Here is a 51,855-nt window from a genome sequence, read left to right as displayed (position 1 = left end):
GAAGTGATCTCCCAAGGTCGTCACGATAAAGTCCGCATCATCAAGTTCCGTCGTCGTAAGCACCACATGAAGCGTATGGGCCACCGCCAGTGGTACACCGAGATCAAAATCACCGGTATTCAGGCTTAATTTCAGCCTAATCCTCACTAGGAGAATTGACTCATGGCACACAAAAAAGCTGGTGGTAGTACCCGTAACGGTCGCGATTCAGAAGCCAAACGCCTTGGCGTGAAGATGTATGGCGGCCAGGTTATCATTCCGGGCAATATCATCGTGCGTCAGCGCGGCACCCAATTCCACGCTGGCTACGGCGTTGGCATGGGCAAAGATCACACCCTGTTCGCTAAAGTCGAAGGCGTGATCAAGTTCCAGGTTAAAGGCGCCTTCGGTCGTCGCTATGTAAGCATCGTGCCAAAGACTGAAGTCGCGGCATAATCTTGCGTTCAGGGCGTGTGAAGGCCTGACCTTCGCACCCTCTGAGCTGAAAAGCCCTGTCGATGACAGGGCTTTTTCGTTTGTAGAAGGTCCTGTTTCTGGTGAGTCTCTTGCAAAGCTGTTTGTGTGGGCCGTTGTGGTGTGAAGTCGCTGGTTTTTGATCGGTATCGCAACGCTCATCTTTGCAAGAGCCTTATGAATCTATGTTTTTGCTCGTCTTTGTGACGGGAGGCGTGCGCTATGAAATTTGTTGATGAAGTATCCATTCGAGTAAAGGCCGGTGACGGCGGCAACGGTTGCATGAGCTTCCGTCGTGAGAAATTCATCGAGAACGGTGGTCCCAACGGTGGAGATGGGGGTGATGGCGGCTCGATCTACATGATCGCCGACGAAAACCTGAACACCCTCGTCGACTACCGCTACACCCGCCACTTCGACGCTGAGCGCGGTTCGAACGGCGGCAGCACTGACTGCACCGGTCGCAAGGGTGAAGAGCTCGTGTTGCGTGTGCCGGTCGGCACCACCGTGATCGACGCCGGCACGCAGGAAGTTATCGGCGACCTGACCAAGGCCGGTCAGCGTCTGCTGGTGGCTCATGGTGGCTGGCACGGCCTGGGTAACACGCGTTTCAAATCCAGCACCAACCGCGCGCCGCGTCAGACCACGCCGGGCAAGCCAGGCGAGCAGCGTGATCTGAAGCTGGAGCTGAAAGTGCTGGCTGACGTCGGCTTGCTCGGGTTGCCCAACGCTGGCAAGAGCACGTTCATCCGTTCGGTGTCCGCTGCCAAGCCGAAGGTCGCTGATTACCCGTTCACCACGTTGGTGCCAAACCTGGGTGTTGTGAGTGTTGATCGCTGGAAGAGCTTCGTCGTTGCCGATATTCCCGGTTTGATCGAAGGCGCTTCCCACGGCGCTGGCCTGGGGATTCGCTTCCTCAAGCACCTGGCGCGTACGCGTCTGTTGCTGCACCTCGTTGACATGGCGCCGTTGGATGAAAGCAGTGCGCCGGACGCCGCTGAAGTCATCGTCAACGAACTGGTCAAGTTCAGCCCTGCGCTGGCGGACCGTGATCGCTGGCTGGTGCTGAACAAGTGCGATCAGATCCTCGAAGAAGAGCATGAGGCCCGCAAGCAGGAGATCATTGATCGCCTGGAGTGGACCGGCCCTGTCTACGTGATCTCGGCCATCGCCAAAGAAGGCACCGATCGCCTGACCCACGACATCATGCGTTATCTGGAAGATCGTGCTGATCGTCTGGCCAATGACCCGGCGTACGCTGCCGAGCTGGCTGAGCTGGATCAACGCATCGAAGACGAGGCCCGCGCTCAGCTGCAGGCGCTGGATGATCAGCGTGCCTTGCGCCGAAGCGGCGTGAAAAGCGTGCATGACATCGGCGATGACGACTGGGATGAAGAGGACGTCGACGACGAAGATGGTCCGGAAATCATTTACGTCCGCGACTGATTCGACTGAAGTAAACTACGACGCCGCTCTTGAAGCGGCGTTTTAGTATCTAGAATTCGGACTCTCTGGCTTAAGGTTGAAAGATCATGCGGAGCAAGGTGACAGGTGCCCAGCGTTGGGTGGTGAAGATCGGAAGTGCGCTGCTCACGGCGGACGGCAAGGGTCTGGATCGCAACGCGATGGGTGTTTGGGTCGAGCAGATGGTGGCCCTGCATGAGGCGGGCGTCGAACTGGTCCTGGTGTCATCCGGCGCGGTAGCGGCCGGTATGAGCCGTTTGGGCTGGACTGTACGACCGAGTGCCATGCATGAGCTGCAAGCCGCCGCAGCGATTGGTCAGATGGGTCTTGTGCAGGCGTGGGAATCAAGCTTCGCCGAGCATCAGCGCCATACTGCGCAAATCCTCCTGACCCATGACGACCTGTCTGATCGCAAGCGTTACCTGAACGCACGAAGCACGCTGCGCACCTTGGTGGAGTTGGGCGTGGTGCCGGTGATCAACGAAAACGATACGGTCGTCACTGACGAGATCCGCTTCGGCGACAATGACACGCTGGCGGCGCTGGTGGCCAACCTGGTCGAGGCCGACTTGCTGGTCATCCTCACAGACCGCGATGGCATGTTCGATGCCGACCCGCGCAACAACCCTGATGCGCAACTCATTTATGAAGCCCGTGCCGACGATCCTGCGCTTGATGCGGTGGCGGGTGGCACGGGCGGCGCGCTGGGTCGTGGGGGCATGCAGACCAAATTGCGTGCTGCACGACTGGCTGCCCGCTCCGGTGCGCACACCGTGATTGTTGGCGGACGCATCGAGCGTGTCCTGGCGCGTTTGAAGGCAGGCGAGCGGTTGGGTACGTTGCTGTCCCCGGAGCGCGAAATGCTCGCAGCCCGCAAGCAGTGGCTGGCCGGGCATCTGCAGACCCGTGGCACGCTGGTGCTGGACGAGGGCGCAGTGAAGGCGCTGTCGCAAAGCCAGAAGAGTCTCTTGCCGGTCGGCGTCAAGCTGGTGCAAGGCAGTTTTCGTCGTGGTGAGATGGTGGTTTGCGTCGCGGCCGACGGTCGCGAGATCGCTCGCGGCCTGAGCAACTACAGCGCGCTCGAAGCGCAGAAGATCATCGGTCTGCCCTCTGATGCCATCGTCAAGGCGCTGGGTTACATGGCTGAGCCTGAGCTTGTGCACCGTGACAACCTGATTCTGGTCTGAAGTCCGTCATCAAGAGAAGGAAGCATAAATGCGAGTCATGAAAGGGTTGGTGGGCGCTTTGCTGATGCTGCCGTTGCTGGCGTCAGCTGAAGAGATCGGCCAGGTATCAACCGTGTTCAAGATGGTAGGTCCGAATGATCGGATCGTGGTCGAGGCATTTGACGACCCCAAGGTTGACGGCGTGACGTGCTATTTGTCCCGCGCCAACACCGGGGGGGTGAAGGGCGGTCTGGGTCTGGCCGAGGATCGTGCCGAGGCGTCGATCGCTTGCCGGCAGGTCGGTCCCATTCACTTCAAGGAGCAATTGAAGGACGGTGATGAGGTGTTCAAGGAGCGGACCTCGCTGGTGTTCAAGACCATGCAAGTGGTGCGATTCCTCGACAAGAAGCGTAATACGCTGGTGTACCTGGTCTACAGCGACAAGGTCATCGAGGGCAGTCCGCAGAATGCGGTGACCGCGATTCCAATTCTGCCGTGGGTACCTGCGCCGGCACCTTGATGCTGAAGTGTTAAATCGAAGGCAATAAAAAACCGACCCTGAGGTCGGTTTTTTAACAAGCGAATCGCTTAGGCTGCAGCAGCAAGGTTCAAAGCCTTGATGTGGCCATTCAAGCGACCTTTATGGCGAGCAGCTTTGTTCTTGTGGATGATGCCTTTATCGGCCATACGGTCGATAACTGGCACAGCCAGAACATAAGCAGCTTGCGCTTTTTCAGCGTCTTTAGCGTCGATGGCTTTAACTACATTCTTGATGTAGGTACGAACCATGGAACGCATGCTGGCGTTGTGGCTGCGACGCTTCTCAGCCTGTTTTGCACGTTTTTTGGCGGAAGGTGTGTTGGCCACCGTCGAGCTCCTCGAAAGACTTGGGAAATAGCTAACAAAATAGGCCGCGAATCATGCCGATGAGTTTGACGCTTGTCAAGGGCAGTTGATGCGTTCCGCTGAGTGGTCGCAATGTGGTGCCGAGGTGATTTCTTTCCGGCGTGCGACCTGTAAACTCGCGGGCTTTGGCTCTGAGCTGTTTTGCGGCGCGGAGTATCGCATATATGGAACGCGCTTTGGCGCTTCCTTTGGTCAGGCGTACAACCTTTCGATGAATCTTCTCAAATCGCTTGCCGCCGTCAGCTCTATTACGATGCTTTCGCGGGTGCTGGGCTTTGTCCGCGATACCATCATTGCGCGCGCATTCGGCGCCGGCATGGCCACCGATGCCTTCTTTATCGCGTTCAAGTTGCCCAATCTGCTGCGCCGGATTTTTGCCGAGGGCGCCTTCTCCCAGGCGTTCGTGCCGATCCTGGCTGAATACAAAAGCCAGCAGGGTGAGGAGGCGACCCGCACATTTGTCGCGTATGTCGCCGGCCTGCTGACCTTGGCGCTGGCGATCGTCACGGTGCTGGGCGTCGTATTCGCCCCTTGGGTCATCTGGGCCACTGCGCCGGGTTTTGCCGACACGCCTGAGAAATTCCAGCTCACCTCGGATCTGCTGCGGGTGACCTTTCCTTATATATTGCTGATCTCGCTATCGTCGCTGGCCGGCGCGATCCTTAACACGTGGAATCGCTTCTCTGTTCCGGCGTTCGTGCCGACCCTGCTCAATCTGGCGATGATTTTCTTCGCGCTGTTTCTTACACCTTATTTCCACCCGCCTGTGATGGCGCTGGGCTGGGCGGTGCTGGCGGGTGGGTTGCTGCAGCTGCTTTACCAACTGCCGCACCTGAAAAAGATCGGGATGCTGGTATTGCCGCGCCTCAACCTGCGCGACACTGGCGTCTGGCGAGTGATGAAGCAAATGCTGCCGGCCATGCTTGGCGTTTCCGTCAGTCAGATTTCTCTGATCATCAACACGATATTTGCTTCATTTCTGGTTGCCGGATCGGTGTCCTGGATGTACTACGCCGACCGTCTGATGGAGCTGCCTTCTGGGGTACTCGGCGTGGCGTTGGGGACGATTCTTCTGCCTATTTTGTCCAAGACCTACGCCAGCCGGGATCGCCACGAATATTCGCGCATTCTCGACTGGGGGCTGCGCTTGTGCTTCCTGCTGGTGCTGCCTTGCACCCTGGCGCTGGGGTTGCTCGCCGAGCCGCTGACGGTTTCCCTGTTTCAGTACGGCAAGTTCGACGGCGTGGATGCCGCAATGACGCAGCGTGCGCTGGTCGCTTACTCGGTGGGGCTGCTGGGCATCATTGTGATCAAGGTGCTGGCGCCAGGCTTTTATGCTCAGCAAAATATTCGCACGCCGGTGAAAATCGCGATCTTCACCCTCATAGTGACTCAACTGTTCAACATCCTGTTCGTCTACGGCATCCACCTGGCGCACGCCGGTCTGGCGCTGGCGATCAGTGTAGGGGCGTGCCTCAACGCCTTGCTGCTGTTCTGGCAACTGCGCAAGCAAGACCTGTTTCAACCGCAGCCGGGTTGGCCGATGTTTTTGGGCAAGTTGATGGTCGCCGTGGCGGTCATGTCCGTCGTGCTGTTGGGCCTGATGCACGTGATGCCTGCGTGGTCGGACGGTGAGATGCTTCAGCGATTCCTGCGCCTGGGCGCGCTGGTGCTGGCAGGTGTCGTGGCGTATTTCGGCACCTTGCTGGTGTTGGGTTTCCGGGTCAGGCATTTTGCTCGCAAGGCGATCCTGTAGGATCAGTCGTCGTTTTCTGCCGGTTAACGTCGATTGTTGTGGTTTGCCCGGCTGTGTCGCCTGTCGTTGGCGGCGGTGTATGGTTATAATCGGCCACTTTATGAGCAAGAAGCGCGTTATGCAGCTGGTTCGAGGCCTTCACAATCTGCGCCCGCAGCACCGGGGCTGCGTCGCCACCATTGGCAATTTCGACGGTGTTCACCGGGGTCACCAGGCTATCCTGGCGCGGCTGCGGGAGCGCGCTGTCGAGCTTGGCCTGCCCAGCTGTGTGGTGATCTTCGAGCCGCAACCGCGCGAGTTCTTCGCCCCCGACACCGCACCGGCCCGCCTGGCGCGTTTGCGCGACAAACTTGATCTGCTTGCCAATGATGGCGTTGATCTGGTGCTGTGTCTGGCATTCAATCAGCGGTTCAGCAAGCTGAGCGCCGCCGAATTCGTCGACACCGTGCTGATCGATGGCCTGGGTGTGAAGCACCTGGAGGTCGGCGACGACTTCCGTTTTGGCTGTGACCGGGTAGGTGATTTCGATTTCCTGCAAAAAGTCGGGGCCGAGAAGGGTTTTACCGTCGAAGCGGCTCAGACCGTCGAGATCGATGGCGTGCGCGTCAGCAGCACCAAGGTGCGCACCGCACTGGCCGCGGCAGACTTTGCCCTCGCTGAACATTTGCTTGGCCGCCCGTTCGAGATATCCGGTCGTGTGCTGCATGGCCAGAAACTGGCGCGTCAGCTGGGCACGCCCACTGCCAACGTGCAGCTCAAGCGTCGTCGCGTACCATTGACCGGCGTCTATCTGGTCAGTACACAGATTGACGGCAAGGCATGGCCGGGCGTCGCCAATATCGGTGTACGCCCCAGCGTGGCGGGCGATGGACGTCCCCACCTGGAGATTCACCTCCTGGATTTTACCGGCGATATCTATGGCCGGCGTTTGACGGTGGTATTCCACCAGAAGCTGCGTGATGAGCAGCGCTTTGCCTCCCTTGAGGCGCTCAAGACGGCGATCGATGCGGATGTCGCTGCCGCTCGTGCCCACTGGCACGACCAACCGCTAAACTTTAGAGCCTGAAATGACCGACTACAAAGCCACGCTTAATCTTCCGGACACCGCCTTCCCGATGAAGGCCGGCCTGCCCCAGCGCGAGCCGCAAACTCTGCAGCGCTGGGACAGCATTGGCCTGTACCAGAAGCTGCGCGAAATTGGCAAGGATCGGCCCAAGTTCGTGCTGCACGACGGGCCTCCGTACGCCAACGGCAATATCCATATCGGTCATGCGGTCAACAAGATCCTGAAGGACATGATCCTTCGTTCGAAGACCCTGGCGGGCTTCGATGCGCCTTATGTTCCGGGCTGGGATTGCCACGGTCTGCCGATCGAGCACAAGGTCGAAGTCACCCACGGCAAAAACCTGCCGGCGGACAAGACCCGCGAACTGTGCCGTGCCTACGCGGCCGAGCAGATCGAAGGGCAGAAAGCCGAGTTCATCCGTCTGGGCGTGCTGGGCGACTGGGCCAACCCTTACCGCACCATGGACTTCGCCAACGAAGCCGGCGAAATCCGCGCGCTGGCCGAAATGGTCAAGAACGGCTTCGTCTTCAAGGGCCTGAAGCCGGTCAACTGGTGTTTCGATTGCGGCTCGGCGCTGGCTGAAGCGGAAGTCGAATATCAGGACAAAAAGTCGTCCACCATCGACGTGGCTTTCCCTATTGCCGATGCCGACAAGCTGGCCGCTGCTTTCGGTCTGCCAAACCTGAGCAAGCCCGCCGCCATCGTGATCTGGACGACTACGCCGTGGACCATCCCGGCGAACCAGGCGCTCAACGTTCACCCGGAATTCACCTACGCGCTGGTCGATACCGGCGAGCGCCTGCTGGTGCTGGCCGAAGAATTGGTCGAGTCGTGCCTCAAACGCTGGAACCTTGAAGGTTCGGTGATTGCGACGGCTCAGGGTTCGGCGCTTGAGCTGATCAACTTCCGTCACCCCTTCTATGATCGTCTGTCGCCGGTTTATCTGGCTGAATACGTCGAATTGGGCGCTGGCACCGGCGTGGTTCACTGCTCGCCGGCCTATGGCGTCGACGACTTCGTCATTTCCAAAAGCTACGGCCTGACCAACGACGACATCATCAGCCCGGTGCAGAGCAACGGCGTCTACAGCCCGTCGCTGGAGTTCTTTGGCGGCCAGTTCATCTTCAAGGCCAACCAGCCGATCATCGACAAGCTGACCGAAGTCGGCGCGCTGATGCACACCGAAACCATCACGCACAGCTACATGCACTGCTGGCGCCACAAGACTCCGCTGATCTATCGCGCCACCGCGCAGTGGTTCGTCGGCATGGACAAGCAGCCAACGTCAGGTGACACCCTGCGCAACCGTGCAGTGAAAGCCATCGAAGACACCAAATTCGTTCCGGCGTGGGGGCAGGCGCGCCTGCACTCGATGATCGCCAATCGCCCTGACTGGTGCATTTCCCGTCAGCGCAACTGGGGTGTGCCGATCCCGTTTTTCCTGAACAAGGAAAGCGGCGAGCTGCACCCGCGCACCGCCGAGCTGATGGAAGAAGTCGCTCTGCGCGTCGAGAAGGAAGGCATCGAAGCCTGGTTCAAGATGGACGCTGCCGAGTTGCTGGGTGACGAAGCGCCGCAGTACGACAAGATCTCCGATACGCTGGATGTCTGGTTCGATTCCGGCACCACGCACTGGCACGTCCTGCGCGGTTCGCATCCGATGGGCCATGAAAGCGGTCCACGCGCCGACCTGTACCTGGAAGGCTCCGATCAGCACCGCGGCTGGTTCCACTCGTCGCTGCTGACCGGTTGCGCCATCGACAATCACGCGCCGTATCGCGAATTGCTCACTCACGGCTTCACCGTGGACGAGAACGGCCGCAAGATGTCGAAGTCTCTGGGCAACGTCATCGCGCCGCAGAAAGTCAACGACACACTGGGCGCCGACATCATGCGCCTGTGGGTTTCGGCGACCGATTACTCCGGCGAAATGGCCGTCTCGGACACCATCCTGCAGCGCAGTGCCGATGCGTACCGTCGCATCCGCAATACCGCGCGCTTCCTGCTCTCGAACCTGACCGGCTTCAACCCGGCCACCGATTTGCTGCCAGCCGAAGACATGCTCGCGCTGGATCGCTGGGCAGTGGATCGTGCGCTGCTGCTGCAACGTGAGCTGGAAGAGCACTACGGCGAGTACCGTTTCTGGAACGTCTATTCGAAGGTGCATAACTTCTGCGTGCAGGAGTTGGGCGGCTTCTATCTGGACATCATCAAGGATCGCCAGTACACCACCGGCGCCAACAGCAAGGCGCGTCGCTCCTGCCAGACTGCGCTGTTCCATATCTCCGAAGCGCTGGTTCGCTGGATCGCGCCGATCCTGGCGTTTACCGCCGATGAGTTGTGGCAGTACCTGCCGGGCGAGCGTAACGAGTCGGTCATGCTCAACACCTGGTACAAAGACCTGAGCGAGCTGCCGGAAGGCTTCGAGATGGATCGCGCCTACTGGGAGCGGATCATGGCGGTGAAGGTCGCGGTCAACAAGGAAATGGAAAACCTGCGCGCCGCCAAGGCTATCGGTGGCAACTTGCAGGCAGAGGTCACCCTGTACGCCGAAGACGCGCTGGTGGCGGACCTGTCCAAACTGGGCGATGAACTGCGCTTCGTGTTGATCACCTCAACGGCCAGCGTCGCGCCGTTCATCAGCGCACCTGCCGATGCCGTGGTCACCGAAGTCGCCGGCCTGAAGCTCAAGGTGGTCAAATCCGGCCACGCCAAGTGCGCGCGCTGCTGGCATCACCGCGAGGACGTCGGGGTCAATCCTGAGCATCCGGAAATATGCGGTCGTTGCGTCGACAACATCAGCGGTGCAGGCGAGGTTCGTCACTATGCCTAATGCATCGGCTGGCCGTATGGGCCGCCTGGGTTGGTTGTGGTTGAGCGTGCTGGTGGTGGTCATCGATCAGGCCAGCAAGTTCTACTTCGAAAACCGCCTGGAGTTGTACGAGCAGATCGTCATCCTTCCCGACTACTTCAGCTGGATGCTGGCGTACAACACCGGCGCTGCGTTCAGTTTTCTGGCCGACAGCTCTGGCTGGCAGCGCTGGCTGTTTGCGTTGATTGCGGTCGTGGTGAGCGTGGTGCTGGTGATCTGGCTCAAGCGTCTGGGGCGCGACGAAACCTGGCTGGCAATTGCCCTTGCCCTTGTACTGGGCGGGGCGCTCGGCAATCTGTACGACCGAATCTTCATTGGCCATGTCATAGACTTTATCTTCGTGCATTGGAAGGAACACGGCTTCCCGGCCTTCAATGTCGCGGACAGCGCCATCACCGTCGGCGCGATCATGCTGGCTCTGGACATGTTCAAGAGCAAGAAAACCGGAGAAACCGTCAATGACTGATCAGTTGATGACCGAACACGCTACTCAGGAAACACGCATCGGTCAGAACACGGAAGTCACGCTGCATTTTGCGCTGCACCTGGAAAACGGCGACACCGTCGACAGCACGTTCGACAAGGCCCCGGCGACCTTCAAGGTCGGCGACGGCAGCCTGCTTCCCGGCTTCGAAGCGCTGATTTTTGGCTTCAAAGCGGGTGACAAACGCACGCTTCAAGTGCCGCCGGAAAACGCTTTCGGCCAGCCGAACCCGCAAAACGTGCAGATCATGCCGCGCTCGCAGTTCCAGAACATGGAGCTGTCGGAAGGGCTGCTGGTGATCTTCAATGATGCGGCGAATACCGAACTGCCGGGCGTGGTGAAAGCGATTGGTGATGATCAGGTCACCGTTGATTTCAACCACCCGCTCGCCGGCAAGACGTTGACCTTCGAAGTGGAAATCTTTGAGGTCAGGGCACTCTGAGCATCGCCAGAGTGCTTGGCCCCGGCACTGTTCGGGGCCTTTTCGTTTTTATGTTTCATTGCGCGTAGACACGAGGCACATCATGCAAATCAAACTCGCCAACCCACGTGGCTTCTGCGCCGGGGTGGACCGCGCGATCGAAATCGTCAATCGCGCGCTGGAAGTGTTTGGCCCGCCAATCTACGTGCGCCATGAAGTGGTTCATAACAAGTTTGTCGTTGAAGACCTGCGCAGCCGCGGGGCGATCTTCGTCGAAGAGCTGGATCAGGTGCCGGACGACGTCATCGTGATTTTCAGCGCTCATGGCGTGTCACAGGCCGTGCGCACGGAGGCGGCCGGTCGCGGCCTGAAGGTGTTCGATGCGACGTGTCCACTGGTGACCAAAGTGCACATCGAGGTGGCGCGCTATAGCCGTGACGGCCGCGAGTGCATCCTGATTGGCCACGCCGGTCATCCTGAAGTCGAGGGCACGATGGGCCAGTACGACGCCAGCAACGGTGGTGCGATCTATCTGGTGGAAGACGAAGCGGACGTCGCCAACCTCCAGGTGAGCAACCCCGAGAACCTCGCTTTCGTGACCCAGACGACGCTGTCGATGGACGACACCAGTCGCGTGATCGACGCCCTGCGCGCGCGATTCCCTGCCATTGGCGGCCCGCGCAAGGACGACATCTGTTACGCCACGCAAAACCGGCAGGATGCGGTCAAGGTCCTGGCGGATGAGTGTGACGTAGTGCTGGTGGTGGGCAGTCCGAACAGCTCCAACTCCAATCGCCTGCGTGAACTGGCTGAACGCATGTCGACCCCGGCCTATCTGATCGACGGCGCCGAAGACATGCAACGCGCCTGGTTCGACGGCGTTGGACGCATCGGGATCACCGCCGGTGCTTCGGCGCCCGAAGTGCTCGTGCGTGGCGTAATTCAGCAGCTGCACGCCTGGGGCGCCACCGGCGCGGACGAGCTGGCCGGTCGCGAGGAAAACATCACCTTCTCGATGCCCAAGGAATTGCGCGTCAAGTCGCTGCTGTAATCGCATCATGCGCAGGGCTCGCTGCCGAAGCCTTCGGATCGCAGCGTGACCCTGCCCGTCACCGCAACCGCCAATTGGTAGCGGCTGGCGGGTAAGTCTTTGAGGCAAACCGCAAGTGTCCCGTTGGCGTTGTTCAGCAGCCGCCCTGTGGCATCAAACCCAATTCGCACAGCCACCTTACCGTTGCCCGCCACCCTGACATTGCGGTGGCCGGCGATCTCGGCCAGCAACAGTTCAGCCTCGTCCCGGAACTGGTTACGGTTGCTGTCCACGAAGATATTCCAGCCTCGGCTCCAGTCGTTTTCCAGCGCCTGCATCACCACTGGCTGGCTGCGCAGTATCGCTTCGGTGCGGGCCATTCGCAGCCCGCTCGCCAGCTGGCGAGCCGTGTCGTGACGTCGTTGTGAGTCGATCAGCGCACTGAAGGCAGGGATCGCCAGCGTCGCGACGATCCCGACAATCACCAGCCCGGCCAGCAGTTCTATCAGGGTCAACCCTTGCTGTTTCACGAGCGTCTTCCGTTGCGTGCGGCGTTCAAGCAAACACCTCCTCAGCAGCGCTGACAACCCAGTCCATTGTCAGTCGGTGTGTCCGCAAGCCGCCGTTACACATCCTCCGGGCAAGTCGTCAGGCATCGGCTTCAATGGTGCCTGCACAGCAGACGGAGGAAGTGCGCAATGGTGGGAAGGACGATGCAATGCGGGATGACGCTGATCGAGGTGATGGTCGCATTGCTGGTTTTCAGCGTTGGCATACTGGGCGTCGCGATGCTTCAGCTCAATGCGCTGAAATACACCGACAGCTCACTGCGCAGCATGCACGTGAGCTTCATCGCCCATGATCTTTTCGAACGTATTCGCGCCAACCCCGGCGCCAGTTATGCACTGTCGTCGCTGAGTCAGGCGCCGGCCGCTGGCAATCTCGCTGTGCCTCGCCAGCAGGACCTGTACGACTTCGCGACGCAGCTCAAACGTGCGGTCGGTGACGATGCCGAGGCATCCATTGCCATGTTGGGATCGACCGTCACCCTCACGCTGAACTGGGACGACTCCCGCGCCAGCCAAGCGGCAGCGCAACAGCAGACGCTCACGCTGACCGCCGATGTCTCAGCCGAGCAGGGCGTACGACCATGACCGCATCGGTGAAAGGTTTTGGCCTGGTGGAAGTGCTGCTGGCATTGGCCTTGGGGTTGGTGATGTCGCTGGCCTTGATGCAGATATTCATCAGCTCAAAGAGCAGCTATGCCAGTCAGACATCTTCCGCCAGCGTTCAGGAGGACGCCCGCTTCGTGCTCAGCAAAATGGTCCAGGAAGCGCGCTTGGTGGGCATGTTCGGCTGCCTGGGAAAAGTCGATGACGCCAGCGTCGGCAACGGTTTCTCCAAAGCATTTCACGACCCGATTACCTGGGACGCCAGTTCGCAGACACTGACCCTTGCCACCGCCGGGACCGGAGAGGGTGCAGGCTGGTCCACTTGGGTCATACACACCGATTGCGTGTCAGCCGCCACCGCATATTCCAACGGCCGTGCGCCGCGACTTGCGGCGAATGAGACGGCGATGCCCGTGCACCGGCAGGTCTATCGCTTCAACAAGGCGCGCAATGAACTGACGCTGAACGGCCAGCCTCTGGTCAGCAACGTTCGTGCGTTCAGCGTGCTGTTTGGGGTGGCAGGCTCGACCAGCGAGCGCTCCGTTGCCCGGTATGCGCCCAGCGCCGAACCCAACCTGATCCGTAGCGTGCGACTGACCCTGACCCTGTTCGACCCCGCCGACCGGGTTCAGGAGCAGACCGTCGAGGTCGTCGCCGCTCTTCGTAATCGACTGGGGTGAGGGCATGAGGATGAATGCACAACGCGGGGCGGTGTTGATTGTCAGCCTGGTGTTCCTGATGTTGCTGACACTCTTAGCGACATCATCGATGCAGAACGCCACGCTCCAGGAAAAGGTGGCGGGCACGCTCATGCTGCGCAATGCATCGTTTCAGTCTGCCGAAACAGCGCTGCGCACTGCGGAAGCCGACCTCATGGCGCCTGCGTTCTCCCTGCCGGCGTGTACGTCTCCCGCCAGCTGCCTGCCGCCGCCTGAAGCGCTGACGCTTTCGGCCACTAGCGCCGGTGTTGCGTCGGGCGTGGATTGGGTCGCCACGCGCAGCGGTTTCTACGGCATTCAGCATATTGGGCAGACCGACCAGCCTGCCGGTGGCTCAGACGGCCAGATCCGGACGCTGTATCGCGTGACAGCCGTTGGCCTGGCAGGCGATTCACGGACGGTGCTGGAGAGCATTCACACGCGCGAGCGTCGGGTGATGTGGCGGCAGCGGCAATGAACACGGCGCGCAGGGGCTTCACCCTCATCGAACTGCTGATTGCCATCGCCATCGTCGCGATTCTCGCCGCTGTCGCGTATCCGCAGTACAGCGAATACACCCGCAAAACCCGTCGCGCCGAGATCGCCGCCGTGTTGGTGGAAGAGGCGCAGAAACTGGAGCGCTTTCATTCGAGGGCTGGGCAGTATTCGGACGTCAGCGGGCCGCCGGCGTTTAGTCATGAGGTGTCGGTGGGGAATGCTTTTTATCGGATAGACGCCGAGCGTAAAGAGCGGGCGTTTACGCTGACCGGGTCACCGATTGGTGGGGGAATGATGGGCGGCGATGCCTGTGGCAGCTTTGTGCTGGAGAGCACTGGCAGGCGCAACAACCTTGGGATGTCGGGGGCTGCCAGTGTGTCGGGGTGCTGGGGGCGGTAGCGGTTATTTGAAGCAGTCGGTGCCGCCGGTTGCTGTTTTAGCCCCGGCTTGGTCAATCGCTAAGGTGCCGCATGCATCTTGGGTCTGCGAATCTTTGGGGGCGGCCGTAAACGTATATGCCGTCGCTGTCGCTGTCACGCCCAGTTGGTATTTGCCTGTTTGTGAGAGCGGCGTTGCGCTGGGAAAACCCAAAGCCGTGAGACTGGCCGAATAGTTATTGTTCTGAGCATAGTACCGCTCCATTCGCGCCACGGCGTCATTCAGCATCACGATCCCTTCGGAGCGATAGCCGCGCTGGACGTACTTGGTATAGGCCGGATAAGCGATCGCGGCCAGGATGGCAACGATGGCGACGGTAATCATCAACTCGATCAGCGTGAAGCCGCGTTGGGAGCGGGTTGAAAAATGCATTTGGCTCAGCCTCATGGAGTGTAGGGAATGACGCGCCAGTTCTGGCGGCCGTTGAAAGCGGTTCCGGTGTTCACGGCGGTGGGCTCGCCGCTCGAATCGGTCGCGTACTTCTGACCGCCGATACTGCCGACATCCACGCCCCCGGCACTGATGCTCATCGCGCTGACGACGGTGTCGTTGTAGTTGTCGGCGCTTGAGATGGTGCCGTTTCGCCGAAGGTTGAACACCGTAAAGGTTGTACGGCCTCCCGTGGTCGGATCCAGACCGTATAACCATCCGGTCACGCCCGGGCTGCACACGTCGGTGACCGGCGTGCGCGTCGATGCGAACAAGACGCTGCCGCTAGGCACCAACGGGTCAACCAACCGCTCGCCCAGCAGCGTGTTACCGACGGCAAGGTCCAGATACCAGCCCGATTTAGCGCTCCAGTCCACGGTGTTATTGCTGACGATGCGAACATCGTTACTGGTGCCCGCAAAACTGACGTTGTTGGCCTGGGAAGTAATCGTCTGAGCCTGAAGGCTGCCACGCGTTAACGTTGGCGTCGACGATACTGCGGCCCCAACCGTTTGTTTGTCCCAGACGCCATATAGCGTCTGCAGATCGGTGCTGGCCTTGTCCGCACTCGCGAAATATCGACCCGTTCCGAATACCACAATGGTTCCCGCCGCCGTTGGATGTGCCACGACCGTAGGCGGCGCGGTGATCGATTGCACGGCGGCCCCGGCCGTATCGCTCGCAGTTGCGGTGTAGAGAGGTTTATTGCCGAACGCCACCTTGTAATTGCTCGCCGTCGCGTTTGCCGTCAGGGAGCTTCCGATCAGGTCAAAGCGCCACAGATTGCCGAGCAAGTCACCGGCATACACGTAATCTGCATAGCCGTCGGCGTTTGCATCAAGAACCACCGGTGAAGACAGCCCGTTGTTGCCACTTACCGATGTGGTCAGCTTGCTGATCGTGGCACCCGTGGCGGCATTGAGGACGAACAGCGACGCGGTGCCATTATTGCCGTTGTAGCCATTGCCGACGATGACGCCCCAGTCCCCGGAGTGCAGTTTGGCAATGACGGGAACGGACAAGCTAGAGCCAAGATCCACGTCATTCTGTGACGTGAACTCCCAGAGCAGGCTGATGCTGTCGGGGTTGGTAACGTCCAGCGCAAAGATTTCGCGTCCGCCCGCACCCAGCGTCCCCACCAGAATCGTGTGCCAGGCGCTGCCGAAGTACACGTCCGCGACCACGGGGGTACCGTCGACGAAGAAACGGTGCAGGGCGGAGTTGGAGTTGTAATCCTTGTTGGTCAGCGCGTTGAGGTTTGAGACCACCGCTGTTGGAATGAAGGCGAACTTCTCGACGCCAGTTAGGGTGTCGAACGCATGCAGCATGCCGTCATTGGCGCCTACGTAGATTTGCCCGCGTCGTGCGGTCTGGGCAGTCCGGAACGTTGCATAATCCCCGCTCTGCCCATTCAGCGTATCGGCAACGGTCGCATCATAGAGCGCCGTGTCCACCACCACTGGCGAGGAGTTGACCAAGTCACCGATGAGCGATGCGCGGCGGCGATACGTGGACGTCGCTTTACTGGTATCACCTTTGACGAAGTCCACCTGGTCGGACGTCAGTGTCGTCTGCAAGTTGATGCCGGCGTAGGTCCGGTTCGCGAGGTTGGAGTAAGTGAAGCTCTGCAGGCCGTTGGTTGTCGTGCCTGCCATCTGGATATTGCGCGAACTCCAGGTGGGAACACCCTGTGAGGCCGACCAGTTCTGGACGCTGCTCGTGCTGCCATCCGTTCGGTTGACGGTGGTGGTCGTCTTGATCAAATCGCCACTCCAGGTGGCCACATTCAAGCTGTTCAAATACGTCGCGGCGGCATTTGTTGTGCCGAGCGCAGGGACCACTGCCGGCGTTGCCACCGAGTTATTCGTTTGAAGAATCTGGTTGAAGGCTGCGTCAAGCTGCTGCTTGAGCGTCGAGGCGTTGGTAACCAGAAAGTAGTTATTGGGTGTTCCCGATTTTGTGGAGTCCCACTGTCCCGCCACCGGCAGGCTGCTGCTGGTGTTGGTCGGGCCGCCGAAGCCGCCCCACTTGGCCGCGTACCACAAAGGATCCTGCAGGTTGGTGATGGAGGTCGTCGGGGAGGCAACGAATCGGCGGGTGTGGGTATCACCCCGAGAAGAAGGCGATACGGCCTGGTTTTGGTCTTTGCGTCCTGGTAGTAGATCGGCCGTATTGTTGCAGACTGCGGCGATTGTGGCGCAGGCGCCGGGGAGTCTCGTTCCCGGCGTGTCCAGTGAGTAGTGGAGCGTGCCGGTGGCCCCGCCGGTAACCTCCAGATAAATCCCGTCGGTGGTGGTGCCAGAAATGGTATAGCCCATGTGCGATTCGGCGCCCGATACCGAGTAAACGGTCTGCAGCGTCACATCGAGAGTGCCGAGGGCGTTGACTGCGACGGTATAGAGCACGATGGCATCCATGTCGTAATCGCAGCCCTGACCGCAGTCATCGAATACCACCCGGAAAACAGCCTGCGCCCGGCCACCGTTAATGTTGGCGTTGGTGGGCTGGCCGGTCATGTTGTATAGCGAGTCGATATAGAACCCGGTGATTTGCTCGGTAATGCCGCTGCTCGCCACCTTGCCAAACGGCACCAGCGTGATTGAGCCCGTACCGACGGGCATCTGAATGCGCGGTAGTGTCGACGAGAGAGCGATGGAAAAGGTCTGGACTTTTTGGTTGCCCAGTGACGTGATCGGATTGGTATTGGCGAAATAAGCCACGGCCGCCGCGTTGTAGGTCCCTTCTTTGGTGGGCTCTTCCGGCAACCCCCTGATGTTGCCCAGACTGGACGCAACTTTTGCAGTCGGCGCCTGGTCGCTCACATTTAATGTCTGGCCGATGTTTATGTTTTTGCTGCCACCGACATCAGTGTTCCAGATCGTCTGCCCTAGTTTGCTGACGTCCAGATTGGTGAGCGCCGTGGAGGAACCCGGAGCCGCATTGATTGTGTAGGTGCTGCCCGGCAAATCCGAGTCATAGCTGGGAGTGACGTCGCTGAACAGCGTCTCGAAAGGCTTGGCGCAGCTCGGATAAGTCGGCGGGCTCGCGGCTGCGTTAGGTGTCGTCGAGTAAGGATTACTCCACGTGGTGACGCTGGTCAGGCTCAAGCCGCCGCTTGTGTCGGCATTCCCGGATTTGTAGTTGGCCGTGGGAGTGGTCTCGCCGCTGAAGTAGCGCATGGTCTCGAACATCATTTCGCCGAGCGGGTTTCCCCAGTTCGGACAGTTGGCGTTCGGCATCGGCGTGACGTAGATATTGCATCCGGTGGTGCTCAGCCTCAGCCCGTCCAGCGTGCCGATAATTGCGCCTTTGACGTAGTTACCATATCTGTCCGGTGTGCCAAAGATGCCTGTCGAGGCATCAATTTCAGCCGAAAAGCTTCCCATCGCTTTACGGACTACGCCGCCCTGAATGTTGTTCTGGTAGGTGCCCGTCACCAGTCCGAAGTACATCTGGTTTCCTTCACCGTAGTCGTGAAGGATGCCTGTGGGTTTATAGGTGCCGTTGGGATAGAGCTTGCAGTTGCTTTCGATAAAGCCTGATTTACAGACCTCCACCCGCACCTGGTAACTGGTGGGGGAAACATCGACGTCGCTGAAGCTGGTGTTGGTCGCCTTTGATCCGCCTTGGGTAACTTCCCGGGATACCCAGCCAAAGATGCGAATGTTCGACACGTTGGACAGTACTCGGAGCAGTGGCGCACTGCTTTGCGTGTTGTTGGCGAAGAGCGTGTAGTTGCCGGCGCTGGGATTCGACAGCGGCGTGTAATCCGACAGGTCATAACCATCGACGGTGCGGCTTGAGTACTCTTTGCCCCAGGTATGTGCATCGGTCGATATATAGGCGCGCGTCAGGATGGTCTGTGAGGTGGTGTCCACCTCGCGATAGCCGCCGTAAAGCACTTTGCGCAATGCGTCCGCACGTGAGGTCGTGAGGTAGTTGAGGTAATCGCCGCTCCAGTTGCCCGGGCATTTTTTCAGGTTTGCAGTCGTTGTTTTTGATTGCGCCGTAAAGTAACCGTTGTTGTAGGTGTAGCAGGTAAGCGAATCGAAATAGCCCAGGTAGGTAATGGCAGGCTTGTAGCGGATATCAATGGAACCGTCGCCGTCCAGGTCCGACGCATCGTTGTAGGCGGGGAAAAACAACTTGTGGTCGCGGCCCACCACCAGCATGTTCAGCGGCGGTACGGAGTTGTTCAAGAACAGCGGCAACTGTGCGGGGACCTGGCTCACGGCGGCGTCAGCCGCGCCAAACGGCAGCAGGATCAGACATGCCAGTGCAACGATGAAACTGCTGAGCGTGATTGGCTTATTCATGGTCGTTCACTGTCTGGCAGGCACTCAAGAATCGGAAACGGCAAAAACCGTGCGAAGAATAACGCGTTGCGTGGTCGGGTCGCTGGAGCACCTGACATTGGAGGCGCAGGCAGTGATTTCGTAATAATGATGACCGCAATCTCTCGCCAAAAGTGCGCAGTTGTTCTGTGCTTGTCCATCAAGGAGTTTCAAGTCGATTACATACCACTCAATTTCAACGTTGTTGCCGGTCACCGGATTGTATTGATAAGTGGTAACCACATTGATGTTGGCACTGTTGGCGGCAGTGAATGCCAAGAGATAATCACCGTTCTGCAACGTCGTCGGGACCGGCATGCAGGGCTTGTTCGTATTACCGGCGCCCGCTGTACATTGCCATTGGCTGATGCTCTGTTCACCGATTCGCAGGCCTGCTTCGGCGGCATTGGTCAGGGTCCTCTGAAGCCTTAGGTTGCCGGTGATCCGGGATTCCAGCGACACCCCCCTCATGCTGGAAAGTGCCAGCAGCGTGATGATCAGCAGCATCATCAATGCCACCAGGAGCGTGGCGCCGGTCTGGTCACGCATTTGCGTGCGCTGAAGAGTTTTGATTGAGGGCTTCATGGCATCTGATTCCTGACCATGATGGTCCCCTGCACAATTTGATAAATGCCTTTCGTATCGTTATAGCTGGTGCTGTAGCGCCCGTTCCAGTCTGTCAGCGCGGGTGAAATAGCGGTGGTGCTGTCACGAATCATCGGGGTGCCCGGGCTCTGCATTAAAGCGCTGTAGCGCACCGCAGCAATGGTACCGGTCGGCGCGGTAGTGCTGAATGTGCTGACGGTTTTCGGGTCCGAGGGATCTGATCCATATTCAAAGCGCAAGTCCTGGACGCCGCTCACCAATTGCTGAGTCGTTGCGCCGCTGGTGCAGGTAATGGCTTTGTTGGCGGAATCGAACGTTATTTTTTCGACAATTTTGGGCCGCACAGTGGTCGGCACCGACCGCGCCGAATAAGGCGTGGTTATATTGTTCTGGTCCCCAACTGCAAGAGCGGCGCCTTGGCAACTGACATCAAGCTTGCTGGTGGCTTGATATTGAATGCACAGGGAGGATTCGGAAAGCGCCACGACCGAGGCGCCCACAGGGAAGTTGCAGTCGCTCAGGGAGTTGTCGGCGGGAATAACCGCGCCCAGGCTGCTGCGATACCCCGCCTTCAGCAGTTCCTGGCTCAGGATGGCCAAGGTGAACCGGCCGTTTTCCTGATTGCCCATCTGCGCTTGCTGGAACAGATACGTCCGCTGGTTGCTGATAAAAATCTGAGTCACACCGAGGATCAGAAATAGCCCGATGACCATCGCGACCATCAGCTCGATCAGGGACAGACCTTTCTGCCGGCCGGGTAAGACTTCCGCTTTCATTTAATGCGTGTCCTCAAGCGATAGGTGCAAGCGCCTGCCGTTGTAACGGTGGCGCCGCTCATGCAGTCAGCGGCGTTCTTGACCGTCCAGGCAACTTGAATCTCCAGATCGGCGTTCGTTGTGCTTGAGGTCGTGCAGGCGGACACGTCTCCTGGGGAAGGTGTTTTGCAGATGTAGAAGCTGTTCGAGGAAAGCAGGCTGTCGGCGCCTGGCAACAGGGTGGCAGCACGTGATGCCCAGCAACCGATCTGCTCGGACAACGCTGACGGTGTGGGGGTGCAATCCGAGGCGGGATCCGGAAACGGAGCGCCCGGCGCCTTCAGGCACGAATTGGCGGTGGTGCAATCTGCGGGTGCACTACGGATGATCTCGACGAGATCATCCACGAGCATGATCGCCGTATTGCGCTGAACCGAATCCTGGGTGTAGGGGATGGCCTTGCTTTGAAGGGCAACCATACCAAGCACACCAATCACAATAATGATGAGGCTGACCAGCACTTCAATCATGCTGAAACCGGCTGAGCGGCCGTGTACGACGCTGGGGTTCATCAGCATCCTCCAGGGCGCGTCGAGGCGGGAGGTGATACGCGTCCGCTGGACTGTACAGAGATAAACTGCGGAGTAACGGAGGTGTCGTTTGCGTAGGAAATCTGGAAGCAAGCGGTCGCGGAGGACGTGCCTGTTGGCGAGAACACAATGCTGCCCACTGCAGTGGTAACAGTGATACCAGCCTGCAGCCCCGAGGCGCCAATTTGTCTCAGTGTCTGCTGAGTCGTTTTGACCGAGAGATCCCCAGCCCAGCCGGTGCTACTAGCCCCAGGCGCTGCAATCGTCACTGGCGTGCTGCGGGTTACCGCTTCTGCCCTGGAGTACTGCAGCAGGTCATAAAGCTCATCAGCTCCGGCCCTCACGTTACTTCGGTGGATCAGGCCGACGAAGCTTGGCACGGCGATGGCCGCAAAAATGCCGACGATCACCACCGTCACGATCAGCTCAATCAATGTAAATCCCGCGCGCGCACGCTTGTCTGGACTGTGCCAACTGCGACGCGGATTCGCACGCGTGAGACCAGAGCTGAGATCCATTAAGGAAATTCCATTTTAACGTTGAAATATGGTGATACTACTCAGCTTCCAAGTCGCTAAGTAGTAGATGTCCGGGGATTTTCGGCGGACCGATGGCATACAGTATTTTTTCGGCCGCTCATGCGTCAGGTTGATCGCTACCTGACGAGCGGGCTGCAACGCTTATTTTTGCGCAGGGTCGAGTTCGGCATGTCCAGTCAACACATCATTATCATCGGTGGCGGCGTCATTGGCCTCCTCACCGCCTTCAACCTCGCCTCCAAAGTCCGGAGCGTAACGCTGATCGACCGCTCTGAAGTCGGCCAGGAATCCTCATGGGCCGGCGGCGGTATCGTGTCGCCGCTTTACCCATGGCGCTACAGCCCGGCTGTGACAGCGCTGGCGCACTGGTCGCAAGACTTCTATCCACAGCTCGCCGAGCGCTTGCTGGGAATGACCGGCATCGATCCCGAGGTGCACAAAACCGGCCTTTACTGGCTGGACCTCGATGACGAGGCCGAGGCGCTTGCGTGGGCAGCGCGTGTAAACCGTCCGCTTACATCGGTGGACATTTCCGCGGTTTGCGATGCCGTGCCGGTCATGGGCGGCGGCTACTCACGTGCGGTGCACATGGCCGACGTCGCCAACGTTCGCAACCCGCGTCTGGTCAAGTCGCTCAAGGCGGCATTGCTGGCGATGCCCAATGTGGTGATACGTGAGCACTGCCAGGTCGATGACTTCTTGCGAAAGGGTGATCGTATATTGGGCGTCACAACGAACCAGGGCGATGTGCTGGGCGACAGCGTGGTGCTGGCGGCCGGCGCGTGGAGTGGCGAGCTGCTCGGTAAACTGGGGCTGGCGCTGCCCGTGGAGCCAGTCAAAGGCCAGATGATCCTCTACAAGTGCGCCGCTGACTTCCTGCCGAGCATGATCCTCGCCAAGGGCCGTTACGCCATTCCCCGCCGTGACGGGCACATTCTCATTGGCAGCACGCTTGAGCACGAAGGCTACGACAAGACACCTACAGAATACGCCCTCGAAAGCCTGAAGGCCTCGGCGATCGAATTGATCCCCGCGCTGGCGGACGCGCACGTGGTCGGACATTGGGCCGGTTTGCGGCCGGGCTCGCCTGATGGCATTCCCTTTATCGGGCCGGTGCCGAATCATGAAGGCTTGTGGCTGAACTGCGGGCACTACCGCAACGGCCTGGTGCTGGCGCCCGCGTCGTGTCAGTTGCTGACGGATTTGCTGGTGGGAGAGACGCCGATTATTGATCAGGCGCCTTATGCGCCTGTGGGAAGGCTCAACGCTTAAGGGGACTGGCTGAATAAGAGGTCCCATAAAGGGAACGATCGGTCCTTTTTTGGGACCTGTCAGTCGCCGTAAAATCCGTCATTCAAGCCCCAGCTTCTTCAACCGGTAGCGCATCGACCTGAACGTCAGGTTCAGCCGCTGCGCCGCTGCCGTGCGGTTCCAGCGGGTCTCCTCCAGCGCTTGCAGAATCAGTTTGCGCTCGATGCTTTCCAGATAATCTTCCAGGTTGTCGATGTCGGCCAGGCTTGGACCGTCTTGCTCGGTCGGGCGTGACGGCTCGGCCAGGCGGAGGTCTTCAGTGTTGATCTGATCGTTGTCGCACAGCGTGTACGCACGCTCGAGCATGTTTTCGAGCTCGCGTACGTTGCCGGGAAAACGGTAGCCCTTGAGCGCGGCCAGTGCATGGGGCGGGAGGAGGGTGGCAGGCTCGCCGGCGGATTCTGTCAGGCGGCGCAGTACGCTATTGGCGATCTCTTCGATGTCCTCGCGACGCTCGCGCAAGGGCGGCACGCGCAGTTCGATGACGTTAAGTCTGTAGTACAAATCCTGGCGGAAGCGGCCTGCGGCTACCTCTTGGTTGAGATCCTTGTGGGTCGCACACAGCACGCGAACGTCCACCACCTGCTCCTGCTGGCCGCCGATGGCGCGAACGGATTTTTCCTGTATTGCGCGCAGCAGCTTCACTTGCATCGCCAGCGGCAGATCAGCCACTTCGTCGAGAAACAGCGTGCCGCCATCGGCGAGCTGAAACAGCCCGGGCTTGTCCTCGTGAGCGCCGGTGAAGCTGCCTTTGCGGTGCCCGAAGAACTCGCTTTCCATCAGCTCCGACGGAATAGCGCCGCAGTTAACGGGCACGAACGGCTGACCGTTGCGCGGACCCTGTTCATGAATCAACCGGGCGACGAGTTCCTTGCCGCTGCCGGATTCCCCGCTGATGTAGATTGGCGCCTGGCTGCGCGCCAGTTTGGCAATCTGCTTGCGCAGCGCCTGCATCGGCGGTGAACTGCCCAGCAGGCGATGATCGATGCGATCGTCTTCGGCAGGCGCGACGCGCAGGCGCAAGGCGCTGGTCACCAACTCACGCAACCGCGTCAGGTCGACGGGTTTGGTGAGAAAGTCGAACGCACCTGCTTTCAGTGCCTGGATCGCGGTGTCGAGGCTGCCATGGGCAGTGATCATGGCGACCGGGACCTGGTTGTGGCGTTTTTGAATGTGCTGCACCAGCTCCAGACCATTACCGTCCGGCAGGCGCATGTCGGTCAGGCACAAGTCGAACGCCTCGCGCGCCAGCCACTCCTGGGCTTCCTTCACGTTCCGCGCGCTGCGGGTGTCCAGTTTCATCCGTCCGAGCGTGATTTCCAGCAACTCGCGAATGTCCGGCTCATCGTCGACGATCAGGATCTTTTGCCGTTGGCTCATGTTCAGCTCAGCTTGAACGGATGGGCGAAGGTAATCCGCATGCAGCTTCCGCCACCTTTCCGTGGGGTGTAATTGAGGCTCGCCTGATTGCTTTCGCACAGCTCGCGCGACAGGTATAGGCCCAGGCCGGTTCCTTTGCTTTCGGTGGTGAAAAAGGGTTCGAAAATCTTGCTCAGATGCTCTTCAGCAACGCCAGGCCCGTTGTCCAGGACCTCAAGCGTCGGCAGTTCGCTGAACGGTGCCTGGAACAACCTTAGCCAAACTTCTGCGTGTTCGTGCAGCTGGCCGCTATAGCGCAAACCGTTCTGCACCAGATTGCTCATGACTTGCTGCAGCTGCTCGGGGTCCATCTGCGTACTGAGCACGCCGGGCCCGATGTCCAGATGCACAGCCTGATCAGCCGTCAGCTCATCGCGAAGGTTGAGGACGAAGTGCTCGAGCCACGGCTTGAGATCAAGCAGGTGGGGCTCGGTCTGACGTCGACGAGACAACTGCAGGACGTTCTCGATCACCAGATTCATCCGCCGCGATTGATCGTGAATGATCTGACTGAGACGCCGGTCCGGCCCGCTCAGTTCCTCGGACTCCAGCAGTAACTGCGCGGCGTGACTGATGGCCCCCAGCGGGTTGCGTATTTCATGGGCGATGCCGGCGGTGAGCCTGCCTAGCGCTGCGAGCTTGAGCTGCTGAGCCTGTTGGGAAATCCGCGAAAGGTCATCGAGAAACACCAGTGTGTGACGGTGGCCGCCGCGCGCCAGAGCGATGAAGCCCGGACGCAGCACCGGGCCAATGGCTGATGTGATGACGCTGCGCGGGGCCATCGACGGGTTGGCCATCCATTGATGCAGGCGTTCTACCAGCGGTGGCGAATAAGCGTCGATGGACTCGCCGAGCAGGTGCTCGTGGCCCAGCAGATTCAGCGCGCTCTGGTTGGCGAGCAGCACCTTGTGATCCTCGTCCAGCACCAGAATGCCGGTGCGCATGCGCTGCAGGATCAGCGCGTTGAGTTCTTCCAGATTGTCGACATCCGTCGCGCGGCGTTCGGCGATGTCCTCGCTCAGTTGCAGGCGCCGGGCAAGAGCCTGAACCAGCAGCGCTGCCGCGAAGCACAGCGCGCCCAGAGAGCCGGCCTGGACGAAATGATTGGCGGCGGCGGGCCTGTGGTAACTGATGTAGAACGTCAGGTAGATGATGCCGATGGCCGACAGCGCGGCAATCAGCAGCCCGGTTCGTTTGCGCAGCAGTACGTTGCTGATCGCCACCGACGCGATGATCAGGTTGCCGATGCCGCTCGGCGCGCCGCCACCGGCGTAGAACAGCGCCGCCAGCATCAGCGTGTCGGCCATGGCCAGAGAAAACAGATGCCCTTGGCGGCTCGGTCGTTCGAGCAGCACCACGACGAGAATGTTGAACACCAGATACAGCCAGCAGCCGATGCGAAACAGCTCGATATCCGCCAGTTCCAACAACTCGGTGTCCAGGCTACTCGAAATCAGCAGCACGAGTAACACGCCGATGCTCAAACGGTACAGGTGGTACAGCCGCAATATGCGCTGGGCCTGAGGCGTCGTCAGCGAAAAGCGGTCAACGGTCACGTGCGGCGGGGCCCTGCAAACGGTGTGATTCGGTGCAATACCATTGTTGGTCCTGGCTCAGTGCGCGGTCGCGAGGGACGTGCACGCCACACTGCGCGCAACGCACCATAGGCGCGGCGTTGAGTTCGGGCGTTGCGGGTTTCGGGCGTGGAGCAGGGCCTTTGACCAGGCGTTTGAAGAACCAGATGGCCGCCACAATAAGGGCGATCCACATAATCAAGCGAATCATGTCTGTCAGCTTATGAAGTGAAGAGCGCGCAGTGTAGCCAAGCGGTTGTCGGGCGCACAGTCATCTCCATCGCCGAATGCTGTCGGAAAACGGTCAGGCATTAAAAAAGGCCCCGGAGGGCCTCTTTTGGTTGACGCTTGACCAGGACTGGAGTCAGTCGAACAGGCCAAAGGTCATGTAGCTGAAGATCGAGCGGCTTTTCGGCGTGCCGTCATCGTCGTCGTTTTTCTTTTCTTCGTCCGCTGACTGATTCTCAGGCAACAGGTCGGCAGGGATGGCTTCCTTGGCGTCCTGGTATTGCTTGATCACGTCCTGGTTGGCGCGGGTTTGTCCCGGCGGCAGCGGCGGACGGCTTTCGATCAGGCCCAGCGTCGCCTTGGACAGCCACGAGCGGTTGTCCGCCTCAGCGGTGCGCGCTTCAAACTTGCCGTCCACCAGTTGCGGGTGATCCGGGTAGTTGGTTTTCAGGACTTGCAGGCTGGTGTCAGCCAGATCGTCCAGGTGCAGACGCTGATAGGCCTCGACCATGACCGCCAGGCCGTCACCGACCGATGGGGTTTCCTGGAAGTTTTCCACGACATAGCGACCACGGTTGGCCGCGGCCACGTAGGCCTGACGGGTCAGGTAGTAGTCGGCAACGTGAATCTCGTACGCCGCCAGCAGGTTGCGCAGGTAAATCATGCGCTGCTTGGCATCAGGTGCGTAGCGGCTGTTGGGGTAGCGGCTGGTCAGCTGAGCGAACTCGTTATACGAATCGCGCGCGGCGCCCGGGTCGCGCTTGGTCTGGTCCAGTGGCAGGAAGCGGGCAATGATGCCGACGTCCTGGTCGAACGACGTCAGGCCCTTGAGGTAATAGGCGTAGTCGACGTTCGGGTGTTGCGGGTGCAGACGAATGAAACGCTCGGCCGCCGACTTGGCAGCTTCCGGCTCGCCATTCTTGTAGTTGGCGTAGATCAGCTCGAGTTGCGCCTGGTCAGCGTAGCGACCGAACGGGTAACGCGACTCCAGCGCCTTGAGCTTCTCGGTGGCGCTGTTATAGCTGTTGTTGTCCAGATCGGCCTGCGCCTGCTGGTACAGCTCGACTTCACTGAGGTTTTCGTCGATGACTTCTTTCTTCGAAGAACAGGCAACAGTAAGTCCGAGGATGGCTATCAGCAGCAGGTGTTTCACTTGCATGGCGGCTTGCGTCCCTATAACGGCCTGCTGTCTTGCGCAGGACCGTCCTGTTATGATGGGCGCCCCGTGGAACCCCCGGGACAAAAGACGCCGTATTTAACCACAAGCGCACAGCCGAAACCAAAGGCCAGTGCCACCTCCTAGTTTGAGCATGTCTGAGATCATAGAACTCCGCGCAGAGGTGCCGTCCGAATTGGGCGGTCAACGCCTCGACCAAGTCGCCGCCCAACTATTCGCAGAGCATTCGCGCTCGCGCCTTTCCGCCTGGATCAAAGACGGTCGCCTGACGGTGGACGGCGGCGTTTTGCGCCCGCGTGACATCGTCCATGGTGGTGCCGTTCTGCTCCTCAAAGCCGAGCAGGAAGCCCAGGGCGAGTGGATCGCGCAGGACATCGAGCTCGATATCGTCTACGAAGACGACCAGATCCTGGTGATCAACAAGCCGTCCGGTCTGGTTGTGCATCCTGCAGCCGGCCACGCCGACGGCACCCTGCTCAATGCCTTGCTGCATCACGTGCCGGACATTATCAATGTGCCGCGTGCCGGCATCGTCCACCGCCTGGACAAGGACACCACCGGCCTGATGGTGGTCGCCAAGACCATTCAGGCGCAGACCCAGCTGGTCACCCAGCTGCAGAACCGCAGCGTCAGCCGCATCTATGAATGCATCGTCATTGGCGTGGTGACTGCCGGCGGCAAGATCAACGCACCAATCGGTCGTCATGGTCAGCAGCGTCAGCGCATGGCGGTCATGGAAGGCGGCAAGCCTGCGGTCAGTCATTACCGTGTTCTGGAGCGTTTCCGTTCGCACACCCATGTGCGGGTCAAGCTGGAGACTGGCCGTACCCACCAGATTCGTGTGCACATGTCCCACATTAACTTCCCGCTGGTGGGCGATCCTGCCTATGGCGGCCGTTTCCGGATTCCGCCTGCCGCCAGCGTCACCATGGTCGAATCGCTGAAACATTTCCCGCGTCAGGCGCTGCATGCACGTTTTCTGGAGCTGGACCATCCGACGACCGGTAAGCGCATGAGCTGGGAATCGCCGTTGCCCGACGACTTTGTCTGGCTGTTGACCTTGCTCAAGCAAGACCGTGAAGCGTTCATCGGATGAATGAGCGCGTGGCGGACTGGCTGATTCCCGACTGGCCCGCGCCAGCGGTGGTCAAAGCCTGTGTCACGACTCGGTCCGGCGGCGTCAGTGCGGCGCCGTTCAACAGCTTTAATCTGGGTGATCACGTCGACGACGATCCGGCCGCCGTTGCGCGCAACCGCTCGGCGCTGACCACGCAGCTGCACGTTCAGCCGTCATGGCTGAAACAAGTCCACGGCATCGACGTCGTCGAGGCCGCGCCATCGGAAGTGCTCCAGGCTGACGCCAGCTGGAGCAAAACGCCGGGCGTGGCTTGCACCATCATGACGGCCGATTGCTTGCCGGCGTTGTTCTGCAATAAGGCGGGCACTCAGGTGGCCGCTGCCCACGCAGGCTGGCGCGGTCTGGCGGCGGGTGTGCTTGAAGCCACCGTGGACAGCTTTGCCGATGCGCCCTCCGAGATCCTCGTCTGGCTTGGCCCGGCCATTGGCCCGCAGGCGTTTGAGGTCGGTCCCGAAGTGCGCGAGGCCTTTATGGCCACGCACCCCGAGACGGCCGACGCATTCATGCCAAGTGCCAACCCCGGCAAATACATGGCAGACATCTACCGGCTGGCACGCCTGCGTCTTGCAGCGCGCGGTGTCGAGGCGGTGTACGGCGGAGGGCTTTCGACTTACAACGATGAGCGCTTCTTCTCCTATCGCCGAGGCGCACGCACCGGACGTTTCGCTTCACTTGTCTGGATCGAAGCCCTCTAGCGTCTGCCCTCTCTTGCGTTGATTTTCCCGCCGAACGCTCTCCTTCAAGCTAATGTTGATCCATGTCAACCAGTCCGCGCTTGAATCCTGCCTAATCGACCGCATCTACAGAACCATCTGGCAGGTTTTCTTCATTAGGTGTGTTCATTGCTCCGGCCTGCCCATATAGGAAGGTGACCAATGCGTATTGACCGTTTAACCAGCAAGTTACAACTCGCTCTATCCGATTCCCAATCCCTGGCGGTGGGCCTGGACCATCCGGCCATCGAGCCTGCGCATTTGATGCAGGCATTGCTTGAACAGCAGGGCGGTTCGATCAAGCCTTTGCTGCTGCAAGTGGGCTTCGACATCAACAGCCTGCGCAACGCGCTGAGCAAAGAGCTCGACCAGTTGCCGAAGATCCAGAACCCCACTGGCGACGTCAACATGTCGCAGGATCTGGCGCGCCTGTTGAACCAGGCTGATCGTCTGGCGCAGCAAAAAGGCGATCAGTTCATCTCCAGCGAGTTGGTGCTGCTCGCGGCAATGGACGAGAGCAGCAAGCTCGGCAAACTGCTCCTTGGCCAGGGCGTCAGCAAGAAAGCCCTGGAAAACGCCATCAGCAACCTGCGCGGCGGCGATGCAGTCAACGATCCCAACGCCGAAGAATCGCGGCAGGCGCTGGACAAGTACACCGTTGACCTCACCAAGCGCGCCGAGGAAGGCAAGCTCGACCCGGTGATTGGCCGCGACGACGAAATCCGTCGGACCATCCAGGTGCTGCAGCGCCGTACCAAGAACAACCCAGTGTTGATCGGTGAGCCTGGCGTGGGTAAAACCGCCATCGCTGAAGGCCTTGCCCAGCGCATCATCAACGGCGAAGTGCCGGACGGGTTGCGCGGCAAGCGTCTGCTGTCGCTGGACATGGGTGCGCTGATCGCGGGCGCCAAGTTCCGCGGCGAATTCGAAGAACGCCTCAAAGGCCTGCTCAACGAACTGTCGAAGCAAGAAGGGCAGATCATTCTGTTCATCGACGAGCTCCACACCATGGTGGGTGCGGGCAAGGCCGAAGGTTCGATGGATGCCGGCAACATGCTCAAGCCGGCGTTGGCCCGTGGCGAGCTGCACTGCGTGGGCGCGACAACGCTCAACGAGTACCGCCAGTACATTGAGAAGGACGCGGCCCTCGAGCGTCGCTTCCAGAAAGTGCTGGTCGATGAGCCAAGCGAAGAAGACACCATCGCGATCCTGCGTGGCCTGAAGGAACGCTATGAGGTCCACCATAAGGTAGCGATCACTGACGGCGCGATCATTGCGGCGGCCAAACTCAGCCATCGCTATATCACTGACCGGCAATTGCCTGACAAAGCCATCGACCTTATCGACGAAGCGGCGAGCCGCATCCGTATGGAGATCGATTCCAAGCCGGAGGTGCTCGACCGTCTTGAGCGTCGCCTGATCCAGCTCAAAGTAGAAGCGCAGGCGCTAAAGAAGGAAGACGACGAGGCCGCGATCAAGCGCCTGGAAAAACTTCAGGAAGACATTCAGCGCCTTGAGCGGGAATACGCCGACCTGGAAGAAATCTGGACGTCGGAAAAAGCGGAAGTGACCGGGTCGGCGCAGATCCAGCAAAAAATCGAACAGTCCCGTCAAGAACTGGAAGCGGCGCGGCGTAAGGGCGATCTCAATCGCATGGCTGAGCTGCAGTACGGTGTTATCCCTGACCTGGAACGCAGCCTGCAGATGGTTGACCAGCACGGCAAACCGGAAAACCAGTTGCTGCGCAGCAAGGTGACCGAGGAAGAGATTGCCGAGGTCGTCTCCAAGTGGACCGGGATTCCGGTCTCGAAAATGCTGGAAGGCGAGCGCGACAAGCTGCTGAAAATGGAATCGTTGCTGCACCAGCGTGTGATCGGGCAGAACGAAGCGGTCGTCGCCGTCGCCAACGCGGTTCGCCGGTCACGTGCAGGGTTGTCTGACCCGAACCGTCCGAGCGGATCGTTCATGTTCCTCGGCCCAACCGGCGTCGGTAAGACGGAGCTGTGCAAGGCGCTGGCCGAATTCCTGTTCGACACCGAAGAGGCCATGGTGCGGATCGACATGTCGGAGTTCATGGAGAAACATTCCGTGGCGCGTCTGATCGGAGCGCCACCCGGCTACGTTGGGTATGAAGAAGGCGGGTATCTTACCGAAGCGGTGCGTCGCAAGCCTTACTCGGTGATCCTGCTGGACGAAGTCGAGAAAGCGCATCCGGACGTCTTCAACATTCTGCTGCAGGTGCTCGAAGACGGGCGCCTGACCGACAGCCACGGGCGTACGGTTGATTTCCGTAACACCGTGATTGTCATGACCTCCAACCTGGGCTCGGCGCGTATCCAGGAGCTGGTTGGCGATCGTGAGGGGCAGCGCGCGGCGGTCATGGATGCGCTCACCACGCATTTCCGTCCGGAGTTCATTAACCGGGTGGACGAGGTGGTGATCTTCGAGCCGCTGGCACGCGACCAGATCGCGGGCATCACCGAGATCCAGTTGGGCCGTCTGCGTCAGCGTCTGGCCGAGCGCGATCTGGGTCTGGAGCTGTCCACTGAGGCGATGGATAAGCTGATCGCTGTCGGGTACGACCCTGTGTACGGCGCGCGGCCGCTCAAGCGCGCGATCCAGCGCTGGATCGAAAACCCGCTGGCTCAGCTGATCCTGTCGGGTGGCTTCATGCCTGGCACCAGCATCCGAGGCACGGTGCAGAACGAAGAGATCGTCTTCGGCTGATCCTCGCTTCTATATAGAGGCATAGAGGTGCAAAAGGGCTCTCCGTGTGAGGGCCCTTTTTTATGCGTGATGCTTTATTCCCTGAACCGCAGGATTTTCGGGGGGTTGAGGGCCATCGGCAGAAAAGTCGCAAATCATTGTCTTAAAAGCAATTTAGAGGGTTGACAGGTGTTTCTGGAAATGTAGAATAGCGCGCCTCAGAGACGTGAACGCAGCGATGCAAACAGGTCGAAGAGGCTGAAAATGCGGTAGGTTCAGTGAGGTAGTCGCCAGATTCGTTTGGCGAAGATTGACTGAATTTGTTGTGTTGAAGCGCGTCAAACGCTGCATCTGAAATTGATAGATCGTTCCGTGATAGCTCAGTCGGTAGAGCAAATGACTGTTAATCATTGGGTCCCAGGTTCGAGTCCTGGTCACGGAGCCAATTTCAAGAGGTAGTACCGTCGGGGTATAGCGCAGTCCGGTAGCGCGCCTGCTTTGGGAGCAGGATGTCAGGAGTTCGAATCCCCTTACCCCGACCATTATTTGGGTCGTTAGCTCAGTTGGTAGAGCAGTTGGCTTTTAACCAATTGGTCGTAGGTTCGAATCCCACACGACCCACCATTTTTGACCTGGCTCCATCGGGTTGGATCTTAGGGAGTGACGCCATTCGCGTCACCCGCTCTGGAAGCGCCTTCGGGTGCTTCCTTGTTTCACCGGGGTATAGCGCAGTCCGGTAGCGCGCCTGCTTTGGGAGCAGGATGTCAGGAGTTCGAATCCCCTTACCCCGACCATTTTCGCCCCAGCCGTATCAGGGTAGAAAATACCGCTTCAGCGCCATTCGCGTTGAAGCTACAAAAAAGCGTCCTTCGGGGCGCTTTTTTCGTTTTTGGGATTCAGTGAGCCAGGTTTACGTTTGCCCGCGGCGTCGTGATCTGATTCTCGGCGCATCGGCGCATCGGCGCATTGGTGAATCGGTGAATCGGCGCGCTAAGTGCGAATTCACAAACCCCGGTATAGACTTCAGGCAGTCTTTTCAGGATCGGCCGCCACATGAAGTTGCCAACTCCTTCATCCGAGCAGCAGCGACTCAATGCGCTGCGTTTTCTCGAAGTGCTCGATACGCCGCCCGAGGTCGCGCTGGACCGGATCACCCGTCTGGTGGCGCACGTGTTGAACGTGCCGATCGCCCTCATATCGCTGGTGGACCAGGACCGCCAGTGGTTCAAGAGTCGCGTGGGGCTCGAGGTGGTCGAGCTGCCGAGGGAAGTCGCCTTCTGTGCGCACGCCATCCTTGAAGGTACCGAGCTGGTGGTGCCCGATGCGACGGAAGACGCTCGGTTCTGCGACAACCAGTTGGTGACGGGCGCCCCGCATGTACGTTTCTACGCCGGCGTGCCCATACGCACCAGCGAGGGTTTTGCCGTCGGCACGCTCTGCGCGATCGACGCCCGCCCCCGAACCCTCACGGCAGACGAACTGGCGATACTTCACGAGTTGGCCGAAATCGTTACCCGCGAGATGCAGCTGCGGGAAAACCTGATGCTGGCGCGGTTTCAGAAGCGTCGCACCGAGGCCTTGTTCGAAGCCAGTGAGGCGGGCTATCGCTCCATGTTCGAGCTGGCATCGGTGGGCATCGCGCTGGTCGCGCCGGACGGCGGCTGGATCAGCGTCAACGCCGCGCTGTGCGACATCCTCGGTTACGCGCCCGATGAGCTCAAGCACCTGACGTTTCAAGACATCACCCACCCCGACGACCTGGGCGGTGACCTCCAGAGGTTGCATCAGCTTACCCTCGGGCAGATCGTCAGCTATCAGATCGAGAAGCGCTATGTGCGCAAGAACGGCAGTGCGGTCTGGGTCAATCTGAGCGTCACGAAGAAGCTGTCCGAAGTCGGGGAACTGGAATACTACATTTCCATCATCCAGGACATTCAGGCGCGTAAAGAGCTTGAACAGGAAGCTCGACACGACGCCCTGACCGGCCTGCACAATCGCCGTGCGCTGGACTCGCTTCTACCTATCGCTCAGGCGCGGGCGGATCGCTCCAGGCTGCAGCTGGCGTTGATGTTCATAGACCTCGACGGCTTCAAAGTCATCAACGACAGTTACGGGCACGATGCCGGCGATGAACTGCTGCGCGTGATAGCCACACGGTTGCAGAGCTGCATTCGCAGGACCGACAGCCTGGTCCGGCTGGCCGGTGACGAGTTCATCGTGGTGCTGGAAGGCATCACGCCCGGCCTGGAGGAAGCGCGCGAAGTGGCCCATAAACTCCTCCTCGCCATTGCTGAACCCATCACCATCAAAGGCGTTGTCATTCACAGCAATGCCAGCATCGGCTTCTCCATGTACGAACCTGGTTCTGGCAAACCGGCGGACGAGCTGATGCGCGAAGCGGACCGCTGGATGTACAAGGTCAAGCATTCAGGCAAAGGGCGGGTGATGCCTTAGCGTGGGCGCATGCCGTCGTCTGCGCCTTACGCAAAGGCACAGGGCGGCAGGTCGGGGAGATGGGAAGTAAGGGTAATGAGGTCCGCCGCCTCTTATGCGGCGGACCTTCGGGACTGAGCCTTAGTGCAGCTTCATCCGTGGCTCGGTGCCGCGGCCGATTCGGCTTCCCAGCATGAGCATCAGCGTGCGGAACATGCCGTACAGCGCCATCTGGTGCATGCGGTACAGCGAGACGTAGAACATCCGCGCCAGCCAGCCTTCGAGCATGACACTGCCGGTGAGGTTGCCCATCAGGTTGCCGACCGCCGAGAACTTCGACAGCGAAATCAGCGAGCCGTAGTCCTTGTAGCGATACTCCGGCAGCGTGCCACCCTCGATGCGCAGCTTCAGCGATTTCACCAGCAACGACGCCTGTTGATGCGCGGCTTGCGCACGGGGCGGGACGTTGCGGTCGGTGCCTTTTTGCGGACACGCCGCGCAGTCACCGAAGGCGAAGATATTGTCGTCTCGCGTGGTCTGGAGTGTTTGACGCACTTGCAGCTGGTTGATGCGATTGGTCTCAAGACCGGCAATGCCCTCCAGAAATGCCGGTGCGCGAATGCCCGCCGCCCAGACCTTCAGCGTGGCCGGAATCACTTGGCCCGTGGCGGTGACCAGGCTGTCAGCGGTCACTTCACTGACCGCCGAATTGGTCAGCACCGTGACACCCAGCTTCTCCAGCGTGTTGTGCACCGGGCCGCCAATACGTTCCGGCAGCGCAGGCAGGACGCGCGGACCGGCCTCGATCACCGTAATGCGCAGGTTTTCCGGCTTGATCTGGCCCAGCCCGTAAGCCGCCAGTTCGTGGGCCGCGTTGTGCAGTTCGGCAGCCAGCTCGACACCGGTAGCACCTGCGCCGACGATAGCGACGTTGATCTCTTCACCGGCTTGGTTCTGGCTCGCATGGGCGCGCAGATAGCGATTGAGCAATTGTTGATGAAAGCGTTCGGCCTGCTTGCGCGTGTCGAGAAACAGGCAGTGCTCCGCCGCGCCCCGGGTGCCGAAGTCATTGGTCGTGCTGCCGACGGCAATCACCAGCGAGTCGTAATCCAGGCTGCGTGCCGGGACCAGTTCGTTGCCGCTTTCATCCAGAGTGGCAGCCAGGTGGATCTGCTTGTTCTCACGGTCCAGGCCGATCATGCGACCCATCTGAAACTGAAAGTGATTCCACTTGGCTTGCGCCACGTAATTCAGCTCGTCTTCATAAGAATTGAGCGAACCGGCGGCCACCTCGTGCAGCAGCGGTTTCCAGATGTGGGTCAGGTTGGCGTCCACCAGCGTGACGCTGGCGGTGCCTTTCTTGCCCAGGGTCTTACCCAGGCCGGTAGCCAGCTCCAGACCGCCGGCGCCGCCGCCGACAATGACAATACGATGAGTCATGGGGATATCTCATAAGGCTTAAGGAATTCTGTGTCAGCGCGATCCGCGCGAGCGCAAGGCAGCTCATAGCGTCGGACAGCACAGTAAACGGCTCAACGCGCCCCGTCCGATGACTGGAGCCAGCACACCACAGGAGCAGCCTGGGCCAATAAGGCCGACGCTCAAGCGGTGATGGGGCGCTTGAAGGTACTCTTCGACACGCGCTTGGTCTTCTGGTTTCAGGCGGCTGAGCATTTGAGATTCTTTATCGACGTTGACCCGGATCAGGAAACGGCGCTGTTGGCTGCGTTAAAGTCCTCGACGCTCGGTTCGATCGGCTCGATACACAAAACGTCGTCCAAACGCACAATGCCGCTTTGTATTACCCGCGCGGTGATACCGCCGTGGCCGCGCACGGCCTGAAAGATACCGTGGCCGAGGCGCTGCTCAAGACGCGCACAGGGTTGACACCAGCCGGTGGTTTCAAAGATCGCCTGACCAATGCGAAAGCGCCGGTTTTTCAGGCTGAACAGGTTGATGCCGCTGATCACGATGTTGCGCCGCAAATCCTGCGGCAGCACGGGATTTTCTTCCGCCCGACCCATCAGCGAGCTGACCACCGCGAAATGCTCCCACTGGATCAGCGTGACCTGCCGGGCGTTGCGCGGCCCCGGCCGTGCGTGGTCGCCGGTCAGACCGGCTTCGCGGCGCGCTTCCACCGCGTCCAGCTCAACCATCTCGCCACGCGATTCCGGGCGCACGCCGATCCAGCGTACACGGCCGCGCTGGGGTACATCGGCGATCAATTCCTGCAACGGACTCATAAACTGATTCCCACATCAAAAACCACGCTGCGGCCCAGATTGGTCCGCAGGAAATCCGGGGCATCCGGATGGGCAAACAATACCCGTGCGAAGGTAGGCCCGACCAGCGAGAGTGATCGCCAGCCCTGACGCAGGTATTCGGTGGGCGGGGGAAAGTGGCTGTTGAGGTCCAGCACCTCGCGCTTGAGGCTCGCGAAAGCGATGATGTCCAGTTCGCTCAAATCCAGACCGCGCTCTGTGTAGTTGTGCGCTTTCTTGCGCAGCGTGGGGGCGAGGCGCCGGAGCAGTTCGGCTGCGGGAATGCGTTTGGGTTTTGCTTCGCGTCGTACCAGTTGGCTGAGGGAAAACGCGCTGCGTCGACGTTGCAATTCTTCGCGCCACTCATCGTTGAGCCGACGCCCTTCATCCAGGACAAAAAACACCTCAAAACAGGCATCGCGAAACAGTACGTCCGGCGGTTCTTGCCCGGCAGGCACGAAGTCGTCGGTGCGATGTGGAATGTTCAGGCCCTGAAGCAACCGTTCGCACACCCAACGCTCGCGCTCCCACTTGCGCGCATTGGACAGAAACGCGTTGGCTTGCTCGGCCTGGATCGTCAACAGACGCAGATAATCGGAGTCATCCATGGCGCCCAGCTTAATCCATCTTGGAGGAGCCGGCTTGTTGGCGAACCCGATTCATCCCTGACTGCTACAAGTCCCGCTGCTTCCTGAACTGCCCCGGCGGCATGCCGTGGGCATGGCGGAACCGCCGTGAGAAGTAAGCCTCGTCGGCAAAGCCACACAGCCGCGCCACTTCTCCCACCGGTTTGCTGCCGTTGAGCAACAGCGTACGCGCCAGGTGCATGCGCCGCTCCAGCACCAGCTCGCTGAAGGTTTTGCCGACTTCCTTGCGCAGCCAGTGGGTCAGATAATTGGGTGACAGAAAGGCGGCCGATGCGGCTTTTTTCAGGCTCAGGTCCGGGTCGTCGAGGTTCTTGCGCACGTACTCCGACATGCGCGCCAGCGCGTCGCGGCGGCTGCGTTCAGCGGCGTTGTCATCAGCGAGGAGCTTGATCGGCTCGGCGTACAACTGGCAGATCGTGCCGATCAGTTGCAGCAGACACCCTTTGAGAATCTCCCGCGTGCCGAACTGTCGGTTCGCATCCAGTTCACGCATGCGCTTGAGGAGATATTCGATCTCGGCGAAATCAGCGGCACCCAGCGTGAAATCCAGGTGCTCTTGAAAGCGGAAGGGGGAGAGCTCCGGCGCAAGAGCGATGGCCACGTCTTCGAGGTCCAGCGGATCGCATTGCAGTTGGGGCAGCAGGAAGGTCTGGGCGAAATTGATCAGCAGGAAATTGCCTTCCGGCGGATGCGGGATAAGGTGCAATTTGTGGGGGAGGATGAAGGCCAGCGTGTTGCGCGGGAAGGCCCGTACGACACCGCCGATATGCTGCACGGTGTCCCCACCGAGGTTGATCTGAATCTGAAAGTACTCGTGCCGATGGGGCGCGGTTTCCGCTTTGCCCTCGGTTTTGCCGCGTATGTAAAAGTCCGGCCGCTCACTGCGCTGCTGCATTCCGTAGGTAGGTACGCGATTGACGGAATCCATCGAGTGCTCCTCGTCTCATGTCTCTCATTGTCAGTCGTCGCATGACGCATTTCAAAACTTTTCTCCCGGGGAAGGCAAGTCGTTTTGTCCAAGAACCCACGCTGCGTTAGTTTTTTTGAAACCGCTCTAGCTTAGGGTTCTGAGCTCAATTTAAGCGGATTGTCCCCAGTTTTTCATGGACGGGATTTTTTGGACAATTCATTAGCCCCGCCCATTGAAATCCAAAAACGTTCTAAGCGTTGTCTTGTTTAAAACCAGTCGTACGATAACTTGAAGGGGCGCTTCATCACTCGATACCAATAAAAACAATGAGGAATTCTCATGTCGAGCAACCCTGATATTCAGGCGATGGATGCTGCCGTGGCTGTTCCCGCCACCGCCGCTCCCGCCCGGCCCATGACTCACCGCCGCTGGTTCATGCTGTCGCTGTTGTTGATCGCCACGATCATCAACTACGTCGACCGCGTCAATATCTCCATCGCTGCGCCTTTCATGGCCAAGGACCTCGGTCTGGACAAGGTCGAGATGGGCCTGATCTTCTCCGCCTTCGCCTGGACTTACGCCTTCGCACTGGTGCCCGCCGGATTCATCGCCGACCGCTTCGGTTCGCGCTTCACCTACGGCGCTTCACTCATCTCCTGGTCAGCGGTGACGGTATGCCAAGGCATGGCAGGGGGCTTCGCGTCGTTGTTCGGTTTGCGTCTGGCGATCGGCGCGATGGAAGCCCCGGCGTTTCCAGCCAACAGCCGCGCGGTCACGGTCTGGTTTCCGGCGCGTGAACGCGGCATGGCCAGCAGCATTTACGTGTGCGGGCAATATTTAGGCACGGCACTGTTCACCGGTTTGCTCTTGTGGCTCGCCACGACCTATGACTGGCGCCACGTGTTTTACAGCACCGGCGTCATCGGTATCGTCTTCGGGATTGCCTGGCTCTACCTGTACCGCGATCCGATGAACTGCAAGAAGGTCAGCAAGGAAGAATTGGCTTACATCGAAGACGGCGGTGGCCTGGTTAAAAGCAGTCAGGAGCGAAACAAATTCAAGTGGGCGCAAATTGCCGAACTGCTGAAATACCGTCAGGTATGGGCGATTTGCCTGGGCAAGTTTGCGAGCACCTCGGCGCTGTATTTCTTCCTCACTTGGTTCCCGACCTATCTGATTGAAGAGCGGCATTTGACCATGGTCAAGGTCGGCATCTTCGCGGTGCTGCCCTTCATCGGCGCCACGGTCGGCGTGCTGCTGGCGGGCTTCATCGCTGATGGAATGATCCGTCGTGGCTATTCGCTCTCCTTCTCCCGCAAACTGCCGCTGGTGGTGGGGTCGGCCCTCGGCATGTCAATCATGCTGGTCAACTTCACCGACTCCAACGAAGTCTGCATCGCGCTGCTGACGGTGGCGTTCTTCGCGCAGGGCATTGCCTCATCGTCGTGGGCAGCAGTCTCCGAGATCGCACCCAAAGAGCTGATCGGCCTGACCGGGGGCATCACCAGCCTGGCGGCGAACATCGGCGGCATCGTCACGCCGATTGTCATCGGGCAGATCCTTCATGTCACCGGCAACTTCGCCTGGGCGTTCTGGTTCATCGGCGGGGTCGCGTTCATCGGCACATTGTCTTATTCACTGTTGCTCGGCCGTATTTACCGCATTGAGCTCAAGGCCAGCTAACCGCAAAAGAATGTGTGTGTGAACTTATGCCGTACTGGGCAGAGGCGTATGCAAATACGCCTTTTTTAATGCCGCTGATATTCGGTTTTTAGTCCAGCGCAAACACGGTTTTGTCCAACTTTCCCGCCGTTTGATCCCGTAGTCTGAAACGCATCGGGCTGAATCGAGCGTCTTTCGGTGATAAGGAATTCCATGAACAACTTTGTATTCGAACCTCCCAGGATCAGCAGCTTGCCGGTACATGGCAGTGATGCGCGATTCCCCGTCGGCCGGGTGTTTTGCCTGGGGCGTAACTATCAGTGGGGCGATCAGCCCGCCGGGGTTTCCAGCGCCGAGCGCGAAGTGCCGGCGTTTTTTATGAAGCCGGCGACCTCAGTTGTCGATGCGGCGGGCGAGCTGGCATTTCCGACCCGGACCGAGCAGTTCTGCCACGAGATCGAGCTGGTCGTCGCCATCGGCAAGGACGGTCATGAGATCAGCGCCGAACACGCGCTGGACCATGTCTGGGGGTACGCCGCAGGGCTCGACCTGACCCGCCGCGATCTGCAACTGGCGGCCAAGGCCGTGGGCAACCCGTGGGAGCCGGCGAAGGCATTCGACGGCTCTGCGCCGATCACGCCCATTCGCCCGGCGGGCCGCGATGGTCATGCGCGACAAGGCGCCATCTGGCTGAGCGTCAACGGCGTCGAGCGGCAGCGTTCCGACCTCGGCAGCCAGATCTGGTCGGTCAGCGAAATCATCAGCCAGCTTTCCCACTCCGTTACGTTACGCGCCGGCGACCTGATCATGACCGGCACGCCGCCGGGCGTTGCTGCGCTTCAGGCGGGCGACGTGATCAACGGCGGCATCGATGGCATCGGCGAATTTGAAGTGAGAGTGGGTGAGCGCCGCTGAGCGATCAATCCAGAACCGCAGCATTTTTGATGAGCAACAAGGAGAACAATAATGACTGATCAATCCGTTTCGAAAATTGCCCTGGTCACCGGCGCCGGCAGTGGCATTGGCCGCTCCGTCGCACTCGGCCTGCTTGAAGATGGCTACAAAGTGGTGGTGACCGGACGTCGCCTGGAGCCCCTTGAGGAATTGGCGGCGCAGGCACGCGAGCAGGGCGGCGAAGCGTTGGCCGTGTCGTGCGATGTGCGCGATCCAGCCAGCGTCGACCATCTGTTCGCGACGATTGAGGAGGTCTACGGCCGGCTCGATCTGGTCTTCAACAACGCGGGCGTCAACGCCCCTGCCGTGCCGATGGACGAACTGCCCGTCGAGAAGTGGCTGAGCGTGATCGACACCAACGTGACCGGCGTTTTTCTGTGCAGCCGTGGCGCGTTTGGCCTGATGCGCAAGCAGTCGCCCCAGGGCGGCCGGATCATCAATAACGGTTCGATTTCAGCCCACGTGCCACGCCCGTTCACTGCGCCGTACACCGCGAGCAAACACGCCGTGCTGGGCCTGACCAAAAGCCTGTCGCTGGACGGTCGTGAATTCAACATTGCCTGCAGCCAGATCGACATTGGCAACGCGCTGACCGAGCTGTCGGTGCGCATGACCAAGGGCGTTCGTCAGGCCAATGGTTCGACCGCCGTCGAGCCCATGATCGACGTCAAACACATCGCCGACGCGGTGCGCTACATCGCTGCGCTGCCGCTGTCGGCCAACGTGCTGAACATGACTGTCATGGCCACCAATATGCCTTTCGTGGGCCGTGGTTGATCTGTCCCAATTCAAGATGAGCGAGACATCGATGAAGCCTGAAATTCTCCAGCTGAGCCCGATCCTGATCCCTGACATCAACGCGCGGCTGAACGACCTGTACACCGTTCGCCCGTATTATCAACAGGCCGACAAGGCCGCGTACCTGCGCGAGCACGGCGCCAATATCCGCGGCGTGGTCACCGGCGGGCATACCGGCATCACCCGCGAAGTGATGGAGCAATTGCCGAACGTGGAAGTGATTGCGGTGAATGGCGTCGGCACTGACGCGATTGACCTGGCCTACGCGCGGGACCGCGGCATTCGGGTCTCGGCGACCATCGGCGCGCTGACCGAAGACGTCGCCGATCTCGCCATCGGTTTGCTGATTTCGGCGTGTCGTGGGCTGTGCGCTGGCGACCAGTACGTGCGCTCCGGCGCTTGGGCGAAGACGGCGACGCCGCTGGTGCCGATGCCATTGGCGCGTCAATTCAGCGGCATGCGCATCGGCATTGTCGGCATGGGCCGGGTAGGGCGCGCCGTCGCCACACGTGCCGCTGCTTTCGGCTGCCCGATCAGCTACACCGACCTGAACGCCATGGCCGACGTGCCGTATACCTTCGTTGGCGATCTGCTCGAACTGGCCGCGCAGAGCGACGCGCTGATCGTCGCCGCTGCCGCGGACAAAGCCAAAGGCATCATCAACGCCAAGGTGCTGGAAGCGCTGGGCGAGCAGGGGTATTTGATCAACGTGGCACGTGGCAGTCTGGTCAATGAGCCAGACCTCGTCGCAGCACTGCAGGCGGGCTCGATTGCAGGCGCGGGTCTTGACGTCTTCGCTGACGAGCCGCATGTGCCCGATGCCCTGTTCGACCTGGAGACCGTCGTTCTGCAACCCCACCGCGCCAGCGCCACTGTCCAGACCCGTACGCGAATGGGCGAGATGGTGCTGGCGAGCCTGGCGGATGGTCTGGCAGGGAAAGCACCGGTGGGGAGTGTGGTTTGAAGGGCGTTACACCGCCGTAATGGCAGGAGCGCGCTTACCTGCGATGACGTGCGTACTCACGAAAGAATCTGGCGAATGTACGATCGTTTTCGCGGGCAAGCGCGCTCCTATGCGGGGCCCGCGTCGTCTACACATTTCTTGGCGAACGAAGGTCTGTAGGAGCCGGCTTGCTGGCGAATGCGGTGTGTCAGTCCCCCTTGATGAATCTGACACATTGCCTTCGCCAGCAAGCCGGCTCCTACGGATCGAAGTGAACATTAATGCCAAGGGATCCGCTTAAAACGCCCCGGACTCAACCGACAGCTCAGCCACCAGAAAATCGATAAACGCCCGAGTCTTCATCGGCACCCGCCGGGACGAGGGGTACACCGCATTCACCGTAATCGCCGGCGCTTCCCACTCGCACAGCACCGGCACCAGCCTCCCGTCCGCGACCGCGCGCTCGATAATGAAGTTGGGCAGCAGCGCGATGCCCATCCCCGCCACAGCCGCCTGCGCCAGGATGTCGCCGTTGTTGGCGTGCAGCGGTCCGCTCACCGTCACCCGCTGCGTCTCCTTGCCATTGCACAGTTGCAGGCTCACGCCGCTTTGCAGATAGCCATAACTCAGGCACTTATGGTCTGCGAGGTCCTTCGGCGTCTGCGGCGTGCCTTCCCGTGCGAGGTAGTCAGGCGAAGCCACCATGATCCTCGGCGCCGGCGCCAGCGAGCGCGCGATCATGGATGAGTCCGGCAGGCTGGCGATGCGAATCGTCACGTCGAAACCGCCCTTGACCGGGTCAACCTGCTGATCGCTCAGCACCACTTGCAGCTCGACGTTCGGGTGCAGCTCGTTGAAGCGCGGGATCAGCGGCCCCAGACGACTCAGGCCAAACGACATCGGCGCGTTGACCCGCAATACGCCGCGGATCTCACCCATGCCCGTCCGGGCCCGTTGTTCTGCTTCGTCCAGCGAAGCGATGACATCCCGACACGCGTCGTAGTATTCGGCACCGGCCTCCGTCAGGTGCAGGCTGCGCGTGGTGCGCTGCAGCAACTGCACGCCGATGGCCTCTTCCAGTGCCTGAATTTGCTTACTCACTTTCGAGCGCGGCACATCCAGCGCGCGGGCCGCGGCGGCAAAGCCATTGGCCCCTACCGTGGCGACAAACGCGCGCATGCATTCGATACGATCCATGACCGTTCCTGATTTGGAAACAATGAGTCCCGATTCTATGGGATTGTTCCTTTTGCAGCTAGTCCGTAAATTCACTCCCAAGCCAGCCAACAAGCGCAACACAGCGCAGCGGCTAACCCAATCGAATTCACCGACTACTCAAGGAACCTACCCATGTCCATTCGCGAACTGCTGAACCCAACCAACGCCGCCCTGATCCTCATCGACCACCAGCCACAGATGGCCTTCGGCGTGCAGTCGATCGACCGCCAGACGCTGAAGAACAACACCGTCGGCCTGGCCAAAGCCGCCAAGATCTTCAACGTGCCGACCATCTACACCTCGGTAGAAACCACGAGCTTCAGCGGTTTCATCTGGCCTGAATTGCTGGCGGTGTTCCCGGATCAGCAGCCGATCGAGCGTACCTCGATGAACTCGTGGGAAGACAAAAAGCTGGTGGAAGCGGTCAAGGCGACCGGTCGCAAGAAGCTGATCATCGCCGCGCTCTGGACCGAGGTCTGCCTGAACTTCCCGACACTGGACGCCCTGGCTGAAGGCTACGAGGTGTACATCGTCACCGACGCTTCCGGCGGCACGACCAAAGAAGCGCACGACATGTCGGTACAGCGGATGATTCAGGCGGGCGCAGTGCCAGTGACCTGGCAGCAGGTCTTGCTTGAGTTCCAGCGCGACTGGGCACACAAGGAAACCTACGAAGCCGTCATGGAGCTGGTACTGGAGCACAGCGGCGCGTACGGCATGGGCGTCGACTACGCCTACACCATGGTCCATGGTGCGCCGCAGCGAAAACTGGGCTAAGTCTTCCGGCCATAAAAAAAGCTTCGCGATCTCTCGCGAAGCTTTTTTCATTTCCGGGATTTATAGCGGGTCGCGAGCCACTCGGCCCACGGGTTTTATTAATGCTGACGAGGGTCGAGGTCACCAGAAAACAGCTCGTCTTCCGCATCCGGCGCAACCGGAATCGCATGCTCTTCCGACGCCCAGGCGCCCAGGTCGATCAGCTTGCAACGGTCTGAACAGAACGGCCGGAATTTACTCTCCGGCGTCCATTCCACGGGCGCTCCGCAGGTTGGGCAATCTACGGTCATTGGTTGGCTCATCATTGGCCTCCACGCAAAGTTGAATAAAAGTGATGCAGACGCTCGACCTCGCTTTTCAGCCAGGCCGGGTCGCGGTCATTAACGATCACATCATCGGCCCGGCTCAAACGCTCCTCGCGACTGGCCTGTACCTTCAGAATCGCCCGCACCTGGCCCTCGTTGGTCTTGTCGCGCAACACAGTGCGCTCGATCTGCACCGACTCCGGCACATCGATGACCAATACCCGCTGCACCATCTGGTGCTGAGAAGTCTCCAGCAATAGCGGCGAGACGAGAATCGCGTAAGCCGACTCAGCGCGCGCCAGGTACTGACGGATTTCCTCACGGATCAGCGGATGCAGCAGGCCTTCAAGCCAGACCCGCTGCTGCGGATCCTTGAAAATCAGCTCGCGCAACGCGGAGCGATTCAGCGTTCCATCGGCCTGCAGCACGCTCGGCCCGAAGTGCTCGGCAACCTGCGCCAGTGCAGGGCGGCCGGGTTCGACAACCCAGCGTGCAGCGTTGTCGGCATCCACCAGATGCACGCCCAGGTCGATGAAGCACTGGGCCGCCGCACTTTTGCCGCTGCCAATGCCACCGGTGAGGCCCAGGATCCAGGGTTTTGACGCAGGAGAAGTCATCTGAAACCGGCGATCTGCAAATACGAAGTCGTTATTTGATCACCCCAGAGCAATGCGATCCACCCCGCGAGCGCCAGATAAGGACCGAAGGGGATCGGCGTGCTGGTTTCAACATTGCGCAGGCGCAGCAGAATTAGGCCCAACACCGCTCCGACAATCGACGACAGCAGAATCGTCAGCGGAAGAATCTGCCAGCCGCCCCACGCGCCGAGCATCGCCAGCAACTTAAAGTCGCCGTAGCCCATGCCTTCCTTGCCGGTGATCAGCTTGAACAGCCAGAACACACACCACAACACCAGATACCCCGCGACCGCGCCCCACAGCGCATCGGTCAGCGACGTGAACAGCCCGAACGCATTGACGATCAGGCCGAGCCACAGCAGCGGCAATACGATCGCGTCCGGCAGCAACTGATGGTCGGCGTCGATCAAACTCATCGACAACAACCCCCACGTCAGCAGCAACATCGCACCGGCCTGCCAGCCAAAACCGAAATGCCAGGCGATGAAGCCCGACAGCAAGCCACACGCCAGCTCAACGAGCGGGTAGCGCTTGCTGATAGGGGCTTTGCATCGGGAGCACTTACCGCCGAGCAACAGGTAACTCACCACCGGAATGTTCTCCCACGCGCGGATCTTGTGGGCGCAGTGAGGGCAGCGGGAGTGGGGGAGGATGAGGTTGAAGGTTTCTGTTTCTTGCTCAGCGGGGAGGTCGAGCATTTCACGGGACTGGATTTTCCAGTCGCGGATCATCATTTTGGGCAGGCGATAAACGACTACGTTAAGAAAGCTGCCGACGAGTAGGCCTAGGATGAGTGTGCATAAAACGAAGGCCAGCGGGGAGCTGGCCAGGAGGTCGAGGAGGGGCATGGTTAGACGACTTGTCCGAGCTTGAAAATGGGGAGGTACATGGCGATAACGAGTCCGCCGACAATGACACCGAGGAAAGCCATGATCATGGGTTCCATGAGGCTAGTGAGGCTGTCGACCATGTTGTCGACTTCGTCCTCGTAGTAAGTCGCGACTTTATCGAGCATTGAGTCCAGCGCGCCGGACTCTTCCCCAATTGCGGTCATTTGTATGGCCAGCATCGGAAACACGCCGGTGCTGCGCATGGAAAAGTTGAGTTGCATGCCGGTGGAGACGTCCTGTTTGACCTTGTTGACGGCGTTCTTGAAGACAACATTACCGGTGGCGCCAGCGACCGAATCAAGCGCCTCTACCAGTGGAACGCCCGCAGCGAAAGTTGTGGACAAGGTCCGTGCGTATCGCGCTACTGCGGATTTGTACAACAAAGGACCGATGACGGGCACCTTAAGGAGTGCTCGGTCAAGGCCATTTCTAAACTTTTCGGAAGTTCGGTATGCGCGCCGAAACAAGAAAATACTCAATGCGATCCCGCCCAGGATCATCCACCAATAGTCCTGAACCATTTTTGATAGGCCGATCACCATCAATGTGAATGCAGGGAGCTCAGCTCCGAACCCGTCAAAGATGCTCTGAAACTGAGGTACGACTTTGAGTAACAAGATCCCCGTTACGATAAATGCGACAACGATCACAGCGATTGGATAAGTCATCGCTTTTTTGATCTTGGCTTTCAGTGACTCGGTCTTTTCTTTGTAAGTCGCGACTCGATCCAACAACGTTTCGAGAGCGCCTGCCTGTTCACCTGCGTCTACCAAGTTGCAGAAAAGGTCATCGAAATATAAGGGCTTCTGCCTCAACGCCGTGGCAAAACTGTGGCCTGCAGCCACCTCCTGCTTGATGTCATCTACCAGCTTGCGCATGTTCGGGTTGTCATGCCCTTCGCTGATGATGTCGAAGGACTGCAGCAACGGAACACCCGCTTTCATCATGGTGGCCATCTGGCGGCTGAAAAACGCGACGTCCAGCGGCTTGATCTTCTTGCCTTTGCCGAAGATCGAGATAGATTTTTTACGGACTTTCGTTGGATTAATCCCCTGCTTTCGCAGCTGAGCTTTCACCAACGCAGGATTGTGCCCATTGATTTCGCCAGTGAGCTTGGTCCCTTTTTTATCTACCCCTTCCCAAGCATAGACGCTGACTTTTACTGCTTTGGTCGCCATGCTTAATCCTTGGTCACCCTGTTTATTTCTTCAAGACTGGTCACGCCCTGCATCGCCTTCATCAGGCCCGAAGTGCGCAGATCGTTAAAGCCGTCTCTGCGCATCTGTTCGGAAATCTGGATCGAGTTGCCTTCCTCCATGATGATGCGCTCCAATGCTGGCGTGCTCTTCACCACCTCGTAGATACCCACTCGGCCCTTGTAGCCGCCGTTGCAGTGCTCGCACCCGACAGGAGAGTAAAGCTGGAACGAGCCGATTTGCGACTCGGGGAAACCTTCCGCAATCAAAGTTTCACGCGGAATCTCAACCTCCTTTTTGCATTGCGGGCACAGTTTCCGCGCCAGGCGTTGAGCGATGATCAGGTTGATGGCCGTAGCGATATTGAATGCCGCCACCCCCATGTGGTGAAGCCGGGTAAGCGTCTCGGCCGCGCTGTTGGTGTGCAGCGTAGATAAAACCATGTGTCCAGTCTGCGACGCCTTAATGGCAATTTCGGCAGTTTCGAGATCTCGAATCTCACCAACCATGATCACGTCAGGATCCTGACGCAGAAACGCCCTCAGTGCCTGAGAAAAGTCCATGCCTTGACGCGGGTTAACGTTGACCTGGTTGATGCCTTCGAGGTTGATCTCGACCGGGTCTTCTGCTGTCGAGATGTTGATATCGACAGTATTGAGGATATTCAGTCCGGTGTAGAGCGACACTGTTTTACCCGAGCCGGTAGGGCCGGTTACGAGGATCATGCCCTGAGGTTGGCGAAGAGCTTCAAGGTACAAGGCCTTTTGTTCAGGCTCGTAACCTAAAGCGTCAATGCCCATTTGTGCGGTTGTGGGGTCAAGAATACGCATCACGATCTTTTCGCCCCATAAAGTGGGCAGCGTGTTGACTCGGAAGTCGATTGCGCGGTTTTTAGAGATCCTAAGCTTGATGCGGCCGTCCTGTGGTTTACGACGCTCCGAAATATCAAGGCTCGCCATCACCTTCAGGCGTGCAGCAATTCGTCCCGCCAAGTGAATGGGCGGTTTCGCTACCTCATGAAGAATGCCGTCGGTGCGCAGTCTTACCCTGAAGATCTTTTCATAGGGCTCGAAATGCAGATCAGATGAACCCAGGCGGATGGCGTCCATAAGCATTTTGTTAACGAAGCGGACGACCGGAGCATCATCGGCGTCTTGACCCCCAATCGCAGTTTCTTTGCTCTCATCGACCGCCTCGATCTCGAGGCCAAGATCGACGTCTGCCAAATCCCCTATACCAGCATTGCCATCGAAAAACTTGTCGATGGCGATCGTCAATTTGTCGTCTTCGACCAAGATGGCTTCGGTGGTCAGTCCGGTGCTGAACTGGATGTCAGTAATGGCTTGGTGATTAGTAGGGTCGGAAATCCCTACAAATAATTTGTTCCCCCTACGCCAGAGTGGAAGCGCGCAGTGCTGGCGAATGAGTTTTTCACTGACCAGCCCTTTCGGCTGGGCCTCTTTATCAAGGGTGCCGAGATCAAGAAAAGGAATGCCAAATTGATCTGACGCGATCTCGGCCAGCGTGATGCTCTTTAGCAGCTTCGCCTCGACAAGATGGTGTACCAGCGAGACCTTGTCACGCCGCGCTTGTTCGTAGGCTTTTTGGGCCGTTTTTTCTGTGAGCAGCTCAGCCACAACAAGTTGTTTAGCCAAGCCGGTTAGGACGACATCAGTCATTACAGCCACCAGATCCAGACATTGGACCGTTTATAGCCTAGTCAAGCTTGACTGCCAAATAAGCAATGTGTGGGTTGCGGAAATTGTCATTTTTTGCAGCACCGCCCGCATTTACTGTCTACCCAACAAAGCGCTTTTTTTTCCCGGAAAAATTAAGCTGGACGGGCGCGCTATCGACTGGAAAAGGAGCTGGCATAAACCATCAAACCTCCCCCGATCACGGATTTGATGCTGGTGAGCTCGATCATTTCCGAAAACGATTACCTGGCGTGGGTTTCAAGAACCACTTAAGCGGTCGGTACGAGAGTGATTCGGACGAGCGTGAGCAAGGTCTATGAAAGGCTAACAGCGGTGGCGGGAGCAGTCGCCGCTTAGGTCGATACGACCAGCCCGGCGGTATGGCTTGATGTGGGGACAACCAAACGTTGGACACCGATCGATAAGTAATCGGCTCGATTACACATGACCCCCCAATGCCAAATCCCGCACTATCAAAGAGATAATTTTAAATAAATGAGCCGTTTTCAGGCGGCTCGTTTATTTAAACTACAGAATATTACGTGCCTGTACAGGTCTTAGGTAGGAATTTCTGTAGGGCGGTAGATGTACAGGTCCAAACGAAAGCTCCTGTCAACCCCGCAAGCGCTGGCGGTGTGAAAGTAACCGTTTTCGTGCCAACATCAGCACCTGCAACCCCTACAGCTTTCATCGTTACTGTAATCACGCCAGTAGCAGCAGTAGTCGCCGCGCTCGCATACTTGCCAGCAACAGGAGCACCGATGCCAGCAGTAATGTCAGCAGCAGCTGGATAAGCTCCATTTGTAGTGGCAAATTCTGCAATTGATGATTTCATGCCATCCACCATCGTGAATGCTTCGGACATCTGCGCTCGTTGCGTGTAATCCTGATAAGCCGGTATTGCCACAGCCGCCAAGATACCAATGATCGCAACCACGATCATCAGTTCGATAAGTGTAAAACCCTTCTGAGTAGACTTCATAATTGCTTCCTTAGAGACTTCGGTTTTTTTGACGCCGATTGCGTGACTAAGAGCAAAGCAAGCCGCATGCCAAGGTGTCCTTCAAAAGAGCATGAGTGGTGTAAGACTGCTGCTTGCTGACTGGCACGAGCTAATGAGTGCACAGCCGCCTAGACGGCACATGATGTCGTGTGCCACAGCATGCCAAGTCAACGGAAGGGTCTCAACGATTCTATCTGCAATGCTGCAATTACGTGTCCGAGCGACGCCGCCTTCGCGATCCACATAATTCCAAGATTCTCATCTTTTGGGACGCCCTTACCTGACGCGTAGCAACTGCCAAGATGCTGCATTGCATCAGGGCTGCCTTGCTCTGCTGCAGCGCGCCACCAGTAAAGTGCGGCGTTGATCTCTCCGAGCTCATCGAACAATTGCCCAGCATCATTCTGCGCATCGGCATTGCCCAGATCAGCTGAAAGAATCAGTTCAATATCCTCCCCACCAATCGAAACGGACAAGAATGGGATCACGTCGTCGATAGCGATCATCGTCCTGCCGCGACCATCACTGCCGGTTCGGTTAACTACGTTTTCAGATACGCGTCTCCACCACGTGCGTTTGCTTTGTTTGCTCATCGCTATGGCGGTATCAATACTGATTGATCTCATAGTTCCCTCGATGCACTTGGCCAGCACAGACCATTCAAAAATTCTAAACCCTATTCATTCTGCAACAGACCCCGCCATGCGCGGTTTTTTTCGTTTGGAAAAAGTGCTATGCCCGCTCGCGGGGAGCGCAATAGCGACTATGAAATATTTACTACGCCTCCCGTAACGCCTAGCAAGGGCGCCTGCCACGGGATCCGCTGATTGAGAAGAGCTCTACGCGATTCGGCTCGGCCCAAAACGGAATCCATGCCATGGCTAAGATGCTGATGAACTGTCGCGGAAGGAGGGCACTCTCGGCACCGGCATAAAGGGCATCGACACTGTGCGCGAGACGATTAAGGGTGGGCGCCATTAGTAGAAAATGACATCGAGGGGCATATGAAGGCCCTCGCTGTCCGGCCGAGGTAATGCTCGACATCCGTGACCTGGGAATCCTGCCCACTATCTGTCTGGGACGGTTCCCAAAAAAGGGAGCAAACCCCGAAACGGCTTCACCAAACCCCCGGCGGAATCCCGTCCTTATTCAAATCCTTCAACCGCTCCTTCTCCTCCTCGGTCGAATGAGCCGGCACATCCTTCTCGGGTTGTTCTTTCTCGTCGGGTTTCTTCTCGTCAGCCATCTTCATCTCCTCATTCGTCGCATGACCACCAAGCCCAAACACCTAGGCCCAGATCGCCGTCTCGCTGTTGATCTGCGCCATCGACGTGGCGTTGTACTGCCGTTGGCGGTGCAGGTCGTCGCGCATTTTCGAGAAGTCGAGCGGGCGCGACTCCAGCTGCCTGAGCACAACGTCGGAAATCAGGTATTCGCCACAGTCGCGGCAGGCAATGACCTGGCCACTCTGGGTGGTTTCACGCTGTTCAGCGTCTGATTCGCACAAATAACAGTTCATGCCCGTTCTCCTTGTGTTGATAACAAGCAGAGCCCGGGCAGTCGGCGCAGTTCAACCTTTA

At 59.2% G+C, this 51,855-nt stretch carries 52 protein-coding genes and 4 tRNA genes; 29 read left to right on the top strand and 27 right to left on the bottom strand.

Translation table 11 applies throughout. From position 1 onward, the window contains the following. The 5 genes from rplU to VF672_RS01215 form a co-directional block, all read left to right on the top strand. The coding region (gene rplU / locus VF672_RS01235) for a 50S ribosomal protein L21 (protein WP_331100562.1) at positions 1–129 on the top strand (129 nt) is incomplete at its 5' end. Positions 130–162: 33 nt separating this feature from the next. Next, the gene (rpmA, locus tag VF672_RS01230) at positions 163–435 is read left to right on the top strand and encodes a 50S ribosomal protein L27 (RefSeq protein ID WP_331100558.1); all 273 of its coding nucleotides are present in this window, start codon (positions 163–165) and stop codon (positions 433–435) included. A gap of 240 nt (positions 436–675) precedes the next feature. Continuing rightward, positions 676–1,899 (top strand): Obg family GTPase CgtA, encoded by a 1,224-nt coding sequence (gene cgtA / locus VF672_RS01225; protein WP_037015431.1) that lies wholly within the window; start codon positions 676–678, stop codon positions 1,897–1,899. 86 nt (positions 1,900–1,985) lie between these two features. Next, the gene (gene proB, locus VF672_RS01220; protein ID WP_331100555.1) at positions 1,986–3,104 is read left to right on the top strand and encodes a glutamate 5-kinase; all 1,119 of its coding nucleotides are present in this window, start codon (positions 1,986–1,988) and stop codon (positions 3,102–3,104) included. Between the two features lie 28 nt (positions 3,105–3,132). Continuing rightward, on the top strand, positions 3,133–3,603 hold the full coding sequence (locus tag VF672_RS01215) for a CreA family protein (protein WP_331100553.1): 471 nt from the start codon (positions 3,133–3,135) through the stop codon (positions 3,601–3,603). Between the two features lie 68 nt (positions 3,604–3,671). Here the strand turns inward: VF672_RS01215 and rpsT are convergent, their stop codons facing one another. Further along, on the bottom strand, positions 3,672–3,950 hold the full coding sequence (gene rpsT, locus VF672_RS01210) for a 30S ribosomal protein S20 (protein ID WP_037015424.1): 279 nt from the start codon (positions 3,948–3,950) through the stop codon (positions 3,672–3,674). Positions 3,951–4,200: 250 nt separating this feature from the next. Between rpsT and murJ the strand changes: the two genes are divergently transcribed. The 6 genes from murJ (at position 4,201) to ispH (ending at position 11,639) form a co-directional block, all read left to right on the top strand. Then, a complete protein-coding gene (murJ, locus tag VF672_RS01205) occupies positions 4,201–5,745 on the top strand; it encodes a murein biosynthesis integral membrane protein MurJ (RefSeq protein WP_331100548.1) in 1,545 nt (514 codons plus the stop codon). A gap of 118 nt (positions 5,746–5,863) precedes the next feature. Further along, positions 5,864–6,811 carry a bifunctional riboflavin kinase/FAD synthetase gene (gene ribF / locus VF672_RS01200; protein ID WP_331100546.1) on the top strand — a complete coding sequence of 316 codons (948 nt, stop codon included), beginning with the start codon at positions 5,864–5,866 and terminating at the stop codon, positions 6,809–6,811. A gap of 1 nt (position 6,812) precedes the next feature. Further along, positions 6,813–9,644 carry an isoleucine--tRNA ligase gene (gene ileS / locus VF672_RS01195; protein ID WP_331100544.1) on the top strand — a complete coding sequence of 944 codons (2,832 nt, stop codon included), beginning with the start codon at positions 6,813–6,815 and terminating at the stop codon, positions 9,642–9,644. Then, positions 9,637–10,149 (top strand): signal peptidase II, encoded by a 513-nt coding sequence (lspA, locus tag VF672_RS01190; protein WP_331100542.1) that lies wholly within the window; start codon positions 9,637–9,639, stop codon positions 10,147–10,149. Before ileS ends, lspA begins: the two co-directional genes overlap by 8 nt. Positions 10,150–10,156: 7 nt before the next feature. Then, positions 10,157–10,609: an FKBP-type peptidyl-prolyl cis-trans isomerase gene (fkpB, locus tag VF672_RS01185; RefSeq protein ID WP_414705554.1), complete on the top strand. Its 453-nt coding sequence runs from the start codon at positions 10,157–10,159 to the stop codon at positions 10,607–10,609. Positions 10,610–10,691: 82 nt separating this feature from the next. Continuing rightward, entirely contained in the window at positions 10,692–11,639 is a 948-nt protein-coding gene (ispH, locus tag VF672_RS01180) for a 4-hydroxy-3-methylbut-2-enyl diphosphate reductase (protein WP_331100537.1), read from the top strand. A 5-nt stretch (positions 11,640–11,644) separates the two neighbouring features. Here ispH and VF672_RS01175 read toward each other — a convergent pair whose 3' ends face one another. Beyond that, positions 11,645–12,181, bottom strand: coding sequence for a GspH/FimT family pseudopilin (locus VF672_RS01175; protein WP_331100535.1), 537 nt, complete (start codon positions 12,179–12,181; stop codon positions 11,645–11,647). A 135-nt stretch (positions 12,182–12,316) separates the two neighbouring features. Between VF672_RS01175 and pilV (VF672_RS01170) the strand changes: the two genes are divergently transcribed. From pilV (VF672_RS01170) to VF672_RS01155, 4 genes are read left to right on the top strand one after another with little or no spacing between them, the layout of a single operon-like run. After that, complete coding sequence (gene pilV / locus VF672_RS01170; protein ID WP_331100533.1) at positions 12,317–12,772, top strand: type IV pilus modification protein PilV; 456 nt, start codon at positions 12,317–12,319, stop codon at positions 12,770–12,772. Next, complete coding sequence (locus VF672_RS01165) at positions 12,769–13,470, top strand: pilus assembly protein PilW (protein WP_331100531.1); 702 nt, start codon at positions 12,769–12,771, stop codon at positions 13,468–13,470. The genes pilV (VF672_RS01170) and VF672_RS01165 overlap by 4 nt, the downstream gene beginning before the upstream one ends. A 4-nt stretch (positions 13,471–13,474) precedes the next feature. Beyond that, positions 13,475–13,966, top strand: a complete 492-nt coding sequence (locus VF672_RS01160) for a pilus assembly PilX family protein (RefSeq protein WP_331100529.1) — start codon at positions 13,475–13,477, stop codon at positions 13,964–13,966. Continuing rightward, a complete protein-coding gene (locus VF672_RS01155) occupies positions 13,963–14,385 on the top strand; it encodes a type IV pilin protein (protein WP_331100527.1) in 423 nt (140 codons plus the stop codon). Before VF672_RS01160 ends, VF672_RS01155 begins: the two co-directional genes overlap by 4 nt. A 3-nt stretch (positions 14,386–14,388) precedes the next feature. Here VF672_RS01155 and VF672_RS01150 read toward each other — a convergent pair whose 3' ends face one another. Genes VF672_RS01150 through VF672_RS01125 form a run of 6 tightly spaced genes read right to left on the bottom strand, consistent with a single transcriptional unit; the run spans position 14,389 to position 21,656 of the window. Further along, positions 14,389–14,796 (bottom strand): type IV pilin protein, encoded by a 408-nt coding sequence (locus VF672_RS01150; protein WP_331100525.1) that lies wholly within the window; start codon positions 14,794–14,796, stop codon positions 14,389–14,391. Between the two features lie 11 nt (positions 14,797–14,807). Further along, positions 14,808–19,169, bottom strand: coding sequence for a pilus assembly protein (locus VF672_RS01145; RefSeq protein WP_331100523.1), 4,362 nt, complete (start codon positions 19,167–19,169; stop codon positions 14,808–14,810). Positions 19,170–19,193: 24 nt separating this feature from the next. Next, on the bottom strand, positions 19,194–19,772 hold the full coding sequence (locus VF672_RS01140; RefSeq protein ID WP_331100521.1) for a pilus assembly PilX family protein: 579 nt from the start codon (positions 19,770–19,772) through the stop codon (positions 19,194–19,196). Next, positions 19,769–20,569 (bottom strand): PilW family protein, encoded by an 801-nt coding sequence (locus VF672_RS01135; RefSeq protein WP_331100519.1) that lies wholly within the window; start codon positions 20,567–20,569, stop codon positions 19,769–19,771. The genes VF672_RS01140 and VF672_RS01135 overlap by 4 nt, the downstream gene beginning before the upstream one ends. Then, entirely contained in the window at positions 20,566–21,120 is a 555-nt protein-coding gene (pilV, locus tag VF672_RS01130; protein WP_331100517.1) for a type IV pilus modification protein PilV, read from the bottom strand. The genes VF672_RS01135 and pilV (VF672_RS01130) overlap by 4 nt, the downstream gene beginning before the upstream one ends. After that, complete coding sequence (locus tag VF672_RS01125; protein WP_331100515.1) at positions 21,120–21,656, bottom strand: GspH/FimT family pseudopilin; 537 nt, start codon at positions 21,654–21,656, stop codon at positions 21,120–21,122. Before VF672_RS01125 ends, pilV (VF672_RS01130) begins: the two co-directional genes overlap by 1 nt. A 189-nt stretch (positions 21,657–21,845) precedes the next feature. Between VF672_RS01125 and thiO the strand changes: the two genes are divergently transcribed. Beyond that, on the top strand, positions 21,846–22,949 hold the full coding sequence (thiO, locus tag VF672_RS01120; protein WP_331100513.1) for a glycine oxidase ThiO: 1,104 nt from the start codon (positions 21,846–21,848) through the stop codon (positions 22,947–22,949). 78 nt (positions 22,950–23,027) lie between these two features. On the opposite strand, the gene VF672_RS01115 is transcribed toward thiO, so the two are convergent. From VF672_RS01115 to VF672_RS01100, 4 genes are all read right to left on the bottom strand, one after another. Beyond that, positions 23,028–24,368: a sigma-54 dependent transcriptional regulator gene (locus tag VF672_RS01115; RefSeq protein ID WP_331100509.1), complete on the bottom strand. Its 1,341-nt coding sequence runs from the start codon at positions 24,366–24,368 to the stop codon at positions 23,028–23,030. A gap of 2 nt (positions 24,369–24,370) precedes the next feature. After that, on the bottom strand, positions 24,371–25,963 hold the full coding sequence (locus VF672_RS01110) for a two-component system sensor histidine kinase NtrB (RefSeq protein ID WP_331100507.1): 1,593 nt from the start codon (positions 25,961–25,963) through the stop codon (positions 24,371–24,373). Next, positions 25,953–26,192, bottom strand: coding sequence for a PP0621 family protein (locus VF672_RS01105; protein ID WP_331100505.1), 240 nt, complete (start codon positions 26,190–26,192; stop codon positions 25,953–25,955). The genes VF672_RS01110 and VF672_RS01105 overlap by 11 nt, the downstream gene beginning before the upstream one ends. Before the next feature lie 153 nt (positions 26,193–26,345). Then, positions 26,346–27,368, bottom strand: a complete 1,023-nt coding sequence (locus VF672_RS01100) for an outer membrane protein assembly factor BamD (protein WP_122535375.1) — start codon at positions 27,366–27,368, stop codon at positions 26,346–26,348. Between the two features lie 151 nt (positions 27,369–27,519). Between VF672_RS01100 and rluD the strand changes: the two genes are divergently transcribed. From rluD to VF672_RS01060, 8 genes are all read left to right on the top strand, one after another. Beyond that, complete coding sequence (gene rluD / locus VF672_RS01095; protein ID WP_331100500.1) at positions 27,520–28,482, top strand: 23S rRNA pseudouridine(1911/1915/1917) synthase RluD; 963 nt, start codon at positions 27,520–27,522, stop codon at positions 28,480–28,482. After that, complete coding sequence (gene pgeF, locus VF672_RS01090; RefSeq protein ID WP_414705552.1) at positions 28,479–29,219, top strand: peptidoglycan editing factor PgeF; 741 nt, start codon at positions 28,479–28,481, stop codon at positions 29,217–29,219. Before rluD ends, pgeF begins: the two co-directional genes overlap by 4 nt. A gap of 180 nt (positions 29,220–29,399) precedes the next feature. Continuing rightward, complete coding sequence (gene clpB / locus VF672_RS01085) at positions 29,400–31,964, top strand: ATP-dependent chaperone ClpB (protein WP_331100498.1); 2,565 nt, start codon at positions 29,400–29,402, stop codon at positions 31,962–31,964. Positions 31,965–32,312: 348 nt separating this feature from the next. Beyond that, a tRNA-Asn gene (locus VF672_RS01080) sits at positions 32,313–32,388 on the top strand. Positions 32,389–32,408: 20 nt separating this feature from the next. Continuing rightward, positions 32,409–32,485 (top strand) — tRNA-Pro (locus VF672_RS01075). A gap of 6 nt (positions 32,486–32,491) precedes the next feature. After that, positions 32,492–32,567 (top strand) — tRNA-Lys (locus VF672_RS01070). 93 nt (positions 32,568–32,660) lie between these two features. Continuing rightward, positions 32,661–32,737: transfer RNA gene (locus VF672_RS01065), tRNA-Pro, on the top strand. A gap of 259 nt (positions 32,738–32,996) precedes the next feature. Then, positions 32,997–34,397, top strand: a complete 1,401-nt coding sequence (locus VF672_RS01060; protein ID WP_331100496.1) for a diguanylate cyclase domain-containing protein — start codon at positions 32,997–32,999, stop codon at positions 34,395–34,397. A 120-nt stretch (positions 34,398–34,517) separates the two neighbouring features. Here the strand turns inward: VF672_RS01060 and VF672_RS01055 are convergent, their stop codons facing one another. The 5 genes from VF672_RS01055 to VF672_RS01035 all read right to left on the bottom strand — a co-directional run bounded on the left by VF672_RS01055 (position 34,518) and on the right by VF672_RS01035 (position 38,212). Next, a complete protein-coding gene (locus VF672_RS01055; protein WP_331100494.1) occupies positions 34,518–35,816 on the bottom strand; it encodes an NAD(P)/FAD-dependent oxidoreductase in 1,299 nt (432 codons plus the stop codon). A gap of 63 nt (positions 35,817–35,879) precedes the next feature. Continuing rightward, the gene (locus VF672_RS01050; protein WP_331100492.1) at positions 35,880–36,050 is read right to left on the bottom strand and encodes a DUF3094 family protein; all 171 of its coding nucleotides are present in this window, start codon (positions 36,048–36,050) and stop codon (positions 35,880–35,882) included. Positions 36,051–36,079: 29 nt separating this feature from the next. Next, complete coding sequence (locus VF672_RS01045; protein WP_331100490.1) at positions 36,080–36,619, bottom strand: MOSC domain-containing protein; 540 nt, start codon at positions 36,617–36,619, stop codon at positions 36,080–36,082. Further along, the gene (locus VF672_RS01040; protein WP_331100487.1) at positions 36,616–37,245 is read right to left on the bottom strand and encodes a DUF1780 domain-containing protein; all 630 of its coding nucleotides are present in this window, start codon (positions 37,243–37,245) and stop codon (positions 36,616–36,618) included. Before VF672_RS01040 ends, VF672_RS01045 begins: the two co-directional genes overlap by 4 nt. A gap of 64 nt (positions 37,246–37,309) precedes the next feature. Then, positions 37,310–38,212, bottom strand: coding sequence for an AraC family transcriptional regulator (locus VF672_RS01035; RefSeq protein WP_331100485.1), 903 nt, complete (start codon positions 38,210–38,212; stop codon positions 37,310–37,312). Positions 38,213–38,560: 348 nt separating this feature from the next. On the opposite strand from VF672_RS01035, the gene VF672_RS01030 reads away from it, so the two are divergent. The 4 genes from VF672_RS01030 to VF672_RS01015 all read left to right on the top strand — a co-directional run bounded on the left by VF672_RS01030 (position 38,561) and on the right by VF672_RS01015 (position 42,572). Next, on the top strand, positions 38,561–39,877 hold the full coding sequence (locus VF672_RS01030) for an MFS transporter (RefSeq protein ID WP_414705553.1): 1,317 nt from the start codon (positions 38,561–38,563) through the stop codon (positions 39,875–39,877). Positions 39,878–40,069: 192 nt separating this feature from the next. Further along, positions 40,070–40,771: a fumarylacetoacetate hydrolase family protein gene (locus VF672_RS01025; protein WP_331100480.1), complete on the top strand. Its 702-nt coding sequence runs from the start codon at positions 40,070–40,072 to the stop codon at positions 40,769–40,771. A 51-nt stretch (positions 40,772–40,822) separates the two neighbouring features. Further along, positions 40,823–41,587, top strand: a complete 765-nt coding sequence (locus VF672_RS01020) for an SDR family oxidoreductase (protein WP_331100478.1) — start codon at positions 40,823–40,825, stop codon at positions 41,585–41,587. Positions 41,588–41,618: 31 nt separating this feature from the next. Continuing rightward, positions 41,619–42,572 (top strand): 2-hydroxyacid dehydrogenase, encoded by a 954-nt coding sequence (locus tag VF672_RS01015; RefSeq protein ID WP_331100475.1) that lies wholly within the window; start codon positions 41,619–41,621, stop codon positions 42,570–42,572. Positions 42,573–42,848: 276 nt separating this feature from the next. On the opposite strand, the gene VF672_RS01010 is transcribed toward VF672_RS01015, so the two are convergent. Continuing rightward, complete coding sequence (locus VF672_RS01010) at positions 42,849–43,748, bottom strand: LysR family transcriptional regulator (RefSeq protein ID WP_331100473.1); 900 nt, start codon at positions 43,746–43,748, stop codon at positions 42,849–42,851. Between the two features lie 153 nt (positions 43,749–43,901). Between VF672_RS01010 and VF672_RS01005 the strand changes: the two genes are divergently transcribed. After that, a complete protein-coding gene (locus tag VF672_RS01005) occupies positions 43,902–44,546 on the top strand; it encodes a hydrolase (protein ID WP_331100471.1) in 645 nt (214 codons plus the stop codon). 98 nt (positions 44,547–44,644) lie between these two features. Here VF672_RS01005 and yacG read toward each other — a convergent pair whose 3' ends face one another. The 9 genes from yacG to VF672_RS00960 all read right to left on the bottom strand — a co-directional run bounded on the left by yacG (position 44,645) and on the right by VF672_RS00960 (position 51,794). Next, positions 44,645–44,848 carry a DNA gyrase inhibitor YacG gene (gene yacG, locus VF672_RS01000; protein WP_074888353.1) on the bottom strand — a complete coding sequence of 68 codons (204 nt, stop codon included), beginning with the start codon at positions 44,846–44,848 and terminating at the stop codon, positions 44,645–44,647. Beyond that, the gene (gene coaE / locus VF672_RS00995) at positions 44,848–45,468 is read right to left on the bottom strand and encodes a dephospho-CoA kinase (protein WP_331100467.1); all 621 of its coding nucleotides are present in this window, start codon (positions 45,466–45,468) and stop codon (positions 44,848–44,850) included. Before coaE ends, yacG begins: the two co-directional genes overlap by 1 nt. Continuing rightward, positions 45,465–46,337 (bottom strand): A24 family peptidase, encoded by an 873-nt coding sequence (locus tag VF672_RS00990; RefSeq protein ID WP_331100465.1) that lies wholly within the window; start codon positions 46,335–46,337, stop codon positions 45,465–45,467. The genes coaE and VF672_RS00990 overlap by 4 nt, the downstream gene beginning before the upstream one ends. 2 nt (positions 46,338–46,339) lie before the next feature. Next, positions 46,340–47,557 (bottom strand): type II secretion system F family protein, encoded by a 1,218-nt coding sequence (locus VF672_RS00985; protein WP_331100463.1) that lies wholly within the window; start codon positions 47,555–47,557, stop codon positions 46,340–46,342. A gap of 2 nt (positions 47,558–47,559) precedes the next feature. After that, the gene (gene pilB / locus VF672_RS00980) at positions 47,560–49,254 is read right to left on the bottom strand and encodes a type IV-A pilus assembly ATPase PilB (protein WP_331100461.1); all 1,695 of its coding nucleotides are present in this window, start codon (positions 49,252–49,254) and stop codon (positions 47,560–47,562) included. A 556-nt stretch (positions 49,255–49,810) separates the two neighbouring features. After that, positions 49,811–50,254 carry a pilin gene (locus tag VF672_RS00975; RefSeq protein WP_331100459.1) on the bottom strand — a complete coding sequence of 148 codons (444 nt, stop codon included), beginning with the start codon at positions 50,252–50,254 and terminating at the stop codon, positions 49,811–49,813. A gap of 188 nt (positions 50,255–50,442) precedes the next feature. Beyond that, positions 50,443–50,901 carry a tetratricopeptide repeat protein gene (locus tag VF672_RS00970; RefSeq protein WP_331100457.1) on the bottom strand — a complete coding sequence of 153 codons (459 nt, stop codon included), beginning with the start codon at positions 50,899–50,901 and terminating at the stop codon, positions 50,443–50,445. A gap of 491 nt (positions 50,902–51,392) precedes the next feature. Beyond that, the gene (locus tag VF672_RS00965) at positions 51,393–51,521 is read right to left on the bottom strand and encodes a hypothetical protein (RefSeq protein WP_331100455.1); all 129 of its coding nucleotides are present in this window, start codon (positions 51,519–51,521) and stop codon (positions 51,393–51,395) included. A 42-nt stretch (positions 51,522–51,563) separates the two neighbouring features. Then, complete coding sequence (locus VF672_RS00960; protein ID WP_331100453.1) at positions 51,564–51,794, bottom strand: hypothetical protein; 231 nt, start codon at positions 51,792–51,794, stop codon at positions 51,564–51,566. Between the last annotated feature and the right edge of the window lie 61 nt (positions 51,795–51,855).

The sequence above is a fragment of the Pseudomonas sp. genome, assembly GCF_036387035.1.
GTDB lineage: Bacteria > Pseudomonadota > Gammaproteobacteria > Pseudomonadales > Pseudomonadaceae > Aquipseudomonas.
This window is presented reverse-complemented; position numbering and strand designations above follow the sequence as displayed.

Excerpts from the sequence above, each read along its gene's own strand:
- lspA (WP_331100542.1), top strand. The coding sequence starts at position 9,637 with ATGCCTAATGCATCGGCTGGCCGTATGGGCCGCCTGGGTTGGTTGTGG.
- VF672_RS01135 (WP_331100519.1), bottom strand. The coding sequence starts at position 20,569 with ATGAAAGCGGAAGTCTTACCCGGCCGGCAGAAAGGTCTGTCCCTGATC.
- VF672_RS01050 (WP_331100492.1), bottom strand. The coding sequence starts at position 36,050 with ATGCTCAGCCGCCTGAAACCAGAAGACCAAGCGCGTGTCGAAGAGTAC.
- VF672_RS00975 (WP_331100459.1), bottom strand. The coding sequence starts at position 50,254 with ATGAAGTCTACTCAGAAGGGTTTTACACTTATCGAACTGATGATCGTG.
- pilB (WP_331100461.1), bottom strand. The coding sequence starts at position 49,254 with ATGACTGATGTCGTCCTAACCGGCTTGGCTAAACAACTTGTTGTGGCT.
- ispH (WP_331100537.1), top strand. The coding sequence starts at position 10,692 with ATGCAAATCAAACTCGCCAACCCACGTGGCTTCTGCGCCGGGGTGGAC.
- yacG (WP_074888353.1), bottom strand. The coding sequence starts at position 44,848 with ATGAGCCAACCAATGACCGTAGATTGCCCAACCTGCGGAGCGCCCGTG.
- VF672_RS01125 (WP_331100515.1), bottom strand. The coding sequence starts at position 21,656 with ATGGATCTCAGCTCTGGTCTCACGCGTGCGAATCCGCGTCGCAGTTGG.
- ribF (WP_331100546.1), top strand. The coding sequence starts at position 5,864 with ATGCAGCTGGTTCGAGGCCTTCACAATCTGCGCCCGCAGCACCGGGGC.
- VF672_RS01030 (WP_414705553.1), top strand. The coding sequence starts at position 38,561 with ATGGATGCTGCCGTGGCTGTTCCCGCCACCGCCGCTCCCGCCCGGCCC.
- VF672_RS01105 (WP_331100505.1), bottom strand. The coding sequence starts at position 26,192 with ATGATTCGCTTGATTATGTGGATCGCCCTTATTGTGGCGGCCATCTGG.
- murJ (WP_331100548.1), top strand. The coding sequence starts at position 4,201 with ATGAATCTTCTCAAATCGCTTGCCGCCGTCAGCTCTATTACGATGCTT.
- VF672_RS01025 (WP_331100480.1), top strand. The coding sequence starts at position 40,070 with ATGAACAACTTTGTATTCGAACCTCCCAGGATCAGCAGCTTGCCGGTA.
- ileS (WP_331100544.1), top strand. The coding sequence starts at position 6,813 with ATGACCGACTACAAAGCCACGCTTAATCTTCCGGACACCGCCTTCCCG.
- fkpB (WP_414705554.1), top strand. The coding sequence starts at position 10,157 with ATGACCGAACACGCTACTCAGGAAACACGCATCGGTCAGAACACGGAA.
- VF672_RS01215 (WP_331100553.1), top strand. The coding sequence starts at position 3,133 with ATGCGAGTCATGAAAGGGTTGGTGGGCGCTTTGCTGATGCTGCCGTTG.
- VF672_RS01145 (WP_331100523.1), bottom strand. The coding sequence starts at position 19,169 with ATGAATAAGCCAATCACGCTCAGCAGTTTCATCGTTGCACTGGCATGT.
- VF672_RS01100 (WP_122535375.1), bottom strand. The coding sequence starts at position 27,368 with ATGCAAGTGAAACACCTGCTGCTGATAGCCATCCTCGGACTTACTGTT.
- pgeF (WP_414705552.1), top strand. The coding sequence starts at position 28,479 with ATGAATGAGCGCGTGGCGGACTGGCTGATTCCCGACTGGCCCGCGCCA.
- VF672_RS00965 (WP_331100455.1), bottom strand. The coding sequence starts at position 51,521 with ATGGCTGACGAGAAGAAACCCGACGAGAAAGAACAACCCGAGAAGGAT.
- VF672_RS00990 (WP_331100465.1), bottom strand. The coding sequence starts at position 46,337 with ATGCCCCTCCTCGACCTCCTGGCCAGCTCCCCGCTGGCCTTCGTTTTA.
- VF672_RS01005 (WP_331100471.1), top strand. The coding sequence starts at position 43,902 with ATGTCCATTCGCGAACTGCTGAACCCAACCAACGCCGCCCTGATCCTC.
- rpmA (WP_331100558.1), top strand. The coding sequence starts at position 163 with ATGGCACACAAAAAAGCTGGTGGTAGTACCCGTAACGGTCGCGATTCA.
- rluD (WP_331100500.1), top strand. The coding sequence starts at position 27,520 with ATGTCTGAGATCATAGAACTCCGCGCAGAGGTGCCGTCCGAATTGGGC.
- VF672_RS00960 (WP_331100453.1), bottom strand. The coding sequence starts at position 51,794 with ATGAACTGTTATTTGTGCGAATCAGACGCTGAACAGCGTGAAACCACC.
- pilV (WP_331100533.1), top strand. The coding sequence starts at position 12,317 with ATGGTGGGAAGGACGATGCAATGCGGGATGACGCTGATCGAGGTGATG.
- VF672_RS01040 (WP_331100487.1), bottom strand. The coding sequence starts at position 37,245 with ATGGATGACTCCGATTATCTGCGTCTGTTGACGATCCAGGCCGAGCAA.
- VF672_RS00970 (WP_331100457.1), bottom strand. The coding sequence starts at position 50,901 with ATGAGATCAATCAGTATTGATACCGCCATAGCGATGAGCAAACAAAGC.
- VF672_RS01165 (WP_331100531.1), top strand. The coding sequence starts at position 12,769 with ATGACCGCATCGGTGAAAGGTTTTGGCCTGGTGGAAGTGCTGCTGGCA.
- clpB (WP_331100498.1), top strand. The coding sequence starts at position 29,400 with ATGCGTATTGACCGTTTAACCAGCAAGTTACAACTCGCTCTATCCGAT.
- VF672_RS01060 (WP_331100496.1), top strand. The coding sequence starts at position 32,997 with ATGAAGTTGCCAACTCCTTCATCCGAGCAGCAGCGACTCAATGCGCTG.
- VF672_RS01015 (WP_331100475.1), top strand. The coding sequence starts at position 41,619 with ATGAAGCCTGAAATTCTCCAGCTGAGCCCGATCCTGATCCCTGACATC.
- VF672_RS01150 (WP_331100525.1), bottom strand. The coding sequence starts at position 14,796 with ATGCATTTTTCAACCCGCTCCCAACGCGGCTTCACGCTGATCGAGTTG.
- pilV (WP_331100517.1), bottom strand. The coding sequence starts at position 21,120 with ATGAACCCCAGCGTCGTACACGGCCGCTCAGCCGGTTTCAGCATGATT.
- VF672_RS01115 (WP_331100509.1), bottom strand. The coding sequence starts at position 24,368 with ATGAGCCAACGGCAAAAGATCCTGATCGTCGACGATGAGCCGGACATT.
- VF672_RS01055 (WP_331100494.1), bottom strand. The coding sequence starts at position 35,816 with ATGACTCATCGTATTGTCATTGTCGGCGGCGGCGCCGGCGGTCTGGAG.
- coaE (WP_331100467.1), bottom strand. The coding sequence starts at position 45,468 with ATGACTTCTCCTGCGTCAAAACCCTGGATCCTGGGCCTCACCGGTGGC.
- proB (WP_331100555.1), top strand. The coding sequence starts at position 1,986 with ATGCGGAGCAAGGTGACAGGTGCCCAGCGTTGGGTGGTGAAGATCGGA.
- VF672_RS01020 (WP_331100478.1), top strand. The coding sequence starts at position 40,823 with ATGACTGATCAATCCGTTTCGAAAATTGCCCTGGTCACCGGCGCCGGC.
- thiO (WP_331100513.1), top strand. The coding sequence starts at position 21,846 with ATGTCCAGTCAACACATCATTATCATCGGTGGCGGCGTCATTGGCCTC.
- VF672_RS01155 (WP_331100527.1), top strand. The coding sequence starts at position 13,963 with ATGAACACGGCGCGCAGGGGCTTCACCCTCATCGAACTGCTGATTGCC.
- VF672_RS01010 (WP_331100473.1), bottom strand. The coding sequence starts at position 43,748 with ATGGATCGTATCGAATGCATGCGCGCGTTTGTCGCCACGGTAGGGGCC.
- VF672_RS01160 (WP_331100529.1), top strand. The coding sequence starts at position 13,475 with ATGAGGATGAATGCACAACGCGGGGCGGTGTTGATTGTCAGCCTGGTG.
- VF672_RS01045 (WP_331100490.1), bottom strand. The coding sequence starts at position 36,619 with ATGAGTCCGTTGCAGGAATTGATCGCCGATGTACCCCAGCGCGGCCGT.
- cgtA (WP_037015431.1), top strand. The coding sequence starts at position 676 with ATGAAATTTGTTGATGAAGTATCCATTCGAGTAAAGGCCGGTGACGGC.
- VF672_RS01035 (WP_331100485.1), bottom strand. The coding sequence starts at position 38,212 with ATGGATTCCGTCAATCGCGTACCTACCTACGGAATGCAGCAGCGCAGT.
- VF672_RS01140 (WP_331100521.1), bottom strand. The coding sequence starts at position 19,772 with ATGAAGCCCTCAATCAAAACTCTTCAGCGCACGCAAATGCGTGACCAG.
- VF672_RS00985 (WP_331100463.1), bottom strand. The coding sequence starts at position 47,557 with ATGGCGACCAAAGCAGTAAAAGTCAGCGTCTATGCTTGGGAAGGGGTA.